52 protein-coding genes (2 of these 52 running past the window's edge) are annotated in these 56372 nt (G+C 64.6%); 19 read left to right on the plus strand and 33 right to left on the minus strand.

The features are described 5' to 3' along the window. From AAFG07_RS24955 to AAFG07_RS24980, 6 genes are all read right to left on the minus strand, one after another. Window positions 1–114: the 5' end (the start) of a MaoC family dehydratase gene (locus AAFG07_RS24955; RefSeq protein ID WP_342722510.1), read on the minus strand. Its footprint begins 366 nt before the window's first position; only the first 114 of its 480 coding nucleotides appear in the window; the start codon lies at window positions 112–114; its stop codon lies off the left edge, out of view. 13 nt (window positions 115–127) lie between these two features. Further along, window positions 128–1852, minus strand: a complete 1725-nt coding sequence (locus AAFG07_RS24960; RefSeq protein ID WP_342722511.1) for an AMP-binding protein — start codon at window positions 1850–1852, stop codon at window positions 128–130. Between the two features lie 143 nt (window positions 1853–1995). After that, on the minus strand, window positions 1996–2883 hold the full coding sequence (mmsB, locus tag AAFG07_RS24965; RefSeq protein WP_092113148.1) for a 3-hydroxyisobutyrate dehydrogenase: 888 nt from the start codon (window positions 2881–2883) through the stop codon (window positions 1996–1998). Between the two features lie 25 nt (window positions 2884–2908). Next, window positions 2909–3991, minus strand: coding sequence for an enoyl-CoA hydratase/isomerase family protein (locus AAFG07_RS24970; protein ID WP_342722512.1), 1083 nt, complete (start codon window positions 3989–3991; stop codon window positions 2909–2911). Then, window positions 3988–5133 (minus strand): isobutyryl-CoA dehydrogenase, encoded by a 1146-nt coding sequence (locus AAFG07_RS24975; RefSeq protein ID WP_342722513.1) that lies wholly within the window; start codon window positions 5131–5133, stop codon window positions 3988–3990. The genes AAFG07_RS24970 and AAFG07_RS24975 overlap by 4 nt, the downstream gene beginning before the upstream one ends. A 22-nt stretch (window positions 5134–5155) precedes the next feature. Beyond that, the gene (locus AAFG07_RS24980) at window positions 5156–6652 is read right to left on the minus strand and encodes a CoA-acylating methylmalonate-semialdehyde dehydrogenase (RefSeq protein WP_212317989.1); all 1497 of its coding nucleotides are present in this window, start codon (window positions 6650–6652) and stop codon (window positions 5156–5158) included. 120 nt (window positions 6653–6772) lie between these two features. Between AAFG07_RS24980 and AAFG07_RS24985 the strand changes: the two genes are divergently transcribed. Together AAFG07_RS24985 and AAFG07_RS24990 are read left to right on the plus strand one after the other, a co-directional pair. After that, window positions 6773–7690: a LysR family transcriptional regulator gene (locus AAFG07_RS24985; protein ID WP_342722514.1), complete on the plus strand. Its 918-nt coding sequence runs from the start codon at window positions 6773–6775 to the stop codon at window positions 7688–7690. 115 nt (window positions 7691–7805) lie between these two features. Next, entirely contained in the window at window positions 7806–8318 is a 513-nt protein-coding gene (locus tag AAFG07_RS24990; protein WP_342722515.1) for a ParB N-terminal domain-containing protein, read from the plus strand. A 152-nt stretch (window positions 8319–8470) separates the two neighbouring features. On the opposite strand, the gene AAFG07_RS24995 is transcribed toward AAFG07_RS24990, so the two are convergent. Further along, window positions 8471–9079, minus strand: a complete 609-nt coding sequence (locus AAFG07_RS24995; protein ID WP_342722516.1) for a TetR/AcrR family transcriptional regulator — start codon at window positions 9077–9079, stop codon at window positions 8471–8473. Window positions 9080–9139: 60 nt separating this feature from the next. Then, window positions 9140–9679 carry a PaaI family thioesterase gene (locus tag AAFG07_RS25000; protein ID WP_342722517.1) on the minus strand — a complete coding sequence of 180 codons (540 nt, stop codon included), beginning with the start codon at window positions 9677–9679 and terminating at the stop codon, window positions 9140–9142. A gap of 133 nt (window positions 9680–9812) precedes the next feature. Here AAFG07_RS25000 and AAFG07_RS25005 point away from each other — a divergent pair, with 133 nt between their 5' ends. Together AAFG07_RS25005 and AAFG07_RS25010 are read left to right on the plus strand one after the other, a co-directional pair. Then, complete coding sequence (locus AAFG07_RS25005; protein WP_342722518.1) at window positions 9813–10583, plus strand: enoyl-CoA hydratase; 771 nt, start codon at window positions 9813–9815, stop codon at window positions 10581–10583. Between the two features lie 290 nt (window positions 10584–10873). Next, window positions 10874–13153 (plus strand): FdhF/YdeP family oxidoreductase, encoded by a 2280-nt coding sequence (locus AAFG07_RS25010; protein WP_342722519.1) that lies wholly within the window; start codon window positions 10874–10876, stop codon window positions 13151–13153. A 510-nt stretch (window positions 13154–13663) separates the two neighbouring features. On the opposite strand, the gene AAFG07_RS25015 is transcribed toward AAFG07_RS25010, so the two are convergent. Then, on the minus strand, window positions 13664–14926 hold the full coding sequence (locus tag AAFG07_RS25015) for an MFS transporter (RefSeq protein WP_342722520.1): 1263 nt from the start codon (window positions 14924–14926) through the stop codon (window positions 13664–13666). Between the two features lie 291 nt (window positions 14927–15217). Between AAFG07_RS25015 and AAFG07_RS25020 the strand changes: the two genes are divergently transcribed. From AAFG07_RS25020 to AAFG07_RS25035, 4 genes are all read left to right on the plus strand, one after another. Beyond that, window positions 15218–15385 (plus strand): hypothetical protein, encoded by a 168-nt coding sequence (locus AAFG07_RS25020; RefSeq protein ID WP_342722521.1) that lies wholly within the window; start codon window positions 15218–15220, stop codon window positions 15383–15385. Window positions 15386–15458: 73 nt separating this feature from the next. Beyond that, a complete protein-coding gene (locus AAFG07_RS25025; RefSeq protein WP_342722522.1) occupies window positions 15459–15662 on the plus strand; it encodes a hypothetical protein in 204 nt (67 codons plus the stop codon). 719 nt (window positions 15663–16381) lie between these two features. Further along, window positions 16382–17578 carry an acetyl-CoA C-acyltransferase gene (locus AAFG07_RS25030; RefSeq protein WP_342722523.1) on the plus strand — a complete coding sequence of 399 codons (1197 nt, stop codon included), beginning with the start codon at window positions 16382–16384 and terminating at the stop codon, window positions 17576–17578. Window positions 17579–17783: 205 nt separating this feature from the next. After that, entirely contained in the window at window positions 17784–19088 is a 1305-nt protein-coding gene (locus tag AAFG07_RS25035) for an MFS transporter (protein ID WP_212315036.1), read from the plus strand. A gap of 17 nt (window positions 19089–19105) precedes the next feature. Here the strand turns inward: AAFG07_RS25035 and AAFG07_RS25040 are convergent, their stop codons facing one another. After that, a complete protein-coding gene (locus tag AAFG07_RS25040) occupies window positions 19106–19891 on the minus strand; it encodes an acetoacetate decarboxylase (protein ID WP_342722524.1) in 786 nt (261 codons plus the stop codon). 221 nt (window positions 19892–20112) lie between these two features. Between AAFG07_RS25040 and AAFG07_RS25045 the strand changes: the two genes are divergently transcribed. Continuing rightward, window positions 20113–21276 (plus strand): patatin-like phospholipase family protein, encoded by a 1164-nt coding sequence (locus AAFG07_RS25045; protein ID WP_342722525.1) that lies wholly within the window; start codon window positions 20113–20115, stop codon window positions 21274–21276. A gap of 127 nt (window positions 21277–21403) precedes the next feature. Here AAFG07_RS25045 and AAFG07_RS25050 read toward each other — a convergent pair whose 3' ends face one another. After that, window positions 21404–22963, minus strand: coding sequence for a carboxyl transferase domain-containing protein (locus AAFG07_RS25050; RefSeq protein WP_342722526.1), 1560 nt, complete (start codon window positions 22961–22963; stop codon window positions 21404–21406). After that, complete coding sequence (locus tag AAFG07_RS25055; protein WP_092113093.1) at window positions 22893–23867, minus strand: IclR family transcriptional regulator; 975 nt, start codon at window positions 23865–23867, stop codon at window positions 22893–22895. Before AAFG07_RS25055 ends, AAFG07_RS25050 begins: the two co-directional genes overlap by 71 nt. A gap of 130 nt (window positions 23868–23997) precedes the next feature. Between AAFG07_RS25055 and AAFG07_RS25060 the strand changes: the two genes are divergently transcribed. Together AAFG07_RS25060 and glsA are read left to right on the plus strand one after the other, a co-directional pair. After that, on the plus strand, window positions 23998–24219 hold the full coding sequence (locus AAFG07_RS25060) for an acetyl-CoA carboxylase biotin carboxyl carrier protein subunit (RefSeq protein WP_342722527.1): 222 nt from the start codon (window positions 23998–24000) through the stop codon (window positions 24217–24219). 286 nt (window positions 24220–24505) lie between these two features. Further along, entirely contained in the window at window positions 24506–26365 is a 1860-nt protein-coding gene (gene glsA, locus AAFG07_RS25065; RefSeq protein ID WP_342722528.1) for a glutaminase A, read from the plus strand. Between the two features lie 186 nt (window positions 26366–26551). Here the strand turns inward: glsA and AAFG07_RS25070 are convergent, their stop codons facing one another. The 15 genes from AAFG07_RS25070 to ugpC form a co-directional block, all read right to left on the minus strand. Continuing rightward, entirely contained in the window at window positions 26552–27079 is a 528-nt protein-coding gene (locus AAFG07_RS25070; RefSeq protein WP_342722529.1) for a carboxymuconolactone decarboxylase family protein, read from the minus strand. Between the two features lie 420 nt (window positions 27080–27499). After that, the gene (locus AAFG07_RS25075; protein WP_342722530.1) at window positions 27500–27859 is read right to left on the minus strand and encodes an OB-fold domain-containing protein; all 360 of its coding nucleotides are present in this window, start codon (window positions 27857–27859) and stop codon (window positions 27500–27502) included. Next, window positions 27856–28992 (minus strand): thiolase family protein, encoded by a 1137-nt coding sequence (locus tag AAFG07_RS25080; protein ID WP_342722531.1) that lies wholly within the window; start codon window positions 28990–28992, stop codon window positions 27856–27858. Before AAFG07_RS25080 ends, AAFG07_RS25075 begins: the two co-directional genes overlap by 4 nt. Window positions 28993–29131: 139 nt before the next feature. Then, the gene (locus tag AAFG07_RS25085) at window positions 29132–30298 is read right to left on the minus strand and encodes an acyl-CoA dehydrogenase family protein (RefSeq protein WP_342722532.1); all 1167 of its coding nucleotides are present in this window, start codon (window positions 30296–30298) and stop codon (window positions 29132–29134) included. An 11-nt stretch (window positions 30299–30309) separates the two neighbouring features. Continuing rightward, window positions 30310–31509: a CoA transferase gene (locus AAFG07_RS25090; protein WP_342722533.1), complete on the minus strand. Its 1200-nt coding sequence runs from the start codon at window positions 31507–31509 to the stop codon at window positions 30310–30312. Between the two features lie 253 nt (window positions 31510–31762). Next, complete coding sequence (locus tag AAFG07_RS25095) at window positions 31763–31963, minus strand: hypothetical protein (RefSeq protein WP_024582174.1); 201 nt, start codon at window positions 31961–31963, stop codon at window positions 31763–31765. A 92-nt stretch (window positions 31964–32055) separates the two neighbouring features. Continuing rightward, on the minus strand, window positions 32056–33588 hold the full coding sequence (locus AAFG07_RS25100) for an AMP-binding protein (protein WP_342722534.1): 1533 nt from the start codon (window positions 33586–33588) through the stop codon (window positions 32056–32058). Window position 33589: 1 nt separating this feature from the next. Then, the gene (locus tag AAFG07_RS25105; RefSeq protein WP_092113065.1) at window positions 33590–34762 is read right to left on the minus strand and encodes an acetyl-CoA acetyltransferase; all 1173 of its coding nucleotides are present in this window, start codon (window positions 34760–34762) and stop codon (window positions 33590–33592) included. Window positions 34763–34899: 137 nt separating this feature from the next. After that, window positions 34900–35550: a bifunctional 4-hydroxy-2-oxoglutarate aldolase/2-dehydro-3-deoxy-phosphogluconate aldolase gene (gene eda, locus AAFG07_RS25110; protein WP_342722535.1), complete on the minus strand. Its 651-nt coding sequence runs from the start codon at window positions 35548–35550 to the stop codon at window positions 34900–34902. After that, on the minus strand, window positions 35547–36503 hold the full coding sequence (locus tag AAFG07_RS25115) for a sugar kinase (protein ID WP_342722536.1): 957 nt from the start codon (window positions 36501–36503) through the stop codon (window positions 35547–35549). The genes eda and AAFG07_RS25115 overlap by 4 nt, the downstream gene beginning before the upstream one ends. Window positions 36504–36529: 26 nt before the next feature. Further along, window positions 36530–37516 (minus strand): D-erythronate dehydrogenase, encoded by a 987-nt coding sequence (gene denD / locus AAFG07_RS25120; protein WP_342722537.1) that lies wholly within the window; start codon window positions 37514–37516, stop codon window positions 36530–36532. A gap of 52 nt (window positions 37517–37568) precedes the next feature. After that, window positions 37569–38492 carry a carbohydrate ABC transporter permease gene (locus tag AAFG07_RS25125; RefSeq protein ID WP_342722538.1) on the minus strand — a complete coding sequence of 308 codons (924 nt, stop codon included), beginning with the start codon at window positions 38490–38492 and terminating at the stop codon, window positions 37569–37571. Then, window positions 38485–39444, minus strand: a complete 960-nt coding sequence (locus AAFG07_RS25130; RefSeq protein ID WP_212315055.1) for a sugar ABC transporter permease — start codon at window positions 39442–39444, stop codon at window positions 38485–38487. The genes AAFG07_RS25125 and AAFG07_RS25130 overlap by 8 nt, the downstream gene beginning before the upstream one ends. Window positions 39445–39553: 109 nt before the next feature. Further along, entirely contained in the window at window positions 39554–40873 is a 1320-nt protein-coding gene (locus tag AAFG07_RS25135) for an ABC transporter substrate-binding protein (RefSeq protein WP_342722539.1), read from the minus strand. A gap of 78 nt (window positions 40874–40951) precedes the next feature. Next, complete coding sequence (gene ugpC, locus AAFG07_RS25140) at window positions 40952–42019, minus strand: sn-glycerol-3-phosphate ABC transporter ATP-binding protein UgpC (protein ID WP_092113040.1); 1068 nt, start codon at window positions 42017–42019, stop codon at window positions 40952–40954. A 206-nt stretch (window positions 42020–42225) separates the two neighbouring features. Here ugpC and AAFG07_RS25145 point away from each other — a divergent pair, with 206 nt between their 5' ends. From AAFG07_RS25145 to AAFG07_RS25160, 4 genes are all read left to right on the plus strand, one after another. Further along, on the plus strand, window positions 42226–43254 hold the full coding sequence (locus tag AAFG07_RS25145) for a LacI family DNA-binding transcriptional regulator (RefSeq protein ID WP_342722540.1): 1029 nt from the start codon (window positions 42226–42228) through the stop codon (window positions 43252–43254). 213 nt (window positions 43255–43467) lie between these two features. Continuing rightward, window positions 43468–45306 (plus strand): IlvD/Edd family dehydratase, encoded by a 1839-nt coding sequence (locus tag AAFG07_RS25150; protein WP_342722541.1) that lies wholly within the window; start codon window positions 43468–43470, stop codon window positions 45304–45306. Between the two features lie 129 nt (window positions 45307–45435). Continuing rightward, a complete protein-coding gene (locus AAFG07_RS25155; RefSeq protein WP_342722542.1) occupies window positions 45436–46167 on the plus strand; it encodes an SDR family oxidoreductase in 732 nt (243 codons plus the stop codon). Between the two features lie 25 nt (window positions 46168–46192). Next, window positions 46193–46939, plus strand: coding sequence for an SDR family NAD(P)-dependent oxidoreductase (locus tag AAFG07_RS25160; RefSeq protein ID WP_342722543.1), 747 nt, complete (start codon window positions 46193–46195; stop codon window positions 46937–46939). Here AAFG07_RS25160 and AAFG07_RS25165 read toward each other — a convergent pair. After that, window positions 46936–47805, minus strand: a complete 870-nt coding sequence (locus AAFG07_RS25165; protein WP_342722544.1) for a LysR substrate-binding domain-containing protein — start codon at window positions 47803–47805, stop codon at window positions 46936–46938. The genes AAFG07_RS25160 and AAFG07_RS25165 overlap by 4 nt on opposite strands. Window positions 47806–47899: 94 nt before the next feature. Between AAFG07_RS25165 and AAFG07_RS25170 the strand changes: the two genes are divergently transcribed. The 4 genes from AAFG07_RS25170 to AAFG07_RS25185 all read left to right on the plus strand — a co-directional run bounded on the left by AAFG07_RS25170 (window position 47900) and on the right by AAFG07_RS25185 (window position 51510). Next, window positions 47900–48802, plus strand: a complete 903-nt coding sequence (locus tag AAFG07_RS25170) for a DMT family transporter (protein WP_342722545.1) — start codon at window positions 47900–47902, stop codon at window positions 48800–48802. A gap of 84 nt (window positions 48803–48886) precedes the next feature. Beyond that, complete coding sequence (locus AAFG07_RS25175) at window positions 48887–49567, plus strand: site-2 protease family protein (RefSeq protein ID WP_207837335.1); 681 nt, start codon at window positions 48887–48889, stop codon at window positions 49565–49567. A gap of 102 nt (window positions 49568–49669) precedes the next feature. After that, the gene (locus tag AAFG07_RS25180; protein ID WP_342713528.1) at window positions 49670–50077 is read left to right on the plus strand and encodes a hypothetical protein; all 408 of its coding nucleotides are present in this window, start codon (window positions 49670–49672) and stop codon (window positions 50075–50077) included. Between the two features lie 197 nt (window positions 50078–50274). Continuing rightward, the gene (locus tag AAFG07_RS25185; RefSeq protein ID WP_342722546.1) at window positions 50275–51510 is read left to right on the plus strand and encodes an ABC transporter substrate-binding protein; all 1236 of its coding nucleotides are present in this window, start codon (window positions 50275–50277) and stop codon (window positions 51508–51510) included. Between the two features lie 114 nt (window positions 51511–51624). On the opposite strand, the gene AAFG07_RS25190 is transcribed toward AAFG07_RS25185, so the two are convergent. The 5 genes in view from AAFG07_RS25190 to AAFG07_RS25210 are tightly spaced (at most 20 nt apart) and all read right to left on the minus strand, a layout consistent with a single transcriptional unit that may run on beyond the window. Next, a complete protein-coding gene (locus AAFG07_RS25190; protein WP_342722547.1) occupies window positions 51625–52422 on the minus strand; it encodes a TonB family protein in 798 nt (265 codons plus the stop codon). Between the two features lie 12 nt (window positions 52423–52434). Next, on the minus strand, window positions 52435–52899 hold the full coding sequence (gene exbD / locus AAFG07_RS25195; protein ID WP_342722548.1) for a TonB system transport protein ExbD: 465 nt from the start codon (window positions 52897–52899) through the stop codon (window positions 52435–52437). Window positions 52900–52902: 3 nt separating this feature from the next. Continuing rightward, window positions 52903–53919 carry a tonB-system energizer ExbB gene (exbB, locus tag AAFG07_RS25200; RefSeq protein ID WP_342722549.1) on the minus strand — a complete coding sequence of 339 codons (1017 nt, stop codon included), beginning with the start codon at window positions 53917–53919 and terminating at the stop codon, window positions 52903–52905. Window positions 53920–53922: 3 nt separating this feature from the next. Then, window positions 53923–54612, minus strand: a complete 690-nt coding sequence (locus tag AAFG07_RS25205; RefSeq protein WP_342722550.1) for a Fe2+-dependent dioxygenase — start codon at window positions 54610–54612, stop codon at window positions 53923–53925. A gap of 20 nt (window positions 54613–54632) precedes the next feature. Then, window positions 54633–56372: the 3' portion of a TonB-dependent receptor gene (locus AAFG07_RS25210; RefSeq protein ID WP_342722551.1), read on the minus strand. 816 nt of this gene lie beyond the right edge of the window; 1740 of the gene's 2556 nt are visible here — the last part of the coding sequence; its start codon lies off the right edge, out of view; it ends in the stop codon at window positions 54633–54635.

Below are 56372 nucleotides of genomic sequence, written 5' to 3' on the forward strand. Positions count from 1 at the left end.
GGTGTCGATGCGGCCCTGATCCAGCAGGTGCCATGAGGACACGCCGATCTCCTTGCCGACCATGCCCTGGTAGGTTTCCAGCGTCACCGGCGGCTTCTTCCAGACTTCGTTCATTGGCTAACCTCTGCTAACCGGAGGTCCGCACCTTCTGCAGCTCCGGAAATTCTTCCTCGCGGAACTCGGCTCCGCGCAACGCATCGCTTCTGACATCATCATGTTCCAGCCGGCGCAACTGCACGCGACGGATCTTTCCAGAAATCGTCTTTGGCAGTTCGGTGACCAGCTCGATCTTGCGGATGCGTTTAAACGGTGCGAGCCGCGTGTGCAAATGCTTGAAGATCGACAGTGCCGTCTCCGGGGTGCGCTCGACGCCTGATACCAGCAATATATAGGCCTTCGGGACCGCGAGCCGGATCGGGTCCGGGCTCGGCACCACGGCGGCTTCCGCCACCGCATCGTGCTCCAGCAGCACGCTCTCCAATTCGAACGGCGAGATGCGGTAGTCGGAGGACTTGAACACGTCGTCGGTGCGGCCGACGAAGGTCAGATAGCCCTCGTCATCGGTGAACACGACGTCGCCGCTGCGATAGATCTCGCCATCGGTGCCGATCAGCCTGCCGTCATCGCCCTGATAGCCCTGCATCAGGCCCGCCGGCCGGTTGGCGCCGAGCAGCAGCGTCACCTCGCCCTCCTTCGCGGCATGGCCGTCATTGTCGGTGACCTGAACGCGATAGCCAGGCAGCGGCCGGCCCATCGAGCCGACCTTCACCTTCTGCCCCGGCGAGTTGCCGGCCAGCGCGGTGGTCTCGGTCTGGCCGTAGCCGTCGCGGATGGTCAGGCCCCAGGCCGATTTGACCTGGTCGATGATCTCAGGGTTGAGCGGCTCGCCGGCGCCGCACACTTCCCGCAGGCTCACTTTGAAGTCCGACAGTTGCTCCTGAATGAACATCCGCCACACTGTCGGCGGCGCGCAGAGCGTGGTGACGCCGCAGCGGCCGATGATCGAGAGCAGTCCCTTCGCCTCGAAGCGCGGCTGGTTGGCGATGAAGATCGTCGCGCCGGCATTCCATGGCGCGAAGAAGCAGCTCCAGGCGTGCTTGGCCCAGCCGGGCGAGGAAATGTTGAGATGGATGTCGCCGGGCTGCAGGCCGATCCAGTACATGGTCGAGAGATGGCCGACCGGATAGCTGCGCTGGCTGTGCCGTACCAGCTTCGGCTTTGCCGTGGTGCCCGAGGTGAAATACAGCAGCATCGGATCGTCGGCCTGGGTCGGGCCATCAGGCGCGAAGGCATCCGACGCCTTGGCGGCATCCTCGAACGGCAGCCAGCCCTCGTGGGCCTGCGTCGCGCCGGCCACGATGCGCACCAGCTTTTCGCCGCCGAGGCCCGCGAACTTCGCGACCTGATCCTGCGTCGCAACCACTGCCTTCGCCTTGCCGCGATCGAGCCGGTCGCGCAATTCATCCGTGGTTAACAGCGTGGTCGCGGGGATCACGACCACGCCGAGCTTCATCGCCGCCAGCATGGTCTCCCACAGCGGCACCACATTGCCGAGCAGCAGCAACAGATGATCGCCGCGCTTCAGCCCCTGCGCGCGCAGGAAGTTCGCCACCTGGTTGGAGCGACGCGACAGCTCGGCGAACGACAGCTTGGTCTCGTTGCCGCTGGCGGCATCGACGATCCACAGCGCCGGCCGGTCGCGGCTGTCGGCATTGTGCGCGAGCTCAGCGTCGAACCAGTCCAGCGCCCAGTTGAACGGCACCGGATCCGGCCAGCGAAATCCCTTCACCGCCGTGTCGTAGTCGGTGCGGTGCTCGAGCAGAAAGGCGCGTGCGTCCTGAAATGTGGTCATCTTCTTCCGAGCCCGTTGATTGGCAACCAGCGTCACCGTCAAGCGTAGCCCGGATGGAGCGAAGCGCAATCCGGGGGCGGTCGCGCCAGTAGATAAAGCAGTCCCGGATTTCCCTGCGCTCCATCCGGGCTACGAGTGAACAGCTATTTTCCAGCGAGGCTCCGAACGTGCTGGATAATTCCGGAAAAGTCGACTCCGCCATGGCCCGACGCGTCGAAGGTCTTATAGAGTTCCTGCGCGTGCTTGCCGAGCGGCGTCACCGCGCCGGCGGCATTGGCGGCGTCCTGTGCCAGCGTCAGGTCCTTCACCATCAGGTTGGAGGCGAAACCCGGCTTGTAGTCGTTGTTGGCCGGCGAGGTCGGCACTGGACCTGGAACCGGGCAATAGGTCGTCAGCGACCAGCACTGCCCCGACGAGGTCGAGGCGACGTCGAACAGCGCCTGGTGCGACAGGCCGAGCTTTTCGGCGAGCACGAAGGCCTCGCCGACCGCGATCATGGAAATGCCTAAAATCATGTTGTTGCAGATCTTGGCCGCCTGCCCGGCACCGCCGCCGCCGCAATGCACGATCTTCTTGCCCATGTTGGCCAGCATCGGCTGCGCCGCCGCGAACGCCTTCGCCTCGCCGCCGCACATGAAGGTCAGCGTCGCGCCCTTGGCGCCACCGGTGCCGCCGGAAACCGGCGCATCGACGGAAGCGATGCCGTGCTTGGCGGCGAGCGCATGCGCCTGCTTGGCGCTTTCGACGTCGATGGTCGAGCAATCGATGATCAGCGTGCCCTTGGCCATCGCGGGCAGCACCTCGTTCCAGACGCCGAGCACATGCTTGCCGGCCGGCAGCATCGTGATGACGACATCGGCGCCCTTCACCGCGCCGACGCCGCTCTCGGCGATCGCAGCGCCGTCGTGCCTCGCCTGATCGCGCGAGGCCGCGACCAGATCGAACGCGGTCACCTTGTGGCCGGCCTTGACCAGATTGGCCGCCATCGGCCCGCCCATATTGCCGAGCCCGATGAATGCGACGTTTGCCATGGGAAGTCCTCCGCTTGCGACGTTTCTATTTGCTGTCAGGAAATTTCAGTTCATCGGCGCCGATCTCGGCGAAGTAAGGCGCCAGCATCTCCGCTGTCACGTCCTCGATATTGGGCGGCGACCACTTCGGATTGCGGTCCTTGTCGATCACGGCGGCGCGCACGCCCTCGCGGAAATCGTCGCTGGCGAACACTTCGAGCGCCGCGCGATACTCGCGCACCAGGCACTCCTCCAGCGTCTCGGTCGCCCGCGCCAGCCGCAGCAGCTTCAGCGTCACCACCGTGCCGCGCGGCGACTTCTCACTGAGCGTCTTCAGCGTGGCCTGCGCCAGCTCGGAGCCATCGGCTTTCAGCGCATCAACGATGTCTTCCATCCGTCCGCGCGCGAACCAGCCGTCGATTTTGGCCTGTAGCGCGGCGACAGGGCCGGATTTCTCGCCGGTGGCGAAGCCTGCGATCAGCCGGTCGATTTCGGTGGACGTCGTGCCCGGCGCAACCTTGGTCAGCGCCTCGCGCAGCGCCGGAAGCTTTGCGCTCGGCACCACCGCGTCGGCGAACTTGGCGTAGATCGCGTCAGGACCGTTCATGGTGGTGCCGGTGAGGCCAAAATAGGTGCCGATCTCGCCCGGCGAACGCGACAGCAGATAGGTGCCGCCGACGTCAGGGAAGAAGCCGAGCCCAACTTCGGGCATCGCAAGCTTGGTTCGCTCGGTCACCACGCGGTGCCGGCTGTGCGCCGACAAGCCGACGCCGCCGCCCATCACGATGCCGTCCATGAAGGCGACGTACGGCTTCGGAAATTTCTTGATCCGCGCGTTGAGGATGTACTCGTCGCGCCACAGGATCTTGCCGAGGTCGCCCTTGACCTTCGAGCTTTCCCAGAGCGCGCGGATATCTCCGCCGGCGCACAGGCCGCGCTCGCCGGCGCCTTCCAGCACGATGACCGCGACATCGGGATCGTCCTCGAACGCGTCGAGCGCCCTGTCGATGTCGCGGAACATCTCCAGCGTCACCGCATTGATCGCCTTCGGTCGATTGAGCCGGATGATGCCGGCCGCCCCTTCCTTGCGTGCAATCAGGTCGCCTTCGGCAGCGGCCACATCATTCATCGCGCGCCCTCGATCAACTTGCGCGACACGATCAGCCGCATGATTTCATTGGTGCCTTCGAGGATCTGGTGCACGCGCAGATCGCGCACGATCTTCTCGACGCCGTATTCGCTGAGGTAGCCGTAGCCGCCGTGCAGTTGCAGCGCCTGGTTGGCGACCTCGAAGCCCACATCGGTCCCGAACCGCTTTGCCATTGCACACAGCATGGACGCGTCAGCATCCTTGCGGTCGAGCGCGGCGGCCGCGCGCCACAGGAAGGTGCGTGCGGCCTCGAGCTCGGTTGCCATGTCGGCGATCTTGAATTGCAGCGCCTGGAACTCGTCGAGCCGCTTTCCAAACGCCTTGCGGTCCTTCATGTAGGCGAGCGCCTTGTCGAGCGCCGTCTGCGCGCCGCCGAGCGAGCATGCCGCGATGTTGAGACGGCCGCCGTCGAGGCCGGCCATTGCGATCTTGAAGCCGATGCCCTCCTCGCCGAGCCGGTTTTCGACCGGCACGCGCGCGTTCTCGAATACGACCGCGCGGGTCGGCTGCGCGTTCCAGCCCATCTTGCGCTCATTGGCGCCGAACGACACGCCCGGCGTCTTGCCGTCGACGACGATCGTCGAGACGCCGCCGGGGCCATCGCCGCCGGTGCGCACCATCGCCACCAGGAGATCGGTGCTGCCGGCGCCGGAGATGAACTGCTTCTGGCCGTTGAGCACGTAATGGTCGCCGTCGCGCACCGCGCGGGTGCGCAGCGCAGCGGCATCGGAGCCGGCGCCCGGCTCGGTCAGGCAGTAGCTGGCGAGCAGCTCCATGGTGCAGAGCTTCGGCAGCCATCTGTGGCGCTGGGTGTCGTTGCCATAGGCATCGATCATCCAGGACGCCATGTTGTGGATCGAGATAAAGGCGGACGTGGTCGGACAGCCCGTCGCCAAGGCCTCGAAGATCAGCGCCGCGTCGAAGCGCGTCATCGCCGAGCCGCCGACATCGTCCTTGATGTAGATGCCGCCGATGCCGAGGCCTGCTGCCTCGCGCATCACGTCCACCGGAAAGTGCTTCTTCTCGTCCCATTCGAGCGCGTGCGGCGCGATCTTCTCCGCCGCAAACGCCCGCGCCATGTCGCGTACCGCGATCTGGTCCTCGTTGAGAGCGAACTGCATCGTTGCCTCGCCCTGAACGGACTTACTTCATCGTCGGGATCGAGAACTCCGCGCCGTCCTTGACGCCGGACGGCCAACGCGAGGTCACCGTCTTGGTCTTGGTGTAGAAGCGAACCGAGTCCGGACCGTGCTGGTTGAGATCGCCGAAGCCGGACTTCTTCCAGCCGCCGAAGGTGTAGTAGGCGATCGGCACCGGGATCGGCACGTTGACGCCGACCATGCCGACATTGACCTTGGCCGCGAAGTCGCGCGCCGCGTCACCGTCACGGGTGAAGATCGCAACGCCGTTGCCGTAGTCGTGGTCGGACGGCAGCGCCAGCGCCTCGTGATAGTCCTTGGCGCGCACCACCGAGAGCACCGGGCCGAAGATCTCTTCCTTGTAGATCCGCATGTCCTTGGTGACGTTGTCGAACAGCGAACCGCCGAGATAGAAGCCGTTCTCGTAGCCCTGCATCTTGAAGCCGCGGCCGTCGACCGCAAGCGTTGCGCCTTCCTTGACGCCGATGTCGATGTAGCTCTTGACCTTCTCGACCGCCTCGCGGGTCACCAGCGGACCGTAGTCGGCCGACGGATCGACCGAGGTGCCGATCTTGAGCGACTCGACGCGCGGGATCAGCTTTTCCATCAAGCGGTCGGCGGTGGTCTTGCCGACGGGCACCGCAACCGACACCGCCATGCAGCGCTCGCCAGCCGAGCCGTAGCCGGCACCGATCAGCGCATCGACTGCCTGGTCCATGTCGGCGTCGGGCATGATGATGGCGTGGTTCTTGGCGCCGCCGAAGCACTGGCAGCGCTTGCCGGTCTGCGCGGCGCGCTCGTAGATGTACTGCGCGATCGGGGTCGAGCCGACAAAGCCGATCGCCTTGACGTCGGGATCGTCGAGGATGGCGTCGACCGCTTCCTTGTCGCCGTTGACGACGTTGAGAATGCCGGCCGGCAGCCCCGCTTCGATCATCAGTTCGGCAAGCATCATCGGCACGCCGGGATCGCGCTCCGACGGCTTGAGGATGAAGGCATTGCCGCAGGCGATCGCGGGCGCGAACTTCCACATCGGGATCATCGCCGGGAAGTTGAACGGCGTGATGCCGGCGACGACGCCGAGCGGCTGGCGCATCGAATAGATGTCGATGCCGGGGCCGGCGCCTTCGGTGTATTCGCCCTTCATCAGATGCGGGATGCCGCAGGCGAACTCGGCGACCTCGAGGCCGCGCTGGATGTCGCCCTTGGCATCGGGAACGGTCTTGCCGTGCTCGCGCGCCAGCAGTTCGGCGAGCTTGTCATAGTCGCGCTGCACCAACTCGACGAATTTCATCATCACGCGGGCGCGGCGCTGCGGGTTGGTGGCGGCCCATTCGCCCTGCGCGGCGCGGGCGTTCTCCACCGCGGCGCGGACTTCGGCCTTGGAGGCCAGCGCCACCTTGGCCTGGACGTCGCCGGTCATCGGCTCGAAGACGTCGGCCGTACGGCCCGAGGTGCCCTTGACCTCCTTGCCACCGATGAAATGTCCGATCGAGCGCATGAATATCCTCCCTTGAAGACCTGAATCGCCGCTCCTCGCGGCAAGATCGCTTTACAAACCCTAATGACCCTGCATTTTATAGGATTCAAGTCCGATAAATTGCACCTTAGATGTGCGGAAATGCAGGATCAAGGCGGCGACACGATCGACTGGGACGACTTCCGTTTCGTGCTTGCCATCGTGCGCGGCGGGTCGGTGTCGGCTGCCGCCAAGCAGCTCGGCGTCGATCATGCCACAGTGATCCGGCGTGTCGACCGGCTGGAAGGCCACCTCTCCGCAAAACTGTTTGATCGGCGCAAGACCGGCTATCTGCTGACCGAGGCCGGCCAGCGCGTCGCCGACAGCGCCGAGGCGATGGAATCCACCATCGTCGCCAACCAGGAGGCGGTCGGCGGCTCGCGCGCGCACCTCACCGGCACGGTGCGGATCGGCGCGCCCGACGGCTTCGGCAGCCACTTTCTGGCCTCGCGGCTGGTCAAGTTCACCGAGCGGTATCCCGATCTCGATTTGCAGCTGGTCGCCACCGCGCGGCTGTTTTCGCTCTCCAAGCGCGAGGCCGACATCGCGATCAGTCTGACCATGCCGAAGGAAGGCCGCATCGTCGGCCGCAAGCTGCTCGACTACACGCTCGGGCTTTATGCCGCACCCGGCTATCTCGCGCAGGCGCCGAAGATCGCCGCGCGCGCCGACCTGCCGAAGCACCGCTTCGTCGGCTACATCGAGGAACTACTGTTCACGCCGGAACTGGACTATCTGCCGCTGGTCTCGCCGAAGATCTCGGCCAAATTCCGCAGTGCCAACCTGATCGCACAGCTCAACGCCACCATCGCCGGCTTCGGCATCGCGGTGCTGCCGCACTTCATGGCGTCCGCCCACCCCGAATTGCAGCCGGTGCTGCGCGATGAGGTGCGGATCTCGCGCACCTTCTGGCTGCTGATGCACGCCGATAGCAAGGACCTCGCCCGCATCCGCGCGGTGGCGGATTACATCTACGAGACGGTCGAAGCCGAGCGCGCGCTGTTTGCCGGGGCGACCTGACGAGCGCTGGCCCCCGAGCTCGGTTTGAGAAATGCCTTTTTGAGAAATGCCTTGGCGGTGTGACGCTTCATCCTTATACCGCATTTTGGACGGATCCTGAGTAGGGAGTAACACTGTGCCCGACCCGGAAAGTCTTCCAATCGATCAGATTTACGTGCCCGTTAAGAAACGGAAAACCCTCAGGCCTGAGCTCGTTCAAGAAATCGCGGCGAGTATTCTGGAAGTTGGGCAACAAGTCCCCATTCTCGTTCGGCCTGATGAGGGCCGCCTCGTTTTGCTCGAGGGGTTACATCGGCTCGAGGCCTGCAAGGCGCTTGGCGAGACAACCATCATCGGAGTCTGGGGTTCAGCAGAGACTGCTCACCACAAGACGCTGTTGTCCGACGGAGCTGAGACAGAGGCCGAGCGGGACAAAATGGCGCGATTGAAGAAGCTGCGCCTCGAGAGAGAAGCTGCCGAGAGATCGTCGGCTTCCGCAGACGCGATCGTGGAAACTGAATCAGCCAAGCTTCGGTCGGCTCGCTCCGGAACGAGTACCAGACGAGGGTCGTCGGGCGATCCAGGATCAAAAACGAGGACGCTGTCGGAATGGCTCACACAACAAAAGCGCGATGGTGGTCGTTATTGATTACCGCCTCGGCCATCAAGGTCGGAGGGAGCGTGCGAAGGGCCGTCACTCCGGAAGCCTCGCAGGGCTGAGGCCTTCCAAAGGGTGCCTCATGCCTTCGTTGCCGAGGAAACCAAACCGGTGAGATCCAGCGCCTCGTCGCAGGAACTCCCCTAATTCGCTCTGGCACGCGGTTTCTTCGTCACCGCCGCCCGCCCCATCACCGCCTCGCGGCCGGCGCTCAGGATCTCGTCGGACATTTCGCCGCTGCCCGCGATCCGCGACATCACGATGGTGCCCAGCATGGTCGCGAGCGTGGCCATCGCCTGCTTGCGCGCGGTCTTGCGCGGCACGTCCTGGATCTGGTCGGTGATCATATCGATCATCTGGTCGAGCTTGAGCGCAAAGGCCTTGCGGGTCTTCAGGCTTTCGCGCGCGATCTCGGCGCCGAGCGCCGGCACCGCGCAGCCCTGCCCGGGATCGTCGCGATGCACCGCCGACAGGTAGCCGTCGACGATGGTCGCAAGCCGCTTCTCCGGCGGCACCTCCGCCGTGACCTTGCGCCAGCGCTCGTTGGCGCGGTCCATGGCGTAATTGAAGGCCTCGATCACCAGCGCCTCGCGTGAATCGAAATGCGCGTAAAAGCCGCCATGGGTCAGGCCGGCGTCCTTCATCAGGTCGGCGACGCCGATGCCATGGGCGCCCCTCTCGCGCAGCCGCGTCGCGGCCTTCTTCACGATCCGCGCGTGGGTCTCCTGCTTGTGTTCTTTCGAATAGCGCATGCCGATCTCATGGAATGTTTCTAATCATACAATAGCAGATTTGCGCCGGGAATGCTGCAGTTATTTCGCTTTTGGTTCCCCGCCCAGCATGGAAAACGTCGCAGTCGCGTGCACCGCAAGATTGTCCTTGCCGTCGCGAACGAAGCCCTCGGTGTAGCTGGTCTGGCGGCCGAGCTTGATCACCTTGCCCTCGGCCGCGATGGTTCCCGAGCGCGCCGAGAGCGGGCGCAGATAGGTCAGCTTGAGGTCGAGTGTGACAGAGGTCTGCCCCGCGGGCAGCAGGGTCGAGATCGCGCAGCCCATCGCGGTATCGAGCAGCGCGGCGGCGGTCGCGCCGTGCAGGAGGCCGATGGTGTTCTCCAGGCTCTCATGCGGTTCGAGTTCCATCACGATCCGCCCCTCGTCGACCACGGCCACGCGGAAGCCGATCAGTTTTGCCATCGGCGGCGGCGGCAGGCGGCCGTCGCGGATCGCGCGCATCGCCTCGATGCCGGACATCGGCATCGCCGCCCTGGCGACCGGCCCGGGCGCCTGCCATTCGACTACGCGCGTGCGCGTCAGTTCGGGCGAATGCAGGTCTGATGTCTCGGCGGCGGTCATGACGGCTCCATTTATATGATACGTGTAATTCTATATATCCGCGTCCCCCGGCGCAACTGCCGGCCAGCGTCTTGACAGAGACAGGCTTTGTCCGGGACATGGCGCGATCAATTCCTGCGCCGGGACTTTTTCCATGGACATGCTCAACCCCCACTGCGGCATCGACCGCGACCCCAGAGGCGTCGTCCGCCTCACGATCTGCAACGCCGGCAAGCTGAACATCGTCAGCTCGGCCGTGACCAACGGCGTGCGCGAGGGATTTGAGCACCTCGCCGCCGATCCGACCATCCGCGCCGTGATCCTGGCCGGCGAAAGCGAGCGCAGCATGATCGGCGGCGCCGACATCAAGGAGATGGCGACGCTCGACCAGGCGTCAGCCGAAGCCTTCATCGGCCGCCTGCGCGATCTCTGCGAGGCCGTGCGCAAATTCCCGGCGCCCGTGATCGCCCGCCTGCCCGGCTGGTGCCTCGGCGGCGGCCTCGAGGTCGCGGCCGCCTGCGACGTCCGGGTCGCGGCGCATGATGCGATGTTCGGCATGCCCGAGGTGCGCGTCGGCATCCCCTCGGTGATTCATGCCGCTTTGCTGCCGCGCCTCATCGGCTGGGGCCGCGCCCGCTGGCTGATGATGACAGCGGAGAACATCGACGCCCCCACCGCGCTCGGCTGGGGCTTGGTCGACACGGTCGCAAAGCCGGGCGGCCTCGACGAGGCTGTCGAGCACACCGTGAAGGCGCTGCTGGAATGCGGCCCCGAAGCGCTGCGCATCCAGAAGGATTTGTTGCGGCAGTGGGAAGAGCTGCCGCTGACCGAGTCGGTCAACCTCAGCGTCGGTGTGTTCGGAAAATCCTTCCAGACCGGCGAGCCGCAACGGCTGTTGCAGGGATTTTTGGATCGCAAGCGGTAACAACGACACCTTGTAGCCCGGATGGAGCGCAGCGAAATCCGGGACACATCATCCGCGGGTGGAATCGCCCCGGATTGCGCTTCGCTTCATCCGGGCTACGAGACCAACCTGACAGAGTGTTGACCGCCGGCCCCAGCCGATTAGTCTAACCTCAATCGCGAGGCAGGCGCTCCAGATCGAGAACGTCGATCGGAACACGGTTTCTCGCAAATCGCCGCGCGCGCGGCCAACAAAACAATCAATTCGGGACAAACGCACGAGGTCAGAACTCAAGAGCTGCAGGAGGACATATGGTCCAAAAGCGCGACGTTCCCGGTATCCGACCCTATGATGCTCCGGCCGGCGGCTGGGGCGCCCTCAAGGCCACCGCGATCGCGGTGCGCGACCAGATGGATCTGGTCGAGGCGCCTATCACGCTGTTGCGCACCAACAAGCCCGACGGATTCGACTGTCCGGGCTGCGCCTGGCCGGACAAGGAGCACACCTCCACCTTCCAGTTCTGCGAGAACGGCGCCAAGGCCGTGACCTGGGAGGCGACCAGCAAGCGCGTCACGCCTCAATTCTTTGCCGACCATACCGTCACCGAGCTGCTGACCTGGAGCGACTTCCACCTCGAGAACGAGGGCCGGCTGACCGAACCGCTCGCCTATGACGCTGCGAGCGACACCTACCAGCCGATCAGCTGGGACAACGCCTTCGCGCGGATCGGCGAGAGCCTACGCGCGCTGCCCGATCCTGACATGGCCGAGTTCTACACCTCCGGCCGCGCCTCGAACGAGGCCGCGTTCCTGTTCCAGATCTTCGCGCGCGAATACGGCAGCAACAATTTCCCCGACTGCTCGAACATGTGCCACGAGGCGACCAGCGTCGGGCTGCCGCAATCGATCGGCATCGGCAAGGGCACGGTGTCGCTGGACGACTTCGACCATTGCGAGCTGATCATCGCGATGGGCCACAACCCCGGCACCAACCATCCGCGCATGATGGGCACGTTGTGGGAGGTTTCGCGCCGCGGCGTGCCGATCATCGTGTTCAATCCGCTGCGCGAGCGCGCGCTGGAGCGCTTTGCCGATCCGCAGGACCCGATCGAGATGGCGACCTTCAGCTCGACACGGATCGCCTCGACGTATTACCAGCCGAAGGTCGGCGCTGACGCCGCGGTGCTGAAGGGCGTCATGAAGGCGCTGATCGAGAAGGATGACGCGAGCCACGACGTGCTCGACCACGCCTTCATCGCCGAGCACACCAACGGCTTTGCCAAGTTCGCCGCCGACCTGCGCGCCACGTCGTGGGAGGCGATCGAGACCGTCTCCGGTTTCACGCGCACCCAGCTCGGCGAGATTGCCGCCGCTTATGCAAAATCCAACGCCACCATCGTCACTTACGGCATGGGCATCACCCAGCACAGCCGCGGCACCGACAATGTCCAGCAGATCGCAAACCTGCTGCTGTTGAAGGGCAATTACGGCAAGCCCGGCGCCGGCATCTGCCCGCTGCGCGGCCACTCCAACGTGCAGGGCAACCGCACCGTCGGCATCACCGAGAAGCCGAACATCCCGATGTTCGAGGGCATCGAGCGCACCTTCGGCTTCAAGCCGCCGCGCCATCGCGGCCATGACGCGGTCGCCGCGATGGAGGCGATCGACGACGGCCGATCGAAAGTGCTGATCTGTCTCGGCGGCAATTTCGCCATCGCGCTGCCCGATCCAGAACGTTGCGCGGCCGGCATGCGCAAGCTCGAGCTTGCGGTGCATCTCGGCACCAAGCTGAACCGCTCGCATCTTCTGGTCGGCAAGCAATCGATCATCTTGCCGGTGCTGGGGCGCACCGAGCGCGACATCCAGGCCTCGGGGCCGCAGGTCGTCACCGTCGAGGATTCGATGTCGATGGTGCACGCCTCGCGCGGCAAGCTGACCCCGGCCTCCGAAAACCTGCTTTCGGAATCGGCGATCGTTGCCGGCATGGCGACGGCAACCTTGCCGGCGAGCAAGGTGCCGTGGCCAGAGCTGATCGCCGACTACGATCGCATCCGCGACGCCATCGAGGGCGTCTTCCCGGACTTCAAGGATTACAACGCGCGGATCCGGATTCCCGGTGGCTTCCGCCTGCCACTGCCGCCGACCGAGCGCAAATGGACGACACCATCGGGCAAGGCCGAATTCCTTATCTTCGATGGTCTCGAAGAGGATCCGGTGCTGTCGGACGAGACCATCCTCAAGCTCGCCACCATCCGCAGCCACGATCAGTACAACACCACGATCTACGGATTGAACGACCGCTATCGCGGCGTGTTCGGACGGCGCGACGTGCTGTTCGCCAACGAGGCGGACCTCACCGCGCGCGGCCTCGCCCATGGCGATCTCGTCGAGATCGAGACAGCGCTGCCCTCGGGCGCGCCGCGCCGCCTCACCCTGACCGCGATCGTCTACGACATCGCCCGCGGCTCGGTCGCCGCCTACTATCCGGAAGCGAACGGCCTCGTGCCGCTGGATTACCAGGACAAGGAGAGCGGCACGCCGTCGTACAAATCGGTGCCGGTGCATATTCGGCGGGCGAGCCAGGCAACGTAATCTGATGTGGCAGCGGCTTCTTCGGCTACCGAAGGGCCTGTGACCGGCAGCGAACATTCGGCATGTCTGCGCTGCACAGGATGTGGCATGATCACCTGATGCCAACAGAGGAACTGTGCTGTGCAAGAGGAAACATGGTGGGAAGGGCCACTATGCGTCACGCACCCGATCAACGGACGGCGCATCTTCGGAATTTGCCACGATGATCAGTGGCGCTGGTCCGTGCTTATCAATGGACCGGCTTGGCAAGACACTTATCTTCATGTCTTCGCTCCCGCCGGAGCAACTGTCCAAGGCGCAAGGGAGCTCGCGAGCAAGCTTGGCCCGATACGCGAGCAGGATGAATCCGAAATCGCTTCCGCGCTGTGCAGCCAACTTGAGGCTGCCCGCAAATCTTCCTAACGACGTCGCTTGTAGCCCGCATGAGCACAGCGACATGCGGGACCATTCGCCCCGGATATCGCTTCGCTCATCCGGGCTACCTAGCGAAATCGGGGCTACGCCTACTCCTCACCTTGCATTGGCCGGCGCATGCACCGGCCACAAATCCGCCCGCCAGTGCAGCGCGATCGCCAGCATCGCGATGAAGCCGGCCGCCGCGAGCAGCGTGCCGGTCGCGGTGTAGCCGATCAGGTCGATCAGGCTGCCGGCGGCGAGCAGGCCGAGCGGCAGGCCGTAGATCACCATCATGCGCACGCCCATCACCCGGCCGCGCAGATGCGCGCTGGCATTGCGCATCAGCATCACGGCGGCGGAGATCATCGACATGCTCTGCGCGATCCCGGCCAGCACCAGGCAGGCCATCGCCACCGGCATGGTCCTGAGCTCGACGAACACCAAAAGCATCGCATACCAGGCGAGCGTCGCGCCGATCAAAAGCCGCGCGATGCGCACGCCGCCGGCCATGCTGAGCGTGATCGAGCCGATCAGCGAGCCGAATGCAAAACTCGCGGAGAGATAGCCGAGCCCGGTCTGGTCGGTATGGAAGATGTCGCGCGCGACATAGGGCAATAGGCCGTTGGTGAGCGGAAACGCGGTGAGATTCGCGAGGAACGCGACACAGAGCGCTGCGCGCATGCCGGGACCGCTCCACGCGTAGACGATGCCCTCCTTGAGGTCGCGCAGCAGCGCCGAACCGGGCAAGTCGCTTGCCGATTGATCGGCCGCGCCGTGCACTTGTGCCGGACGGCCCATGCAGAGCATCAGGATCGCGGCAACGAAATAGAAGCTCGCGATCCCGACATAGACATAGCCGATGCCAAGCGCCGCGAACAATCCGGCCCCGGTCAGCGCGCCGGCGATGCGCGCCGAGTCCTGCGTCGTGCGCGCCAGGCTGATGGCGCCGACCAGCTGCGCCGGCGGCATGATGTCGGCGAGCAGCGCGCCGCGCACGCCGAGGTCCGACGGACGGATCACGCCCATCAGCGCGACGATGATCATGACCTTCAGCGGCGCCAGATGGCCTGAAAGCGCCAGCATCATGATGGTCCCGGCGAGTGCCGTGTAGGCAAAGCGCATCACGGCGAGCAGATCGCGATGCCCCATCCGGTCGCCGATCATGCCGACGACGGGCGCGACCAGCGTGCCGACATATTGCAGCGAAGCGAGCACGGTCAGCAGCAGCACCGAGCCGGTCTCGACCATGATGTACCAGCCGAGCACCAGCGTCTCGACCTCGAACGCCCAGGAGGTGAGCAGATCGGAGGGCCATTGGAAGCGATAGCTGCGGATGCGAAATGGCGCGAGCGCGGAAGTCCGCGTGGTCCCGCTCAAGACGCGATGACGCGTGTCACGGCGTGTCCTGCCCTTTTCTTGGTTTTTCTGGGTCTTGATTCTGGGTCTTGCTTCGGCCGTTGATTCTCTTGAGAAAACGTCCTGTTCCGAGAGCGTAGCGCCGAGCCCGCCGCTGTCAATCGAAGCCGCCGCATGCGGCCATGCGCGGCGGCATCAGGGGCAACGTGTTGCACTGCCCCGCCTGGTTGTCTGGAGCACGCCGCGGATCGGCCGGCCCCCTCCGCCCAGCGAATGTGCTAGCATGCCTGCTCCGAAACCGCGGAGGACGCCATGAACGCCTTCGAAGTTTTCGCAATCTACGTGACGCCCTTTGTGATCATCGGGATCGCAATCAAGCTGCTGATGAAGCGCTACGCCGTCGACCTGCCCGACGTGCAGAAGCAGGCGGGCTCGACACCGAAGCGGCGGTTCTTGCTCGGCGCGTGGCGGTCGGACTAGGTCACGTCGTAGTGGACCGTAGGATGGGTAGAGCGCAGCGAAACCCATCATGTTTCCGCGCGGAAGAAAGTTGATGGGTATCGCTGCGCTCCACCCATCCTACAAGTCGTCCATCCTCGGCTCGAATTCATTCGGCTTTTCCGAATTTGACTTGACATCTGATCCAACTCAGATGTTAAATGCGTTGTCTCACCCGATCGAGGGGCGCTTCGCGGTCGTCACGAACGTGGGTCGAGATGCGGTGGACGCGGAGTGTGCGACTGACGAGCGCGCATGACGCGGACGGTGAAGTCGTGTGGTCCTGACGCCCTAGCGGCAGGTGTCCTCTCGCAAGATGCAACGCGTGTTGCGAAGGCGGTGACAAAAATGCCCAGTCTCGCCGGGGAGAGCACGAAGTAAGCCGTAACCCATCGCGCAGGGAAAGCCGGATTGCTCCGGTTACACCTGTGGTCCTACCCCCGAGCTTTCTACCCATTGCTCGGGGCCCATGGGTGCGATCGGCACCCGGCTTTCCCTGCGCCCTCTGCGAGAGAGAGGGCGAAAACGAAGAGCAAAGCTCGGACGACCATGTCGCGAGAATGCGAAGCTGTGTCCCCACCCACACTCGACCGGGCGATGACACCGAGATTGTATGCAATGACGGTGCGTCGCATCGCACGAGAACTATCCCCATCGTCGTCCTGGCGAAAGCCAGGACCCATTACCCCAAATGGGATTTGTTGCGCGACGCTGGGGCCACACCCCTCTCTAACAACACGACCCTGTGGTTATGGGTCCCTGTTTTCGCAGGGACGACGATTGTGGATAAGGGCCGCGCCACACATTCGGTGTCGTTCCGGCTTTCGCCGGGACGACGGTGGTGATTGCGGAACTATCCCGGCCCCTCATTCATGCGAACACGACATTTTGTCATAGGACGTGGAGTTGCATTTTTTGCATCGCATCATATGATGAGAATAATCCAATCAAATCCCCGGCATTGAAGGGAATCCTGCCATGGCAACCAGCGCCGATCCCGTCGTCATCCTCTCCGCCGCCCGCACCCCGCTCGGCCGCTTCATGGGCGAGCTCACGCCGCTCGCGGCCCACAAGCTGGGCGCGCATGTGATCGGTGCGGCGCTCGAGCGCGCCACGCTCGCGCCCGAGCGCATCGACGAGGTGTTCATGGGTAACGTGCTGCCGGCCGGCCAGGGTCAGGCGCCCGCCCGCCAGGCCGCACGCGGCGCGGGGCTGCCGGACGCCACCGGCGCCACCACCGTCAACAAGGTCTGCGGCTCCGGCATGAAGGCGACCATGCTGGCCCACGACATCATCAAGGCCGGCTCGGCCGAGATCGTGCTGTCCGGCGGCATGGAGAGCATGAGCAACGCGCCGTATCTGCTGCAGAAGGCGCGCGGCGGCTACCGTGCCGGCCACGACCGCATCATCGACCACATGATGATGGACGGGCTCGAGGACGCCTACGAGACCGGCCGCTCGATGGGCGATTTCGGCGAGGCCACCGCGGAGGCCTATCAGTTCACCCGCGCCGACCAGGACACCTATGCGATGGAGACCCTGAGCCGCGCCCGCAAGGCGGTCGAGGGCGGCGCCTTCAAGGCTGAGATCGCACCGATCACGCTCACCGAGAAGGCAGGTCCCCGCATCATCGCCAATGACGAGCACCCCCTGAAGGTCGATCCGGCCAAGATCCCCGGCCTGAAGCCGGCATTCCGCGCCAATGGCACCATCACGCCGGCCGCCTCCTCGGCCAATGCCGACGGCGCCGCCGCGCTGATCCTGGCGCGGCGCTCGCTCGCCGATCGCGACGGCCTGCCTGTTCTGGCCGAGATCAAGGGCCACGCCACCCACAGCCAGGAGCCGCAATGGTTCACCACCGCGCCGATCCCGGCGATCAGAAAGCTGCTCGACAAGGTCGGCTGGAGCGTCGGCGATGTCGACCTGTTCGAGATCAACGAGGCGTTCGCGGTGGTCGCGATGGCGGCGCAGCGCGATCTCGGCATTCCCCGTGACCGGCTGAATATCAATGGCGGCGCCTGCGCGCTTGGCCATCCGATCGGCGCCACCGGCGCGCGGCTGATCGTGACGCTGTTGCACGCGCTGGAGGCGCAGAACCTGAAGCGCGGCGTCGCCGCTTTGTGCATCGGCGGCGGCGAAGCCACCGCAATCGCGGTCGAGCGGGTCACGCACTGAGGCAGCCAGCCGTCATTGTGAGCGAAGCGAAGCAATCCATTCCACCGCATGCGCGGAACAATGGATTGCTTCGTCGCTTCGCTCCTCGCAATGACAGCCGCAACAGAGTCCGAAAACGAGGGAACTTTGGCATTTTAGCCATAGCTCCCTCGTGCCATATTGTGCATCACGAATAGAACCCTCATCGCATTTCATCCGGGGCCCAATGATCTCGAACTGGCTTGCTTCCACCCTCGCCCGCCGCAACATCCATTACGGCTGGGTGATGGTTGCCGTGACCTTCCTGGCCGCGCTGATCTCGGCCGGCACCGTCGGCGCCCCCGGCGTCTTCATCGTGCCGCTGCAGAAGGAGTTCGGCTGGTCCACCGCCGAGATCTCCTCAGCGCTGTCGATCCGCTTCATCCTGTTCGGGCTGATGGCGCCGTTCGCCGCCGCGCTGATGAACCGTTACGGCCTGCGCAACGTGACGCTGGCGGCGCAATTGATCGTGGTGTCGGGACTGTTGGCCTCGCTCGCCATGACGCAGGTCTGGCAGCTCATCCTGTTGTGGGGCGTCGTGATCGGGATCGGCACCGGCATGACCGCGCTGGTGCTCGGCGCCACGATCGCGACGCGCTGGTTCGTGGCGCGACGCGGCCTCGTGATTGGCATGCTCACTGCGAGCGTCGCGACCGGACAGCTCGCCTTCCTGCCGCTGCTCGCGACCATCACGGATCGCTACGGCTGGCGTGTCGCGCTTGGCCTTGTCTGCGTCATGCTCGGCGTCGCCGCCTTTGCCGTGCTGATGGTGATGCGCGACCGGCCGAGCGACGTCGGCCTGCGCCCGTTCGGCGACGAAGGCACCGCACCCCTCCCCGCGCCGCCGCCGGCCAATGCGCCGATCATGGCGGCCGCGCTCGGCACGTTGCGCGACTCCTCCAAGTCGTCGGTGTTCTGGATCCTGTTTGCGACCTTCTTCGTCTGTGGCGCCTCGACCAACGGCCTCGTCCAGGTCCACCTGATCCCGATGTGTCTCGACTACGGCATCCCGCAGGTGCAGGCCGCGAGCCTGCTCGCCGCGATGGGCATCTTCGATTTCTTCGGCACGATCATCTCGGGCTGGCTGTCGGACCGCTTTGACAATCGCCGGCTGCTGTTCTGGTATTACGGCCTGCGCGGGCTGTCGCTGCTGTATCTGCCGTACTCCGACTTCACGTTCTACGGCCTGTCGCTGTTTGCGATGTTCTACGGGCTCGACTGGATCGCGACCGTGCCGCCGACGGTGCGCCTGACCGCGCAGCGCTTCGGCGCCGAGCGCGCCAATCTGGTGTTCGGCTGGATCTTCGCCGGCCATCAACTCGGCGCCGGCGCCGCCGCGTTCGGCGCCGGGCTGTCGCGCACGCTCTATGCGAGCTATCTGCCGGCATTCTTCATCGCCGGCGCGCTTTGCGTGATCGCCGCGCTGAGTGTGCTGGCGATCTCGCGGCCGCAGCCCAAGGTCGCGCCGGAGGCGAAACCGGTCGCGGCCTGATCCGGCCTCGCTGCGTGCTACTCCGCGGCGAGACCGGTCGGTGCCGCCGCGTCTGCGACGTCCTTGTTGTAGTCGTGCACGACGCGGCCGAACGGCAGCGTCAAATCGGCGATGTAGTGATGCGCGCCGACGACGCGCTTGACCGGGAAGTCCGCGACCGGTGCATTGACGTGCGGCACGAGATGCAGCCGGCCGGGTCCGATCCACGATCCCTTGACGACGATGTCGGTCAGGTTGATCGCAACGAGCTGGCAGATCTCGAGATGACCGTCGACGCCGGGGATCATCTTCAGATTAACTTGCGTCTTCGATAGCGTGGCGCGGGTGATGTCCCCGTTGCCCGCCATGCTCTCGTGCTTGTAGCCCATCGTGCCCATCGCGACGAGCTGGCCGGCATATTCCAGCGTGCCGGTCAGCGTGTCCTTGACGACCTCGAGCTTGGGATGGGCGTACTTCTTCGGAAAGCCCCAGATCTCGCGGCCGGCCGCGATCGGCGGATCATCGTCGAGATACATCTGACAGACGAAGTTGACCTCTTCGCCATGCAGCCGCGCGGGGATCACGAGGCCGGACTCGGTGTAGCTGCCGAAGCCGGAGCTGTCGGGCATCTTGATCCATTCGTAATGCACGATCGCCTGCTCGATCGGCTCCAGCGGCTCAGGCAGGCCGGCGCGGATCAATTCCGGATCGGTCTCATAGGTGATGACGAGGAAATCGCGATCGATGAAGCGGTAGGGTCCGGCGGGATAGCTCGGACCGGCAGCCGGCATGGACGGAAGCTTGAGCAGATCTTCCCTGCGCATCGCGATAACCCCCTGTTCGGAAATATTGCGCGGAGGCTAGTGGCCGAGATTGACAGCGATATGAGGGATTTCCGTCACGGGCATGACCCGCGTCCTGCGGTGGAGGCCAATGCTAACCATGCAGGCGGGCATGCTCGATGCGCCGCACGTCGGCGCGACGCTTGTCATCACGGCGTCATCGGCAGCCTGAATTCTCGCCGCAATTTTTTGGAGTGTCTGATATGGACGCGCGGTCCCCTCATGTCGACGATATCGAGCACGCGACGCCCGGCTGGCGTCCCGAAGGATGCGATCGCGTGGCGCTGGTTCTGCAGGGCGGCGGCGCGCTCGGCGCCTATCAGGCCGGCGTCTATCAGGCGCTGCACGAATCCAATATTGAGCCTGACTGGGTCTGCGGCGTCTCGATCGGCGCGATCAACTCGGCGATCATCGCCGGCAATCCCCCCGAAAAGCGGCTGGAGCGGCTGCACACATTTTGGGATCGCATCACCTCTCGCAAGATCTGGCACTACACGCCGGACGGCGACATCTTCCGTAAGGCGCGCAATTTCACGAGCTCATGGCTGACGACGACGCTCGGACAGCCCGGCTTCTTCACTCCGCATCAGAGCAATCCGTGGCTCAGCCCCGCCGGCGCGCGCACCGCCACGAGCTATTACGACACCACGCCCTTACGTGACTCGCTGCTCGAGCTGGTCGATTTCGACCGCATCAATTCTAAGAAGATGCGCTTTGCAGTCGGCGCGGTGAACGTGCTTTCCGGCAACTTCATCTATTTCGACAATGCCCATGACGAGATCATCCCCGAGCACATCATGGCGAGCGGCGCACTGCCGCCGGCGCTGCCGATGGTGAAGGTCGGCACCGATCATTTCTGGGACGGCGGCATCGTCTCCAATACGCCGCTGCAGCATTTGCTCGACCAGGAGGACAACGCCAACTCGCTGGTGTTCCAGGTCGACCTGTTCTCGGCGCGCGGCGCGCTGCCGCGCGACATCCAGGACGTGATGGCCCGCCACAAGGACATCATGTACTCGTCGCGCACCCGCTACAACACCGACGTCTACCGCAAGACCTACAATCTGCGTACCGCCCTGCACAACGCGCTGGGAAAAATCCCCGACGACCAGCTGTCGGACGAGGAGCGCCAGCTCAAGAAGGCGAATGCGCGGCTGCCCGGGATCACGCTGCTGCAGCTGATCTATCAGCAGAAGGCCTATGAGGGTGACGCCAAGGACCACGAATTCTCCGGCACCTCGATGCGCGAGCACTGGGCGAGCGGACACGAGGACACCAAGCGCTCGCTGAAGCGGCGCGAATGGATCAAGATGCCCGAGAACGGCATGGGCATCGTGATCCACGACGTGCATCGGGAAGCGGAGTAGATAGGGTCGTCATTGCCGGGCTTGACCCGGCAATCCATCCGCTTTGACAGAGTCACTCGTCCGCGATTGCGGACGATGGATGCGCGGGTCAAGCCCGCGCATGACGCGTTGAGTTCGCGGCGGTGTGCTACGGCCGCGTCGACATGTTGCTCGGCGGGCCGGCCTTGCGGATCGGCTCGGCCAGACGCGCGAACTCGCAGAGCAGCGAGCGCGTCTTGCGCGGGTCGATCACCTCCTCGACCCAGAACTTCTCGGCCGAGCGGAACGGCGAGCGCAGCTTGTTGAGGCGGTCCTCGATCTCGCGCAGCTTGGCCGTGGGATCGGCAGCGGCGTCGATCTCCGCGCGATAGGCAGCCTCGATGCCGCCCTCGAGCGGCAGCGAGCCCCAATAGGCCGATGGCCAGGCATAGCGCATCGAGAAGCGGTTGGCCGGCTGATGCACCACGCCGGCGACGCCGAAGGCGTTGCGGATGATGATGGTGCACCACGGCACCGTGCTCTGGTTGACCGCCGCCATCGCCCGCACGCCGTGGCGGATGGTCGCCGACTTCTCCGCCTCGAGCCCGATCATGAAGCCGGGGCAATCCATCAGATAGACCACCGGCAGATGGAAGGTCTCGGCGAAGTCGACCCAGCGGATCACCTTCTGGCAGGCGTCCGCGGTCCACGAACCGCCATAGTGGAAGGGATCGCTGGCGAGCAGGAGCACCGCCCTACCCTCGATCCGCGCCAGTCCGGTGATCACAGGCCGGCCGAAATTGCTGGCGACCTCGAAGAACGACCCCTTGTCGACGACCGCATCGATGATCGGCCGCATCTTGTAGACCTGCTTGCGGTTGCGCGGCACGGCCTTCAGCAGCGATTCCTCGGCACGTTCCGGATCGTCGGTGCAGGGAATGGTCGGCGGCAAATCGTAGACCGAAGCCGGCAGATAAGACAGGAAGCGCCGCGCATAGTCGAACGCCTCCTCTTCGGTCTCGACCGCCTGATCGATCGCGCCGGCGCGGGTCTGAATGTCGGCGCCGCCGAGCTCCTGCTTGGTCAGATCCTGCCCCAGGCGCTTCACCACCGGCGGGCCGGCGACGAACATCGCGGAGTTCCTGGTCATGACCGAGTAATGCGTGGCCGCCAGCCGCGCGGCGCCAAGGCCAGCGACCGAGCCGAGGCCGAGACCGACCACCGGCACGCACGACAGATTGGCGAGCGTGTACCAGTACGAGCGCGTGCCGCCGACACCGCCAGGCAGATTGGCCGCGCCCCGAGTCTCGATCGTCTTCACCGAGCCGCCGCCGCCCGAACCTTCGATGATCCGCACGATGGGCAGGTGGAAGTCGTGCGCCATCTCCTCCGCCATCAGCGGCTTGGCGGAAATCGATGCATCGGCCGAGCCGCCGCGCACCGTGAAATCGTCGCCGACCACCACCACGGTGCGGCCGTCGACCCTGGCGCGGCCGAACACGCAGTTCGCCGGGGTCAGATGCTTGAGTTCGTTGCTCTCGTCGTATTCGGCGATGCCGGAGATGGCACCGACCTCGTGGAAGCTGTTCTGGTCGACGAGCTTGTCGATACGCTCTCGAACCGTGAGCCGGCCCTGGTCGCGTTGCCGCTTGACCTTGTCAACGCCTCCCATCTCCCGCGCGAACGCTTCGCGCCGGGCGAGGTCGTCGAGTTCCGGCTTCCAGTTCATTCATTGCCTCCGTCTTGATGATTTTGTTGTTGTTATGCGTGGCCACCGGAAGCGACTTGCGTTCGATCCGATTGCTGAAGATGTCGCCGTCGGCGCCTTCGAGCAGGCTGCCGACCGCGGCGGCGAGGTCGACCATCAGCGGCGCGACCTCGCGATGCAGCCGCTGCTCGTCATACATCGCCGAGAGCAGGCCGATCGTGGTGACCACATAGGTCTGGTATTGCGGTGACCACAGCGGCACCGCGACGCCGTTGATGTGCGGGCTCCACAGGCCGCAGGCGACGACGTAACCGTGCTCCTGCAAATGACGGCGGTTGGCCGCGATGCGCGGCGTCAACATCTTGGCGCTGTCCGGCAACTCGCCTTCCATCTCGGCGATTAGCGCATCACCGATCGCGGGATCGAGCGCCGCAGTGTAGGCATGGCCGGCTGCGGTGGTCGCCATCGAGATGCGGCTACCGGTGGCCTCATGCAGGCCGAGCGCGTTCGCCGCGCGGGCGAACTCCAGATAGACCAGATGAAAGCGGTCGGGGATCACGAAGCCCACAGTGCCGGGCAACTGGTCCGCGACATCCTGCAAGCGCAGCCGGATCAGGTTGCGCAGCTGCAACCCCTTCATCATCGAGGTGCTCATCGCGACCGCGCTTGGGCCGATGCGATATTTCTGATCGCGCGGCAGATAGACGAGCTGTCCCATCCGCGTCAGCGTATGCGTCAAGCGCGACACCGTCGAACGCGGCAGGCCGCAGCGGTTCGAGATTTCGAGATTGCCGAGTCGCGCTTCGTGCCCTTCGAAGCACCGCAACACATCAAACGCGCGCGACACCACCTGGATGACATCGCCATCGCCAGTCTCGCTGGCGAGCATTCCCTGCCGGCTAAGCCGTTCCGAGCGCCGTCCCATTTGTTTTGGCTCCGTTCCGTCCTGCGGAATAAAATTCCACTTGCAGAAGAAGCTACCTCAGGCAATCTGCCGCCACAACAAAAAGCCGTTCGCCGGATGAAATTTCCGCAAGACGGTATCGGAGAGTGGAATGCCAGAGATCAAGGTTGTGACCGAAGTTGCCGGGCGCGTTTGCGCGCTTCCTGTTGAGGCCGGCAGCAATATCGGCGATGGCGACGAGATCGCGTTCGTCGAAGCGATGAAGATGGAAATACCGGTCACGTCGACGACGGCAGGCAAAATCAAGTCGATTCTGGTCAGGATTGACGACGTCATCGCCGAAGGCCAGGCCGTTGCGATCATCGAGACCTGACCGCGGACCGTCCGGCCGCGCGCGCGGACCAAATTCCCACGTGCCTCGTCCTCCGACGGCCACTCCTTTGGAGCAGCGCTGCGTCGGACGCTGTCTTGCTTGCGAAACATTTCCGAGCGAAAAGTTTCGTATGACGGAACAAATACCGAGCAATCGCTCGCTTTGTGATCATCGGTTCGGAGACCGCAGCCGTCGAATGGCGTCCTATCCGGACCGGTCGCCTCACACCTGACGTCGGTGCGCGCTCAGTTGCGCGCGCCCTGATTGCGTTGCACAACAGGAGGCGATGAAACGATCGCCTCCTCCCGTCACCGCCACCACCACGGCCTGGTCCAGCTCGAAGCCGCCGCTGCTGCGGTTTCTGCACGCTTGTTACGCAAACTTCCTGCCGGAGGCCGGCGGCGCGGTGGCCGACTACATCCCCGAGCTCGGCAAGGCCGACCCTGCCCATTTTGGCATCAGCCTCGCGACGCTCGACGGCCACGTCTATGAGGTCGGCGACACCAGGGTGCCCTTCACCATCCAGTCGATGTCAAAACCGTTCGTGTTCGCGCTGGCGCTCGACACGCTCGGCGCCGAACGGGTGGAGAGCGTGATCGGCGTCGAGCCGTCCGGCGACCCCTTCAATTCGATCCGGCTCAATGCCGATAACCACCCGTTCAATGCGATGGTGAATGCCGGCGCAATCGCCTGCTCCGGCCTGCTCCATGCCGACAAGGGCGACGGCGCATTCGACTACATCCGCCAGGCGCTCGGCCGCTTCGCCGGCCGCGAGCTCGATGTCGACGAGGCGGTCTACGCCTCCGAGAGCGCCACCGGCGATCGCAACCGTGCGATCGGCTATCTGCTGCGCACCAACAGCGTGATCACCGAAAATGTGCCCGCAGTGCTCGACGTCTATTTCCGGCAATGCGCCATCCTCGTCACCGCGCGCGATACCGCCGTGATGGCGGCGACACTGGCCAACCGCGGCATCAATCCGCTAACCGGCGAGCAGGTGGTGACACCCTATGCGATCGCGCGCACGCTGTCGGTGATGACCTCGTCGGGCATGTACGACTACGCCGGCGAATGGATTTACCGCGTCGGCATCCCCGCCAAAAGCGGCGTCGGCGGCGGCATCCTGGCGGCGCTGCCGGCGCGGCTCGGGCTCGGCAGCTACTCGCCAAAGCTCGACAAGCACGGCAACAGCGTGCGCGGCATCAAGGTCTGCGAGGCGCTGTCGGCGCATTACGACCTGCACATGCTGAACCGCAGCGACGACGCCCGCCACAGCATCATCGCCGACTACAACATCGGCAAGAACCCGTCGCGCCGGGTGCGGCGACCGCAGGAGCAGGAGATCCTGGCAAGACATTTCCAGGAGGTGCGGGTGATCGAGCTGGTCGGCACGCTGTCGCTCTCCAATGTCGACTATGTCTCGCGCCGCCTCGCCGGCAGCCCGCGGCCGGAGTTCGTGATCTTCGACCTCCGCCGCGTCACCGCAACGACCCGCGCCGGTGCCCGGCTGGTGGCGGAAGCCTTCCACGAGCTGGCCGAGCTTGGCGTCACCGTGATTCTCTCCGGCATCAAGCGGACCTCGCGTGAATGGACCACGATCAGCGAGTGGACCAACCGGCTCGGCAATATCAGAGATTTCTATCTGCTCGACACCGCGATCGAATGGGCCGAGGACCAGATCGTCTACCGCTATGGCGGCTCGATCGACTTCCTCGAGACCACGGAGCTTGCCGAGCAGCCGCTGCTCGCCGGATTGGGCGAAGCTGAGATCGCAGACGTCGCCTCGCTCTGCACGGTCAGGACCTACCAGCCGAATGAAAAGATCATCGCCGCGGACCGTGAGGCGACCTCGCTGTTCTTCCTGCGCAGCGGCGTGGTCCATGTCACCCTGCCCGACGGCATCCGGCTTGCGACCCTGACCGCCGGCATGGCGTTCGGCGAGATGGCGCTGCTCGAGACGAAGCGCTCGGCCGACGTGCTCGCCGACATGTCGGCGACTGCCTACGAGGTCGCGATCAAGGATTTCGAGCGCTTCCGCGAGCAGCACCCGCGCGCCGGCGAGCGGATCATGCGCAACCTCGCGCAGATCCTCGCCGAGCGGCTGATCGTGGCGAATGCGAAGGTCGACCTGCTGACGTCAGGATAGATCTTGCTTCCCCCTCTCCCCGTTCTTACGGGGAGAGGGCTGGGGTGAGGGGCTGCTTCAGCAAAATGACTTCGAGTCGAACTCGCGGAGGCTCCCCCTCACCCGGACCGCATTCCGCTTCGCTTCATGCGCTCCGGCCTCTCCCCGCAAGCGGGGCGAGGCGAAGAACTCCGCGGCGCGAACCGTTCAGCTCACCACTTCCGTCACCGGCTGCATGTCGATCTCGAACGTCTCGAGAAATTTCGACGTCATGATGTAGAAGCCGACCGAGAGCTGCAGTTCGATCAGCGCGGCCGGCGTCAGCAGCGCCGCGATCGCCTTGAAGGTCGCATCCGTCGGCTTCTTCAGCTTGACGATCTCGTCGGTGAAGGTCAGCGCTGCGCGCTGCACCTCGTTGAAGCAGCTCGCCGACTGCCAGTTTTCCAGCGCGGCGTTCTGCTCGTCGGTGACACCGACATTCTTGCCGATGCGCTTGTGCGCGACGATTTCGTAAGGCGCCTCGCAGAGAATTCCGGTGCGCGTGATCGCAAGCTCGCGCACGATCGGATCGAGTTCGCCCTTGTGGCGGATCGCACCGCCGAGCCGGCAGTACTGTTCAAAGTAGCTCGGCGAATGCGCCATCATGCGAAAGATGTTGGCGTTGCGGTTCTTGTCGAGGATCTCGCGGGTGCGCGGGCTTGCCTTCGCGGGATCGGAGTAGTCGATACGGGCCATTTCCTAACCTTGATCTCTGTCGTTTCTGTCGGGTTCCGAAACAGTATCCGCCGCCCGTCGCAGGAGCAACACGCGCGAGTCAAATTGCCGCCGCATTCCCATACAACCCTGACATAGTCGATATTCGCTGAGTGGGGACTCATCAAAAGCGAATACTCGACGCGGGGTGTTCCGAGTACAAAATCTGGCCGTCGTTCGCGCAGTTTGCGCCACGATGAGTCACGCCCAAGTCTAGGGGAAACGCATGAAGGAAGCCACCAAGAGGGCGGCCTCGGAAGCGCTTGCGCAAATGCTGGCGGTGACGGCGATGCTCGTCATCGCCAGCTTTGTCTTTTATTGGCGATAGTATCCGTAAACTATGAGGGGCAAGAGCGAACCAATTCAGCCTGGTCTTGCGTTCTGACCGGTTCGTTCAGCCCCTCATTTTGCCTTTGCGAAATACGGAACCAGCCGTCCCGCAAATTGCGTGAAGCGCGCCAAAACCTTGTCGCCGATGGCGAGGTCGTTGTCGCCGTGGGCCATCATGCGAAAGCCCTCGTCGGTATCCACGAGCAGGATGTTGTAGGGCACATGCGCCCTCGTCTCCGGTGTTGCGGCGCGGCAGACCAGTGACGTCGCATACACGGTCCCTGCCCCGCTCGCGCGATGCTCGGCAAGATCGGGCGAGCCGCAAGCGGCGCAGAAGCTGCGGCGGAAATATTGCCGCGCGCCGCAGGCGTTGCAGGTCTGGTAGACGATGGCTTCCGCGCCCCTGGTCCAGTCAGCGATCGGTTCGCTCATCGCACGCGCTCCAGGAACATGCTGACATGCGAGGACAGCACGCCGCCGTCGCCATGCAGCAACGCGACCGAGGCGTCGCGCACCTGGCGATTGTCGGCGCGGCCGGTCATCTGCAGATGGGTTTCGACCAGATGCGCCATCGCGCCGCCGACGCCGCAATGGCCATAGCTGAGCAGCCCGCCATGGGTGTTGAGCGGCATCTCGCCATCCTGATTGAAATAGCCGGCGCGCACCCGCGCGGCCGCCTCGCCGCGCTTGGCGAGGCCGAGATCCTCCAGCAGCATCGCCAGCGTGATCGTGAAGCTGTCGTAGACCGCGGCGTAACGCACGTCTGATATCGCGACACCCGACACTTCCTTCGCCTTCGCGATTGAGATCTCCGCGCCGAGCTCACTCAGCGCCGGCGCGGCCGTGACGTGCTGATGGGTGTGCGCCTGGGCGCAGCCGCGGATGCGAACCCGCCGCTCGCCGGTCGGCTCGCGGCTGATGACACACGCCGCACCGCCGTCGGAGACGGGGCAGCAGTCGAGCAGTTTGAGCGGCATCGCCACCGGCTTCGAGGCCATCACATCGGCAACCGTGATCGGCTCGTGGAATTGCGCGCCGGGATGCATCAGCGCGTGCTTGCGCATCAGCACCGCGAACTCGGCGAGGTCTTCCTGCGTGAGGCCGTATTCATGCATGTAGCGCGTCGCGACCAGGCCGTAATAGGCCGGGATCGTCGGCCCCAGCGTCACCTCGTAATCGGGGTGGCCGACCTGGGCCAGCGCCTGGATCGAAGCGTCGCGGCTCTGCCCGGTCAGCCGGTTCTCGCCGCCGACCACCAGCACGTGTTTTGCGACACCGGCGTCGACGAGTTGATGCGCCAGCATGGTCATCGCGAGGCCCGTGGCGCCGCCGACCTGCACGGCGTGGGCATAGGACGGACGAATACCAAAATGCTCGGCGAACACAGTGGCCAGCATGATATGGGGCGAGACCGTGGAATAACCGCAGAGAATGCCGTCGATGTCGGAGCGCTTCAGCCCGGCATCGGAGATCGCAAGCTCGGCCGCCTTGCTCATCAGGTCGAGCGAGGACAGGCCCTCATGCTTGCCGTAGGATGTGAGGCCGACGCCGGTGACGAAGCTCATCCCTTGACCTCCTCGTCGTCATTCCGGGGCGCGCGTAGCGCGAGCCCGGAATCCATACTCACGATCGTGGTTATGGATTCCGGGCCTGCGCCTCGCGGCGCATCCCGGAATGACGAATGGAAATATTTGTCGCTGACCATCAATACGACTTCGGAAGGCCGAGCACCTTCTCGCCGATGAAGCTGAGGATGAGCTGCGGGCTGATCGGCGCGATGCGCGGGATCAGCGATTCCCTGAAATAGCGCTCGACGTGATACTCCTTGGCATAGCCGAAGCCGCCATGGGTCATCACCGCCTGCTCGCAGGCGTGGAAGCCGGCTTCCGCCGCGAGATATTTTGCCGCGTTCGCGGCCGGGCCGCAGGGCAGGTTCTGGTCGTATTGCCAGCCGGCGCGCAGCACCATCAGCCAAGCGGCCTCCAGCTCCATCCAGCACTTCGCCAGCGGATGCTGGATCCCCTGGTTCATGCCGATCGGGCGGTTGAACACGATGCGGCCCTTGGCGTATTCCGACGCCCGCTTCAGCGCGATCTGGCCGAGGCCGACCGCTTCGGCTGCGATCAGGATGCGCTCGGGGTTCATGCCGTGCAGGATGTATTCGAAGCCGCGCCCCTCTTCGCCGATGCGGTCCTCGACCGGGATCTCGAAATTCTCGAAGAACAGCTCGTTGGAGTCGACCGGCTTGCGGCCCATCTTCTCGATCTCGTGCACGGTGACGCGCTTGCGGTCGAAGTCGGTGTAGAACAGGCTGAGGCCGTGGGTCGGGCTGCGCACCTCCTCCAGCGGCGTGGTGCGCGCGAGCAGCAGGATCTTGTTGGCGACCTGCGCGGTCGAGATCCACACCTTCTGGCCGTTGACGATGTACTTGTCGCCCTGGCGCACGGCGCGGGTCTTGAGCTGGGTGGTGTTGAGGCCGGTGTTGGGCTCGGTCACCGCAAAGCAGGACTTGTCGCGGCCGTCGATGATCGGCGGCAGCATGCGCTGGCACTGCTCCTCGGTGCCGAACACCACCACCGGATTGAGCCCGAACACGTTCATGTGCACCGCGGACGCGCCGGACATGCCGGCGCCGGATTCGGAGATCGTGCGCATCATGATCGCGGCATCGGTGATGCCGAGCCCGGAGCCGCCATATTCCTCGGGAATGCAGATGCCGAGCCAGCCGGCATCTGCCAGCGCGCGATGGAAGTCGGCGGGATAGCCGCCCTCCTTGTCCTTCTTCAGCCAGTAGGCCTCGTCAAAGCGGGTGCAGATCTTGGCGACGGCGTCGCGGATCGATTCCTGGTTGGCGGAGAGTGCGAAATCCATCTGTCGTGCTCCTATGCCTTCACCACTTTGGCCGCGCCGTCGCGCACCATCGCCGCGATCTCATCGGTCGAGAAACCCGCCTCGCGCAAAATCTCCGCGCTGTGCTCGCCGAGCCTGGGCGCCAGCCGGCTTGGCTCGACCTTGGTCTCCGACCAGCGCGCCGACGGCGTCATGCTGCGGATACGGCCCTCGGTCGGGTGATCGACCACGGGGAAGACGCCAGTCGCGACCATATGCGGGTCCTCCAGCAGGCTCTCGAGATCGTGCATCGGCATCACGGGCACGTCGGCCTTCTCGAGGATCTCGTTCCACTCGGCGGTGGTCTTGGTCAGCAGAATGCGTGCAAGTTCGGCGTAGACGACATCGATGTTGGTGGCGCGGCCGGCGAAGGTCGCGAATTTCGGATCGCCGCGCAGATCGTCGCGACCGGTCGCCTTGAAGAAATTCTCCCACTGCTTGTCGTTGTAGACGATCACGCAGATATAGCCGTCCAGCGTCTTGTAGGGCCGCCGGTCCGGCGACAGATGCCGCGCATAGCCGCCCTTGTCGAGCGGTGGATCGTAAGTCAATCCGCCCATATGGTCGCCCATGACGAAGCCGGCCATGGTCTCGAACATCGGAATGTCGACGCGCTGGCCCTGCCCGGTCCGGTCGCGGTGCACGAGGCTCGCGCAGATCGCGCCGACCGCGGTGAGCCCGACGATGCGATCGACCAGCGCATTCGGCACGTAGCGCGGCACGCCGTCCGAGGTCTGCGCCATCAGCGCCGGCAGCGCGGTGGCGCCCTGGATCAGGTCGTCATAGGCGGGCTTGGCGGCATACGGGCCCTCCTGGCCGAAGCCGAACACGCCGGCATAGATCAGCCGCGGATTGACCTTGGAAACCACGTCGTAGCCGAGTTGCAGCCGCGCCATCGCCTGCGGCCGCACATTGTAGACCAGCACGTCGGCCTGCGCGATCAACCGCAGCACGGCCTCGCGCCCCGCCGGCTTTTTGAGGTCGAGGCAGACCGAGCGCTTGCTGCGGTTGGTGTTGAGGAACACCGGTCCCATGCCGGGATGCCGTGTCGGACCGATCTGCCGCGTCACGTCGCCGTCGGGTGATTCCACCTTGATGACGTCGGCGCCGTAGTCGCCGAGCATCTGGGTGGCATAGGGTCCCATCAGCACGGTCGTCATGTCGACGACCTTGATACCCTGCAGTGGTCCCATCGTCCTGTTCGCTCCCGGATGTTCTGGTTACGCAGCTAAAGCGTGATGAGATCAGGCGAGCGTCATCGCGCTTTGGCGTCTTTTGAGCATGAGCTTTTCCGGAAAGCCGCTTCGCACTTTTCCGGATCATGCCTACTAACGGGAGCTGTTCGCCGAGATCAAGCTGCGCCGGGCGTATGGGCGTATGCGCGGGGGCGGCCGGATCGTTTCCGCGCGGCGGAACGCAGCACGTCCACCGCCGGCCGGATGCCGGCTATTGCCCGGTCATCGCCTCGCGCGCCTTCAGGAGCTTTTCCAGTTCCGCGTTCTGCTGCTCGAGCCGCTCGGCGATGCGCTCCTCGACTTCGGCGCCCGCGGCACCCGCGGCCTGCTCGATCAGCTGCCTGATATTGTCCCGGAGGATTGCGATGCGATCGTTCACTTCCGACAGCGACAGAGACGTCTCGATTCCCATGGTCCGTTCTCCCGGTGACAGGCGCAAGCAGCTTAGCGCGGCGGGAGGTCGCGGCCTATCCCCTAGCCGATCTCTTTGGCCTATCCCTTGGCTTATCCTTTGGCCATCATCTCCCGCAGCGCGGTCTTCAGCACCTTGCCATAATTGTTCTTCGGCAGGGCATCGAGATAGACATAGCGCTTCGGCCGCTTGAAGCGGGCGATCGAGGCAAGGCAATGCGCGTCGAGCCTGCCGTCGTCGGCGGCGGCGCCGTCCTCGAGCACGACGCAGGCGACGACGATCTCGCCCCATTCCGGATCCGGCACACCAATCGCCGAGACCTCGCGGACATCAGGATGCGTCAGCAGCGCTTCCTCGACCTCGCGCGGATAGATGTTGGTGCCGCCGGAGATGATCACGTCCTTGGAACGGTCCGACAGCGTCAGGAAGCCGTCGGCATCGAGACGGCCGACATCGCCGGTGCGCAGCCAGCCGTCCTTCAGCGTCTCGGCATTGGCCTTCGGATTGTTCCAGTTGCCGAGCATCACGGTTAAGCCCTTGACCTCGATCTCGCCTGTCTCGCCCGCGGGCAGCAGCTTGCCGTCCCTGCCGGTGATGCGCACGGTGACGACGCTCTGGGCGGTGCCGACCGAAGCCAGCCGTTCGAGATAGCGCGGATGATCGCTCGCGCGGTGCCAGTCACGCGACAGCGCCGTGATCGTCATCGGCGACTCGCCCTGGCCGTAGATCTGCACGAAGCGCTGGCCCATGGTCGCGATCGCATCGGTGATGTCGGCCGTGTACATCGGCCCGCCGCCATAGATGATGGTGCGCAGTCCCTCGCCGTTCTCGCCGCGCTTCTTGGCGGCATCGACCAGACGGCGCACCATGGTGGGCGCCGCGAACATCACGACGTTGTCGAGCTGGCGGCCGAGGTTGAGCACCTCGTCCGGATCGAAGCCGCCGGACTCGGGAACGACGTGGCGGCCGCCCATCCGGACATGGGGGAAATTGTAGAGCCCCGCGCCATGCGAGATCGGCGCCGCATAGAGCGAGGCATCGTTCGGCGTCGCCGGATCGACGTCGGCGAGATAGCACAGCGACATCGCAACCAGATTGCCGTGGCTGAGCATCACGCCCTTGGGACGACCTGTCGTGCCAGAGGTGTAGAACAGCCAGGCGAGGTCGTTGCTTTCGCGCGGCAATGGCGCAGCTGGCCCCTCGCCGCTTCGCATCGTCCTGTACGCGTCGCTATCGACCGACAGCATGGTCATGCCGGCGGGGCAATCGTCCTTCGCCTCAAGCAGCGCACCGATCGTGTCGTCGGACACGAAAGCCAGTTTGGCGCCGCCATTGCCGCAGATCCATGCCGCCTCGCGGCCGTGCAGTTTGGCGTTGATCGGGATCGCCGCGGCGCCGATCCACCAGATGCCATAGAGGCATTCGAGATATTGCGTGCAGTTCGATGCAAACAGCGCGATGCGGTCGCCGGTGGCAATGCCGTGATCGCGCGCCAGCGCCGCCCCGATCGAGGCGGCGCGGCGGGCAAAGGTTGCATAATCAGCGTCGAGGTCGAACCCGGTCAGCAGCGCCGGCGCGTCGGGACGCGCCCGTGCCGTCGCCGCCAGCCATTCGGCAATGTTCAAGCTACTTCGCCGGCTCGAGGATCGAGACGTAGTTGGCGACCGCGGCGCCGCCCATGTTGAAGATGCCGCCGATCTGCGGGTTCTTGAGCTGCATGCCCTCGGGCGCCTGCCCTGTGAGCTGCATCGCGCTCATCACGTGCATGGAGACGCCGGTGGCGCCGATCGGATGGCCCTTGGCCTTGAGGCCGCCGGACGGATTGACCGGCAGCTTGCCGTCCTTCTGGGTCCAGCCTTCCATGATCGCGCGCGCGCCCTGCCCCTTCGGCGTCAGGCCCATCGCTTCATATTCGATCAGCTCGGCGACCGTGAAGCAGTCATGGGTCTCGACAAAGGAGAGATCGGAGAGCTGCAGGCCGGCCTTCTGCAGCGCGCGCTGCCAGGCGATGGTGCAGCCTTCGAACTGCAGGATGTCGCGCTTCGACATCGGCAGGAAGTCCTGCGCATGGGCGGTGGCGCGGATGTTCACGGCCTTGCCCATGGTCTTGGCGGTCTCGGCATCGGTCAGCACCAGCGCGGCGGCGCCGTCCGACACCAGCGAGCAATCGGTGCGCTTCAAGGGGCCGGCGACGAACGGGTTCTTGTCGCTCTCGGCGCGGCAGAACTCGAAGCCGAAATCCTTGCGCATCTGCGCATAGGGGTTGGCGACGCCGTTCTTGTGGTTCTTGGCGGCGATCATCGCCAGCGCATCCGACTGGTCGCCGTATTTCTGGAAATAGGCCTGCGCGATCTTGCCGAACACGCCGGCGAAGCCGCCGACCGTGTCGCCGTCCTCAGGCAGATAGGACGCCTTCAGGAGGTTCTTGCCGATCTCCGGACCCGGCGTCTTCGTCATCTGCTCGACGCCGACGACCAGCACGATCTTCGCAGCGCCCGCCTCGATGGCGCGAATGCCCTGGTGCACCGCGGCCGATCCGGTGGCGCAGGCGTTCTCGACGCGGGTGGTCGGCTTGAAGCGCAGCGCCGGATTGGCCTGCAGCACCAGTGACGCCGTAAAATCCTGCGGCGAGAAGCCGGCGTTGAAATGGCCGAGCATGATCTCGTCGACATCGGACGCGGCAATGCCGGCATCGGCGAGCGCCTCGTTGGCGACCTTGACGACGAGGCCTTCGACGGTCTCCGCGTCAAACTTTCCGAATGGCGTGTGCGCCCAACCCACAATGCTGGCTGCTGTCATGGCCGTATCTCCCTGTGCCTGTTCGGGAGTTATGTAGCGTATCTCGAGAGCGTTTTCGAGCGAAGTGGATACCGGTTCGCGTAAAGAAGACGCGTCAAAGCCAGAATCTAGAACCCCGTTCCTATCGGAACGGAGTTCTAGCCGGCTTTCAGCGTTTTCATCGCCTTCGCGCACACGGCGGTTATGCCCGCCCAGTTGCCGGCGCGGATATCGGCCGCCGGGCACAGCCAGGAACCACCGACCGCCAGCACATTGGGCTCGGCGAGCCAAGTCGCCGCATTCGCCTCACCGATACCGCCGGTCGGGCAGACCCTGACGTTGGGGAATGGACCGGCCAAGGCCCGCAGTGCCTTGATACCGCCGGCCTGCTCGGCGGGGAAGAATTTGACGACGTCGAAGCCGTGCGCCAGTGCCTGCATCAGCTCGGAGGCGGTCGCGATCCCCGGCGCGAAAGGCAGCCCGCTGGCGGCGACCGCCTTCAACAGCTCTGGCGTCGCGCCCGGGCTGATGCCGAATTTGGCGCCGAGCGCCTCGGCGCGCGCCAGATCGTCGGCATTGAGGATCGTGCCGATCCCGACCACCGCATCGGGCACCTCGGCGATGATAGCTTTGGCCGCATCGACCGCGACCGCCGTACGCAGCGTCACCTCGAGGGTCCGCACGCCGCCCGCGACCAGCGCCTTGGCGAGCGGGACCGCATCGGCAAGCCGCTCGATGGTCAGCACCGGGATCACGGTGGCCTGGCGGATCAGCTCGGCGATCCGGTCCTGCTTTGATGTCGTTGTCATAGCGAGGCCTTGCGGGATGGTGGGGGACGAGGCGCCTTCTTCGGCGGCATGGCGTAGCGGGGAATGATCGCACCGGGATAGCACACCACGACGCCGGCCAGACGATGGCCGGCGCGCGCCGCCTCTTCGGGCTCGGCGCCGCCGAGCCGCGCGGCGAGATAGGCCGCGGCAAAACTGTCGCCGGCCGCCGTGGTATCGACCACCGGCTTCGGCAGCGGCTCCGCCCGCACCTCGCGCGTTCCCCCGGCCGAACGCACGATGCAAGCGGGCTCGCCAAGCTTCAGCACGACCTCGGGGCTCGAGATGCCGGCGAGCAGCGCCGTGTTGCTCTCGCCGGGATAGAGCGGCGCCAGATCTTCCGTGGAGGCAAGCACGATATCGGCCGCCTCGAACCCGCTGCTGAAGACTTTTCGCGCGATCGTCAGATCCGGCCAACCGCGGGCGCGGAAATTGGTATCGAACGCGAAGCGTGTGCCAAGCAGCCGCGCGCGTTTCAGCGCCGCCATCAGGCGCTCCCGTCCATCCTCGCGCAGGATCGAGAGCGTAATCGCCGAGAGGTAGACGAGGTCGTACGTCGCGAGCGAGTTAAGGAGATCTTCCGTCTCGGGCAGATCCATCAGCTCGCGGGCGGGGGCGCTGTCGCGCCAGTGGAAGAAGCGCCGCTCGCCTTTGTCGTCGGTCTGGATCAGATAGAGCCCGGGCAGCTTGCCTGCCAATCGTGCGACATGCTTGGTGCCGATGCCTTCGCTCGCCCAGCCCGCGATCATCTCATCGCTCAGCGCATCGTCGCCGAGCGCCGTGATGTAATCGATGTGGACGCCGAGCCGGGACAGGTAGACCGCGGTGTTGAGCGTATCACCGCCATAGGAGCGCGAATACAGGCCTCCGGGCTGGCCGCCCGGAGCCTGGCGCAACTCGATCATGCATTCGCCGATGCTGGCGACCCTGGTCATGCCAAGACCCGCGTGCCTGAGCGGAGCTAGGCGGCGAACTTGCCGCCCAACTCGTCCTCGATGTGGATGCGGATGATGTCGTCAAACGTCTTCTCGGCCGTGGTGAAGCCGAGCTTCAGCGCGCGGTCGGTGACGAAATCACGCGGCCAGCCCGAGACGATGCCGATGATGGTCGGATCGGGCACCCGCTTGATGCGCACGGTGACGTTCTTGCCGGCGACCCGTTCCAGCGACGCGATCTGCTCACCGACGCTGACGGACATCCCAGGCATGCTGAGATTGCGCCGCGGCCCGATCGCATTGAGATCCATGGTGCCGGCATGGACCAGGAAGCCGACCGCCGATTTCGGCGAGGCGTGCCAGTGCCGCACGTCCTCGGACACCGGCAGGACCGCCTCCTCGCCCGCCAGCGGCTCGCGGATGATGTTGGAGAAGAAGCCGGACGCCGCCTTGTTCGGCTTGCCCGGACGCACGCAGATCGTCGGCAGGCGGATCGAGATCCCGTCGAGCAGGCCCTTGCGGGTGTAGTCGTTGATCAGGAGCTCGCAGATCGACTTCTGCGTGCCGTAGCTCGTCAGCGGCGTATGGAAGAACTCGTCACCGATCTTCTCGGGGAACGGCGCGCCGAACACCGCGATCGAGGAGGTGAACACCAGCCGCGGCTTGTAGCCGCCGCCAACGGCGCGGATCGCGTCGATCAGATAGCGGGTGCCGTCGAGATTGATCCGGTAGCCCTTGTCGAACTCGGCCTCCGCCTCGCCCGAGACGATTGCGGCAAGGTGGAAGATCACGTCCGGGCGCTCGGCGATCAGGGGCGCGGCGGCGCCGGCATCGGCGAAATCGGACGCGACGACATTGACCGGGATCGCGGCGTTGGCAGGCTTGGCCGGCGCGACCACGTCCTGCAGGGTCATCCTGCTGATGTCCTGCTTGCCGAGGCGGCCCTCGCGCAACAGACGCTCGGTCAGCTTGCGGCCGACCATGCCGGCGGCGCCCAGAATCAGAATGTGCACGACCCTGCTCCTTTTCTTCTCTTCTTCGAATTCAGATGCGGGCCTTGCGCGCTTATTCCTTCACGGCACCCGTCATCGCCGAGACATAATGCTCAACGAAGAAGGCGTAAAGAATAACCAGCGGCAGCGAGCCGCATAGCGCCCCTGCCATCAGGGAACCCCAGCGATAGATGTCACCGTCAACGAATTCGTTGACGATGGCGACCGGCACGGTCTTGTTCGGGGTCGATTGCAGGAACGTCAGCGCGTAGATGAACTCGTTCCAGCACAGCGTGAAGCAGAAGATGAAGGCCGAGATCAGGCCGGGAATCGCCAGCGGCAGCACGATCTTGATCAGGATCTGCCAGCGGCTGGCGCCGTCGATCAACGCACACTCCTCGAGCTCGAACGGGATAGTCTTGAAATAGCCCATCAGAAGCCAGGTCGAGAACGGGATCAGGATCGTCGGATAGGTCAGGATCAGCGCCATCGGCGAGTCGAACAGGCCGTACTGGAACACGACGGTCGCGAGCGGAATGAACAGGATCGATGGCGGCACCAGATAGGCCAGGAAGATCAGGCCGCCGACGACGTTGGCGCCCTTGTAGCGCAGCCGCACGATGGCATAGGCCGCGAGCACGCTCGCGATGATCGACAGCACGGTGGCGCCGATCGCCACGTACATCGTATTCCAGAGCCAGTGCGGATAGTAGCTCTCAAACAGCAGCTTGTGGATGTGCTTGAAGGTCGGATTCCAGGTCCAGAACGGATTGTACTTGTCGAGGTCGAGCAGCTGGTCGTCTGGCTTGATCGCGGTCAGCCCCATCCAATAGAACGGGAACAGCAGGATGATGACGATGATCGACAGCGGAATGTAGAGCGTCACGATCCGCCGCGGCACCGACTGCAAATAGCTCATGCCCTCGCTGTTGTCGACGCGCGCCTGCGTCGACAGGATGGACTTGAGATCGACCTTAGGGGCAGGAAGGTCAGTCATTGCTTTCTCCCTGCTGCCACTTCCTGCGCTGCAAGCCGAACCAGGACACCATGATCGCGGCGAGCAGGAACGGGATCATGGCACTCGAGATCGCCGCCCCCTCGCCCAATTGCCCGGCGATGATCGCCCGCTGGTAGGACAGCGTCGCCATCAGATGGGTGGCGTTGACCGGGCCGCCGCGGGTCATCGCCCAGATCAGCTGGAAATCGGTGAAGGTGAACAGCACCGAGAACGTCATCACGACCGCGATGATCGGCGTCAGCAAGGGATAGGTGATGAAGCGGAACATCTGCCAGCGCGAGGCGCCGTCGAGCGTCGCCGCCTCATAGAGCGAGGGCTGCACGGTCTGCAGGCCTGCCAGCAGCGTAATCGCGACGAACGGCACGCCGCGCCAGATATTGGCGAAGATCACACAGATGCGGGCCCAGGTGGTGTCGCCGAGGAAATTGATGTTCTGGGTGATCAGGCCGAGATGCTTCAACGACCAGGAGATGATCGAGAACTGCGAATCGAAGATCCACCAGAATGCCAGCGCCGACAGCACGGTCGGCACGATGAACGGGATCAGCACCGCGGCACGCAGCAGCGCCTTGAACGGCATGCGCTCGTTGAGCAGCAGCGCGAGATAGAGCCCGACCGCGAATTTCACCGCGCTCGCGACGGAGGTGTAGAGCAGCGTGTTGAAGACCGACAGCCAGAAGATGGAATCGTCCCACAGCCACTCATAGTTCTCGGTGCCGATGAAATGACCGACGCGGCCGATGCGGGTGTCGGTAAAGGACAGCCAGATCCCGAGGCCCAGCGGATAGGCCAGGAAGAAGATCAGGAACGCCATCGCCGGCACCATGAACCAGAAGCCGAGCCAGTTCTTGTTGTGGCGCAGCTGATCCCAGGCGGTCGCTTCGCGGATTTCAGTCTTCGCACGTCGCGGCGCAAGGGCGATGTCAGCCATAGACGATGTCCCGATTGCTCAAAGGATTGAGCATGACTACGCAATATTCCAGTGATGGCATTCCAGTGACGGTGCGGGCGGCGGTCGTCCGCCGCCCGCAGCCATCACATCAGCGATAGATCCGCTTCAGCTGCCGCTCGGCTTCCGCCATCGCGGTCTTGCCGTCCTTGGCGCCGGTGCAGTAGTTCGCGAACATGTCGACCACGATGAAGTCGGCGATCGCGGTCGCCGCCTTCTCGCCGGGCGTGCCGATGCCGGAGGCCGGCAGCGCGCGCTTCGAGGCCTGGCCGAACACCGCGTTCTTCGGGTCGGCGGTCCAGACCGGCGCGGTGTCGTAGGCGTTGAGCGTGTGCGTAAGATACCCCCGCGCGCCCGACAGCCACTTCTCGAAATTCTCCTTCTCCAGCATGAAGGCGATGAACGCCTTCGCCGCATTGGGATATTTGCAGAAGTTGAAGGCGAGGATCGGAACCGCGAGCTGCAGCTCGGTCGGCTTGCCGATCGGGCCGACCGGCCACAGCGCGTGGTCGATGTCTTCGGCGAGCTCCTTCTTGCTCGGGTCGTCCTTGGCGGCAACGTAGATCGAGATGCCGTTCGAGGTCAGGTACAGTTCGCCGGACAGGAACGCCTTGTTGTTGGAGGAGTCGTTCCAGGATGCGACACCGGGAATGAAGGTATCCGACAGCGCCTTAGCGTACTCCAGCGCCTTCATCGTCTCCGGCGAGTTGATGATGACCTTGTCGTCCTTGTCGACGGTCCAGCCGTTGAAGCCCCAGAGGATGTTGTGCACCCAGGCATTGGCGTCGCCGGTGGCATGGCCGAGCGCGAAGCCGGCCGGCGTGTTGTTCGCCTTCAGTGCCTTGCAGAGTTCGAGGTAGGCAGGGAAATCGGACGGCACCTGCTTGAAGCCGGCCTTCTCGACCGCCGACTTGCGATAGGTCAAATAGCCGCCGATGGTCGCGACGGGAATGCCGAGCCAGTCATTGCCCTGCTTGCAGGTCTTGGCCGCGGCCTCGGTCCAGCCGCCGTACTTCTTGCCGAGATAATCGGCAACGTCGTTCATCTTGAGGACCTTGGTCGGGAACAGCTGCGGCAGCGTGTGCAGGCCCCAGGCAAGGTCGAGACCCGAGCCGGTGTTGGCGGCGACCGAGGCTTTCGGCTGCACGTCCTCGAAGGACTCGCTGAACACATTCATCTCGGTGCCGGTTGCCGCCTTGAAGGCCGCCACCATGGCATTGAAGGCATCGTCTTCCGCGGGCACGAAGCGCTTCCAGCGCATCACGGTAAGCTTGGCGCCGGGCTCCGCCTTCCAGGGCGCGCTCTGCGCCCAGGCCTTGGCGAAGTCAAACAGCGCCGGTCCGGTGAGCATCCCGGTTGCGGCCAGCGCGGTGCCGCCCTGAAGTAGAGAGCGGCGAGTAAAATCGTGCATCGTCCTTCCTCCCAAATGACTGTGTTTTTCTTGTTTTTGATCTGGCCTGTTGGTCGGCCATTCAGATCGAACAGTCGGTCAGCTATTCAGTCGTTTCCCCGTCGAATCGTCGAACAGATGGACCAGCGCCGGATCCGGCTTGAGCCGAACCTTGTCGCCCGGGTTGAACTGATGGCGTTCGCGGAACACGGCGACAACCTGCTCGCCGCCGAGCTTGGCGAACACCTGGGTCTCCGAGCCGGTCGGCTCGACCACCACGATCTCGGCTTCGGCGCCGTCATCGGCGATGGTGAAATGCTCGGGCCGCACGCCGTAGACCGCGGGCTTGCCGTCGGAATTGGCCGGCGCCGATTTCAGCGGCAGCTTGACGCCGTTCGGTCCCTCGAAATAGGCGGCGCCGTTCACCTTCACCTTGCCCTTGAGGAAATTCATCGCGGGCGAGCCGATGAAACCGGCCACAAACTGGTTCTCCGGCTTGTCGTAGAGCTCGAGCGGCGAGCCCATCTGCTCGACGATGCCGTCATGCATCACCACGATCTTGTCGGCCATGGTCATGGCCTCGATCTGGTCGTGGGTGACGTAGACGGTCGTGGTCTTCAGCCGCTGATGCAATTCCTTGATCTCGGTGCGCATGGCGACGCGCAGCTTGGCGTCGAGGTTCGACAGCGGCTCGTCGAACAGGAACACCTGCGGATCGCGCACGATGGCGCGGCCCATCGCGACACGCTGGCGCTGGCCGCCGGAGAGCTGGCGCGGATAGCGCTCGAGCAGCGGCGTCAGCGCGAGGATTTCCGCCGCGCGCTTGACCCCGCTCGAGATCTCCTCGGGCTTGGCGCCGCGCAGCTTCAGCGAGAAGCCCATATTGTCGGCGACCGTCATGTGCGGGTAGAGCGCGTAGTTCTGGAAAACCATCGCAATGTCGCGCTCTTTGGGCTGGACATTGTTGACGACGCGGTCGCCGATCGAGATCGTTCCAGAGGTGATGTTCTCAAGTCCGGCCAGCATGCGCAGCAGGGTCGACTTGCCGCAGCCGGAGGGGCCGACCAGAACGACGAACTCGCCGTCCTCGATCGGGATCGACACGCCGTGCAGGACTTCAAAATTGCCGAACGACTTCCGCACGTCGCGAATCTGGACCGACGACATCCACTTCCCTCCCTCAAGTTCCCGACGGCGTACGACGAGTGCCGCCACCGCTCTGTTTTGTTCCGGCCACGCTGGGTGCGTGGCTCTGTTGGACTTGCGTTATTGTCCGCAGTTTATCCGGTTTTGGCAATCGTTCGATTAGCAATCGCTTGGTAGCGCTGTCAATATCGGTTTGTCTGCGACGAACGTCGTGATATGAGCGGCAAATGGCCCGAAAGCACATCACGCCAGGCAAGATCCGGCTCGCCGAAGTCGCGAAGCTTGCCGGCGTCAGTCCGATTACGGCCTCGCGCTTCTTCAGGAATCCGGATGCACTCTCGGCCGGCAAGCGCGCCCGGGTCGAAAGTGCGGCAAAAGAACTCGGTTACGTGCCCAATCTCGCGGCACGCGCGCTTGCGTCGCAGCGCACCGAGGTGATCGGTGTCCTGATCCCGTCGCTGACCAACAATGTGTTCGCCGACGTGCTGCGCGGCATCTATGACGCGCTCGATGGCAGCCGCTACAGCATTCAGCTCGCCAACACCCGCTACAGCATCCTGCAGGAAGAGCGCCTGCTGCGTCTTTTTCTGGCACAGAAGCCGGCCGGGCTGATCATCACCGGCATCAACCAGACCGCCGATTCTCGCCGCATCATGGAAACGGTCGATTGCCCGATCGTGCAAATCATGGAAGTCGGGCCCTCCCCGATCGACATGATGATCGGATTCTCGCATTTTGATGCGGCAAAAGCCGCAATCGCCCACCTTCTCGCGCAGGGCAACCGGCGAATCGGCTTCCTCGGCGCGCGAATGGACCCGCGGGTGCAGCGGCGGCTCGATGGCTATCGCGCCGCGATGACCGAGGCCGCGCTGTTCGATCCGCAGCTCATCGTCACGACCGCGATTCCAACCTCGGTGACATTGGGCGGGACGCTGTTTGCCGACCTGCTCGCCAAGACGCCGGACATCGACGCAGTGTTCTGCGTCAATGACGACCTCGCGCTCGGCGCGCTGTTCGAATGCAAGCGCCGCCACATGGCGGTGCCGGAGCAGATGGCGATCGTCGGCTTCAACGACCTCGAATTCATGGCATCGAGCGAGCCGACGCTGAGCAGCGTGCGCACCAATCGCTACGAAATGGGCAGAAACGCTGCCATGATGGTGATCGAAACGCTGGAAGGACGCCGGCCCGCCGAGCCCGTCGTCGATCTCGGCTTCAGTGTCATGGAACGGCAAAGCTCGGCACGGCGCAGCTGACATGCACCCGACACCAGCCTGTCACAAGGGACGCGAAAAATGACAAAATGGTAGCGCAACCAAGTGCCTTCAACTAAGGTCCAATCCATCCACTGAAACACCTGTGCGTGATCGCTTGGGTTTGTAATGCGCGACGATTTGCGCAAGGTAGAACAACGTTGAACCAGAGCCCTTGAATGGGCCCATCAAGAGTTTGCATTGCGGGAGAAACCAATGACAAAACCCCACACCAACGGGCACAGCGCCGCAGGCGAGACCAAGACGGGCAAGGGCCGCCGGCTCCGCTCCCAGGAATGGTTCGACAACCCGCACAATCCGGGCATGACCGCGCTCTATCTGGAGCGCTACCTGAACTACGGCCTGACCCGCGAGGAATTGCAGTCGGGCAAGCCGATTATCGGCATCGCCCAGACCGGCAACGACCTGTCGCCCTGCAACCGCCATCACCTCGAGCTCGCGCACCGCGTCCGCGAGGGCATCCGCGCCGCCGGCGGCATCGCGATGGAGTTTCCGACCCATCCGATCCAGGAGACCGGCAAGCGCCCGACCGCGGCGCTCGACCGCAACCTCGCCTATCTCGGCCTGGTCGAGATTCTGTTCGGCTATCCGCTCGACGGCGTGGTGCTGACCACCGGCTGCGACAAGACCACTCCGGCCTGCATGATGGCGGCGGCGACCGTCAACCTGCCTGCGATCGTGCTGTCGGGCGGCCCGATGCTGAACGGCTGGCACGAGGGCCAGCGCACCGGCTCCGGCACGGTGGTGTGGAAGGCGCGCGAGCGGCTTGCCGCCGGCGAGATCGACTATGAGCAGTTCATCGAGATCGTGGCCTCCTCGGCGCCCTCGGTCGGCCATTGCAACACCATGGGCACCGCCTCCACCATGAACTCGCTCGCCGAGGCGCTCGGCTTCTCGCTGCCGGGCTGCGCGGCAATCCCGGCGCCCTATCGCGAGCGCGGCCAGATCGCCTACGAGACCGGCAAACGCATCGTCGATATGGTCTGGGACGACCTGAAGCCGTCGGACTTCCTGACCCGCGAGGCGTTCGAGAACTGCATCGTGGTCAACTCCGCGATCGGCGGCTCGACCAATGCACCGATCCACATCAATGCGCTGGCGCGCCATGTCGGCGTCGAGCTGTCGATCGACGACTGGCAGAAATATGGCCACGACGTGCCGCTGCTGGTGAACATGCAGCCGGCCGGCTTCTATCTCGGCGAGGAATATCACCGCGCCGGCGGCGTGCCGTCGGTGGTGCGCGAGCTGATCAAGCACAAGCGCATCCATGAAGGCGCCCTCACCGTCAACGGCCGCACCATGGGCGAGAATTGCAAGGAAGCGCCGCAGCCCGACGGTGACGTGATCTGGGGCTACGACAAGCCGCTGGTGAAGGACGCCGGCTTCCTGGTCTTGCGCGGCAATCTCTTCGATTCCGCGATCATGAAGACCAGCGTGATCTCCAAGGAATTCCGCGACCGCTATCTGTCCAACCCGAAGGACCTCAACGCCTTCGAGGGCCGCGCCATCGTGTTCGAGGGCCCGGAGGACTATCACGCCCGGATCGAGGATCCGGCGCTCGACATCGACGAGCACTGCGTGCTGTTCGTCCGCGGCACCGGCCCTATCGGCTATCCCGGCGGCGCCGAGGTCGTGAACATGCAGCCGCCGGCGGCACTGATCAAACGCGGCATCCTGTCCCTGCCCTGCATCGGCGACGGAAGGCAGTCCGGCACCTCGGGCTCGCCGTCAATCCTCAACGCCTCGCCGGAAGCGGCCGCCGATGGCGGGCTCGCGATCCTCAAGACCGGCGACAAGGTGCGCATCGACCTCAACAAGGGCAGCGCCAACATCTTGATCTCGGAGGATGAGCTGCGCACCCGCCGCGCCGAGCTGAAGGGCAAGGGCGGCTTCCCGCACCCGGCCAACCAGACGCCGTGGCAGGAGCTCTACCGGCAGACCGTCGGCCAGCACGCGACCGGCGCCTGCCTCGAACTCGCAACGCGCTACCACGACATCGCCGGCAAGGTCGGCGTCGCGCGCGATAATCACTAAAACATCACCGTCATTCCGGGGCAGCCCGCAGGGCTGAGCCCGGAATCCATAACCACCATCGGAAGTATGGATTCCGGGCCCGCGCTACGCGCGTCCCGGAATGACCCGAGGAAACCGGGAGAGAGACACATGTCAGACAGACTGCAAGGCAAGCGCGCCGTCGTCACCGCCGCGGCGGCCGGCATCGGGCGCGCATGCGCGATCGCATTCGCGCGCGAAGGCGCGACCGTAATCGCCACCGACATCAATGAGAGCGGCATCGCCACTCTGGGCAAGGACGGCGTCGCCGAAACCGCGCGGCTCGACGTTCGCAGCACCGCTGATGTCAACGCTTTCGCCAAGCGCGTCGGCAAGATCGACATCCTGCTCAATGCGGCGGGCTTCGTGCATCACGGCACGATTCTGGAGTGCTCGGACGAGGACTTCGACTTCTCGTTCGATCTCAACGTCAAATCGATGCACCGGACCATCAAGGCATTTCTGCCCGCGATGTTGGCAGGCGGCGGCGGCAGCATCGTCAACATTTCGTCCTGCGCGGCATTGCGGCCACCGGCCAACCGTTACGTCTACAGCGCGTCGAAGGCGGCAGTTTCGCTGCTCACGCGCGCGGTCGCGCTCGACTTCATCACCCAGGGCATCCGCTGCAACAGCATTTGCCCCGGTACCGTGGAAACGCCTTCGATGCTTGATCGCGCCGCCGCCGCCGGCCCGGATGGACGCGAGAAGTTCGTCGCCCGCCAGAAAATGGGCCGGCTCGGCACAGCCGAGGAAATCGCGGCCATGGCGGTCTATCTCGCGAGCGACGAAGCCGCGTTCACCACCGGCGTCGACATGGTCGTCGACGGCGGCTTCATGCTCTGACGCCCCCGATCAAAGGCATTCAGCAATGAACAAGATCGATCTCAACGGCCGCTGCGCCGTCGTCACCGGCGGCGCGCAAGGGTTCGGCCGCGCCATCACCGAGCGCTTCGTCGCATCCGGCGCCAAAGTCGCGATCTGGGATTTCGACCAGCCGCTGGCAGAGAAGACCGCCAGGGCGATCGGCGAGAACGTGATCGCCATCAAGACCGACGTCACCGATCCCGCCGCGGTGGACGCCGCGCGCGATCAGACGCTGCGGGCGTTCGGCAAGATCGACATTCTCGTCAACAACGCCGGGATCACCGGAGCCAACAAGCCGGTGTGGGAAACCGATCTCGACGATTGGCGCAGGGTGATGCGCATCAATCTCGAGGGTCCCTTCATCTGCTGCAAGGCGATCGTGCCGAGCATGATCGGCCAGAAATACGGCCGCATCGTCAACATCGCCTCGATCGCCGGCAAGGAAGGCAACCCGAATGCCGCGCATTATTCCTCGTCGAAGGCCGGCCTGATCGCGCTCACCAAATCGCTCGGCAAGGAGCTCGCGCAGCACGACATCCTCGTCAACGCGGTGACCCCGGCCGCGGCGAAGACCGCGATCTTCGACCAGATGACGCAGGCGCACATCGACTTCATGCTGTCGAAGATTCCGAAAGCCCGCTTCGTACAGGTCGAGGAACTCGCCGCGATGGTGGCGTGGCTTGCGTCGGAGGATTGCGCGTTCTCGACCGGCGCAGTGTTCGACATCTCCGGCGGTCGCGCGACGTACTAACTCCCTCGCCTCGCCGGCTGCCGAAGCGCTGCGACGAGATGATCTGCGAGCAATGACGCCGCGCGCGCAAGATTCGGCGCGCGGTGCAATCGGATCTCCGCCCGCGGCAGCCGCGGCATGCCGTCGCGCGCGGTCAGGCGGCGCAGCGCCAGCGGAAAGGTCCCCGACTTCACAACCGTCACCGCAAGGCCCTGCGCCGCGATCGCCTCGACCGCGGACAGGCTGTGGCTGACGAAGGCGAGCCGCCACGGCCGGCTCGCTTCGTCCAGCGCCTGCATTGCCCAGCTCCGGAACAGGCAGCCCTGCGGATAGAGCGCAACCGGCAGCGGGTCGAGCTCCTCGACACGATGCGTGGCGCTGGCGGCCCACACCGCCTGCTCGGTGCGCAGCAACTCACCCTCGCCGCGCCCTTCGGGGTGCATGGCGATCACGAGGTCATAGGCTTCGCCAAGCCGGTCGGTCATCGACGATGTCAGCCCGGTCTCCATCTCGACATGGATCAGCGGATAGTTGGCGACGAAATCCTTGAGCAGCGGCGGGACGATCAGCGTCCCGTAATCGTCCATCACGCCAAGGCGCACCCGCCCGCCGGTGCCGTGCGCGCGCACTCGGCCGACCGCCTCCGCGTTGAGACTCAGAATGCGGCGGGCGTAACCGAGCAGCCCTTCGCCGGCCGCGCTCAAATCGACACTGGACGTGCTGCGGTGAAACAGTTCGGCCTGTAGCCGTTCCTCCAGCCGCTTCACCTGCATGCTGACGGCGGATTGGGTCCGGTTCAGCGCGGCGGCGGCGCGGGTGAAGGAGCGATGATCCGCCACCGCGACGAAGGCCTGCAGGAGATCCGGGTCCAGGACGGGCGCGGTCATCACAATCCGTGATCTGGTTGATCAGGTTTATTGCATTCACTGATTATCGGCCCTTCCCTAGGTTGCGCAAGCAAAACAGAGGGGTCGAAGCGGGATGGGCGAGATCTGGGGGGTGTTGGCCGCAGTGGCGTCGAGTGCGCTTGGCGGAACCTCGATCGGGGCGACGCGGTTTCTGGTCGGCGCGATCGATCCGCTGGCGATCGGCGCGTTCCGATTCGGCATCGGCGTCCTGCTGCTGCTGCCATTGGCGCTGCTGCAGCGTGGAAGCTGGCCACCGCGGCGCGACTGGCTTGGTGTCACTGGCCTCGGCCTCTTGTTCTTTGCGGCGTTTCCGATCCTGTTCAATGCCTCGCTGATCTTCACCACCGCGGCGCGCGGCGCGCTCGCGCTTTCGACGCTGCCGCTGCTGACCATGCTGGTCGGCGCGGCGCTCGGTGCCGAGCCGCTGACCGCGCGAAAAACCACAGGCGTGCTGGTCACCATCCTGGGTGTCTCGATAGCGCTGCTCTCCGGCCTCGCCACGGCGCCGGCCGGCGCCTGGCGCGGCGATCTGCTGATGATTGCGGCCGCGCTCTGCATGGCGCTCTACAGCATCTGGTCAAGGCCGTTGATCCGCCGCTCCGGCCCGATCCCGTTCACTACGCTCGCGATGGCGGCCGGCGCCGCGGTCCTCATCATTGCCTCGCTGCTGCGCGGCAGTTTCGCGCCGGTTGCCGAGTTCGGTGCGCCGCAATGGTTCGGCGCGACCTATCTCGGCGCGTTCGGCGCAGCGCTCACCTTCTATCTCTGGGCCTTCGCACTGGAGCGGACGACGCCGACCCGGGTGGCAATCTCCGTCACCGTCAATCCGATCGCCGCCTCGCTGGTCGGCGCAGCCCTGCTCGGCGAGCCGCTGAGCTGGAATCTGATGGCCGGCATCGTGACGGTGTTCGCCGGCATCTGGATCGCGACGACCCAGCCGCAACTGGCACGCGTGGTCGCGCCGGACACACACTGACCCGCGGCCACGCCCCCGCAAGGCCGTCAGCGAATCCGTGCTAGCCTGAGGGTCCGGTCCAAGCAAACCCTAGGCGGCACGCCATTGAATATTTCCCTCTACGACGTCTCCGTCTGGGTGCTGCCGCTGGTGATCGCCATCACGTTCCACGAGGCGGCACACGGCTTCGTCGCGCACCGACTCGGCGACGACACCGCCTGGAAGCTCGGCCGCGTCAGCTTCAATCCGCTGAAGCACATCGATCCGTTCGGCACGCTGATCCTGCCCGCGGTGCTGCTGTTCGCGCATTCGCCGTTCCTGTTTGGCTACGCCAAGCCGGTGCCGGTGAACTTCCGCAAGCTCAACCATCCCAAGCTCGACATGGTGTGGGTGGCGCTGGCCGGACCGGTCACCAACATCATCCTGGCGACCGCGGCGGCGCTGGCATTCCACGCGCTGCCGCTGGTTCCCGCGGATGCGGCAAAATGGACCGCGGACAATCTGAAAAACGCCTTCCTGATCAACATCGTGCTCGCGATCTTCAACATGATGCCGATCCCGCCGCTGGATGGCGGCCGGGTCGCGGTCGGGCTGCTGCCGCGGCCGCTGGCGGTCCCGCTTGCCCGGCTGGAGCCCTACGGCATGCTGATCCTGATCGGGCTGTTGATCCTGCTGCCCGTGATCGGCCGGCAGATCGGCCTAAATCTTGATGTTATTTCAACGATACTGCGAACTCTGACCGGCTATGTAATCAACGCCCTTCTCCTCATTACCGGAAACACATAGCCTTGATTTGCGGATGACCCGATCGCAACATCGGAACCCAATCTTGTCACTCATGCTCATGGACGGGAACGCTTCGAGGCCATGGTGATCAAAGCTGCCGATATGCTGATTGCACGACGCGCCGACACCCGCGCGCGGGCTGACTTTGCAACCTGGAAGATGATGGCGAAGCTGAACGGCGCCTCCGCCCTGCCGCCCGAGGCGCAGAATTTCCTGGCGATCCACAAGAGGCTGCTGGACCAGATGAGCGACGCCGACGCCAGCGAGGCGACGATCCAGGAGATGTATCGTACCTACTATGCGGAGATGGGCGGCGCCGGCAAAGCACCCGAGGTTCCGGCACGCTCGCGCGAACCGGCCGCCGACACCGGCAACGTTACCGCGTTCCGCCGCCTGCCCGCCAAAAAGACGGCCGCCGCTGCCCCGAACGCCAAGCGTCCGATGCCGGTGGCGCTGATCTTCGCCTGCCTCGTCGTGGTCTACGTCGCGATCCGCTACTACTGGAAATAGCGCGGTCCGCGTTGCAAGCCATCCCTCGCTTCCATCGTCGACGCGCGCACGCTGCGGCGTCCCGTCGCGCGTCAATGGCCGCTCAATCGCCGCAGCGTGGAATATCGCGCGCGATCGATCACGCCCGTGCCCTAGGCGATGCGCCCGATGCCGGGCATAATGAGGAACTCAAAAACAAAAATCATACTGGAGGGAAGATGAAGCGTTCCATTGCAGCCTCGATCAAGACAGCCTTGGTGATGACCACGAGCCTCGTGTTCGCCGGCAGCGCGTCGGCGCAGACGATGGACAAGGTCGCCAAGGTCGGCGCCCTCGGCGATCAGTCCGGGCTCTATCAGGACATCGGCGGTCCCGGCTCGACGGTGGCGGCGCAGATGGCGATCGAGGATTCCGGGCTGCTGGCGAAGGGCTGGAAGATCGACCTGATTTCGGCCGATCACCAGAACAAGCCCGACGTCGCGGTCAACATCGGCAAGCAGTGGATCGATGTCGAGAAGGTCGACGTGTTCGTCGATCTCGCGGCCTCCAATGTCGGGCTCGCGATCGCCAACCTCGCCAAGGAGAAGAACGTCGTCAACCTCAACTCGGGCTCCGCCTCGTCCGACCTCACGGGCGCGCAGTGCTCTCCGAACACGGTGCACTGGGTCTACGACACCTACATGCTCGCCAACGGCACCGGCAAGGCGCTGGTGAAATCCGGCGGCGACAGCTGGTTCTTCCTCACCGCGGACTATGCGTTCGGCCAGGCACTCGAGCGCGACACCTCAGCGGTCGTCACTGCGAATGGCGGCAAGGTGCTCGGCAGCGTCAAGCACCCGCTCAACAACGCAGACTTCTCGTCCTTCCTGCTGCAGGCGCAGAGCTCGAAAGCCAAGATCGTCGGTCTTGCCAATGCCGGCGGCGACACCACCAACGCGATCAAGCAGGCCGCCGAATTCGGTATCGTCACGGGCGGCCAGAGGCTTGCCGGCATGCTGCTGTTCATTACCGACATCAACGCACTCGGCCTTAACGTCGCGCAGGGCCTGAACTTCACCGAGACATTCTACTGGGACATGAATGATCAGACCCGCGCCTTCACCAAGCGCTTCATGGAGCGCTTCAAGAAGAACCCACCGACCATGGTGCAGGCCGGCGTCTATTCCTCGCTGATCCACTACTTCAAGGCATTGGAAGCGCTCGGCGGCAATCCGCATGACGGCCGCGCGGTCGTTGCCAAGATGAAGGAGCTGCCGACCGACGATCCGCTGTTCGGCAAGGGGTCGATCCGGATCGACGGCCGCAAGATCCACCCCGCCTATCTGTTCGAGGTGAAGAAGCCGTCGGAGTCGAAGTATCCGTGGGACTATTACAAGCTGGTGGCGACCATCCCCGCGGATGAAGCTTTCCTGCCGCTCGAGAAGAGCGTCTGCCCGCTGGTGAAGAAGAGCTGAGCCGCCGTCATTCCGGGCCTCGCGACACGAGCGCCCGGAATTCATCGATCCGCCGAGCATGCGGCACAATGGCTTCCGGGCTCGCGACTTGGTCGCGCCCCGGAACGACAACAACTACTGCTTCGGCTTGTTGTAGACGATCGGGACAGTGTACCTGAACGTCTCTTCGGTCAGCTCCGCCGGCGGAGGCGGTAGCTCCGGACTAGCGCGGCGAAGCAGCGCCAACGCCGCTTCGTCATAGACGGGATCTCCTGACGATTCGGCGACGGCGAGTTCGATCACGCGGCCGAGCCGATTCAGGGCGAAGTTGAGTACCACCCGGGCTTCCTTGCCCTTGCTGACCTTCGGGTAACGCTTGTTCTTCTCGATGATGCCAATGATCTTCTTGTCCCATTTGGCTGTCAGCGCCAGCTTATCCTTGCCGATCCCGGGATTCGGCGCCTTCGTCGTCTCCGACTGGCGCGAGTCCTCCAGCTTGGTCGGCGCAGCGGCTTCTGAAGCCTGCTGTGCTTCCTGAGCGTTGGTCTCGACCTTGGCGACCTTGGCCTCGTCCTCCTTCTGCTTCTTGGCGGTGTCTTCCGTCACGATGCGATCGGGGTCGTCGGCCTCCATCGGCTTGGCCTGCGGCAGGTCGGTGTCCTTCACCTCTGCCTTCTGCTGCGCCATCTCCTGCACGGCCTGTTGCTCGTCAGCCGGCGCACCGGGCGGTGCAGCGTCCTCGGGCACGTCAGGAGAGGCGAGCTCGACGGCGTATTCCGCGCCGGCGGCACCAAGCCCCTCATCACCGTCGTCGCCGCGCAAATTCGTCAGCGCCAGCGCCGCGCCGCCGAGATGCAGCCCGACCGCCGTCACCGCGGCGATCACCCAGAGCCGCTTCGAGGTCCGCAGGTCAAGATCGGGGTTGGTGGACATCGCTGTTCGCCGTCAGGGTTTGGCCGGCTCGGCCTGCGGCGCCGCGGGCGCTCCGGGCACGCCCTCGAGCGTAACAAGCTTCACCCGCGTATAGCCGCCGGCGCGCAGCAGCTCCATCACGCCCATCAGTTCACCATAGGGCACCGTGCGATCGGCGCGCAGGAACACGTACTTGTCCCGGCTCATGTCCGGCACTGAATCCAGCGAATTGACCAGGTCGACCCGCTTCACCGCGTTCTCCCCGATCGCCAGCGTCAGGTCCGGCTTGATGCTGACATAGGTCGGCTTGTCCGGCTTCTTGGTCGGAGTTGCGCTGGAGGTCGGCAGATCGATCGGCAAATCGACGGTCGAGAGCGGCGCCGCCACCATGAAGATGATCAGCAGCACCAGCATCACGTCGATGAACGGCGTGACGTTGATCTCGTGGGATTCCGCGAAATCGTCGTCGCCATCGTTCTCGGAGAGCGAGACTGCCATCGCCTACTCCGCCGCCGCGGCGCGCGGAAGCGCGGTGCGCGGAACGTCGCCATGGGTGCGATCGAGATCGCGCGACAAGAGTCGTCCCGCCGCGCCCGAGGCGCGGTTGACGAGCTCGAGATAGACCTTCGTGACGCGCGAGAAATGGTTGTAGATGATGACGGCGGGGATCGCCGCGACGAGGCCGATCGCGGTTGCGAGCAGCGCTTCCGCGATGCCCGGCGCCACCACGGCAAGGTTCGTCGTCTGCGACTTCGAAATGCCGATGAAGCTGTTCATGATGCCCCAGACGGTGCCGAACAGGCCGACGAAGGGCGACGTCGCGCCGATGGTCGCGAGCAGGCCCATGCCGACGCGGATCTTGCGGGCTTCGGCGCGCACGATCTCGGCAAAGCTCGACGCCGCGCGCTCCTTGATGCCGGCGTCGCTGGAGATGCCCGCCGACAGTCGTCCTTCGCGCATCGCAGCCGCAATGAACGACGACAGCACGCTGCCCTTGGCGCCGAGTGCGAACTGCGCTTCCGCCAGCGACCGCGATTCAGCGATCTTGGCGAGCGCGCCGCGCAGCTTGCTCTGCGCCACGGTCAGCTCGACCATCTTGGCGATGAACACGGTCCAGGTCACTAGCGAGGCGAAAGCGAGACCGAGCATCACCGCCTTCACGATGATGTCGGCGTTCAGGAACATGTTCCACGGCGACAATTCGTGCAGACCAGTACTGGTCGACTTCAGCACCTTGCCGTCGCCGTTCGCGGGCGCGGCCGGTGACACATCGAGCGCCGTCGGTGCCGGAGCCACCGCGGCAGGTGCCGGCGCGGCCTGGGCCACCGGCGCGGTCTGGGCAGTCGCAGCAGGAGCGGCAGCCGGCGGCTGGGCGACGGGTGCGGACTGGGCCCGAGTTATGGGCGCGGGCTGCGCGGCAGGCGCCGTTTGCTGCTGCGCCGAAGACGGCGCAGCCAGCATCAGCATCGCCAGCGAGGCGATCATGGCGGATGCAGCGGGGAACTTGAATGTCATCATCAGTTACACTTCAGCCCAGTGGCGGATCAGGTTGTGATAAATCCCGGTCAATTTGACCGTTTCAGGGTCATCGCGGCCCAGCCGCTCCACCAGAGCCTGGATCGCAGTATCGAGATCAAAGATCAGGCTGCGCGCGTGAGCATCCCGTACCATGCTCTGCAGCCAGAAAAAAGACGCTAGCCGGGTCCCCCGCGTGACCGGAGTGACCAGATGCAAGCTGGACGCAGGATAAACCACGAGATCGCCTGCCGGCAGCTTGATTTCATGGGATCCGTAGAGGTCCTCGATGACGAGCTCGCCGCCATCGTACTCCTCCGGCTCCGATAAAAACAGCGTGACCGACAGGTCGGTGCGGATCCGCATGCCCGTGAGCCTGTCACCCCGCACCGCATTATCGACGTGCAGGCCGAAATGGTGCCCGTCGCTTGCGGCATAGCGGTTGAACAAGGGTGGAAAGATTCTAAGCGGGATTGCCGCCGAGATGAACCGCGGACTTGCCGACAGCGCCGACAGGATCCGGTTGCCGAGCTGCCGCGCGACCTCGCTGTCGGGCGGCAGCTGCTCGTTGCGCTTGACCATCGCGGAAGCAGCACCCGCGGTCGAGCGGCCGTCTTCCCAATCGCTGGCATCCATGATGCGGCGAAGGTCCGCCACATCAGCCTTGCTCAATACGTCGGGAATACAGACCAGCATCTTGTACCGCGAAGCCTCCGTCAGTAACGCGCAGACACAACCAGATACGCAGCGCGTCCCGGCGCTTCCAGCACGAACGGTGCTGCGCTCTGGTACAGCGCGTCGTAGTAGCGCTTGTCGAAGATGTTGTTGACGAACAGCTTCATGGTCCAGTGCTTGTCGATCTTGGCCTCGGCAAAGGCGTCGAAGCGCCAATAGCTCGGGATCGACGTGCCCTGGTTGGCCGCGAGCAGCGTGCCGCCATAGATCTTCGAGCGATACACCGCCTGCCCGCCCAGCTCCCACATGTCGGTGAGCTGATACTTCGTCAACATGCTGAATGACTGATGCGCGACGTTGGCGAGCGGCAATCCGACGTTGCTCGAGTACAGGATCGTATTGGCCGGCGGCGCCAGCGACCTCGTCACGACCGACTGCATCAGCACGAGTCCGCCGAACACGCTCCACTTGTCGGTGATCTTGCCGCCGACGCCGAGATCGATACCGCGGATGCGGTAAGCGGCGCCCGCCGTGATACAGGAGATGTTGCCGGTCGTTCCGGTTGGATAAGAGCATCCGAGCGCTGTAGCCGCGGCTGCGTTGTTGACGTTCTGCGCTTCGCGCGCGTTTTCCTTCTCGGTCTGGAACAACGCCGCCGTCACCAGAAGATGGCGGTCGAATAGCTCCCACTTGGTGCCGACCTCGATCGCCTTGTTCTTTTCCGGCCCGAAGATCTGAGTGTTGCCGCCGTTGAGAACCGGATTGATGCCGCCATAGGCGGTGCTGGTGCCGTCGAACTCGGCGCCGACAGGGTTGGACGAGGTCGCGTACGCCGCATAGACGCTGCCGTTCGGCAGCGGCTTCAGCGTGAGACCGACGTTGAAGTTCGGCATCCCGAACTCGGCGGACTGCTGGCCGAGCGTGCCATTCGTCGCGAACGCGGACGTGTTGATCTTGTAGTCGTCGTATCGGACGCCGCCATTGAGGATGACGAAGTCGTTGTAATTGGCGGAATCCATCACGTATCCGCTCACGGTGTCGATACCGATCTTGGTCGGTCGTCCCGCGAGCGATGGGATTCCGAACGGCTGATTTGTGTTGACCGGGTTGAAGACACTGACGCCGGAGAGAGAGCCGCCTCCCGTGAAGGCCGATGTGCCGGTGGTTATTTCGGAGGCGAGGCCGGTGTAGCTATCGATCGAAGACCGCTCGTTGTCGTATTCGACGCCGGCCGTCGTGGTGTGCTTGAACCCAAGACGGTCGACCGACTTGTAGGTCGCCTCGGTCTGGTTGGCGAAAACGTCGGTGACCTGATAGCGGCTTTGCGGGTTGGTCGTGAGCGTATAGCTCGTGAACGGAGCGCCGGCGGCCAGCGTCGGCGATTCCGGCAGCGTGCCGATGTAGTTCTGGGTCGAACGCGATTCCCGGATCTTGTTGCTGATCACGAGGTCCGGCGTGATCTGCACCTCGGCATTGATCGTGCCGATATCCTGCCCGGTCCGGAAGAAGTCGCGATTGACGAAGCCGTAGAAATTATTGCGGTTGACGCCGAAGTCCGGGAACGGGCCGCCGGCCGTGCTCGCGGTGCTCGGCCGGTAGTACGGCACGCCGAAATCCGGGATGCCGGTGAGCTCGGTGTGGATGTAGTTGCCGCTGATCTTCACCGCATCGACCGGCTTCCACGTTCCGGCCACGAACGCACCGTCGCGATTGTCGGTGACATAGCTGCGGCCGGCGACGCCGGCATCCTGGAACAGGCCGCCGGCGCGGATCGCCAGCGT

This window comes from Bradyrhizobium sp. B097 (assembly GCF_038957035.1).
In the GTDB taxonomy this organism is placed as follows: Bacteria; Pseudomonadota; Alphaproteobacteria; order Rhizobiales; family Xanthobacteraceae; genus Bradyrhizobium.

Bases quoted from the DNA above. Each gene is read 5' to 3' on its own strand.
- AAFG07_RS24960 (WP_342722511.1), bottom strand. From the start codon at position 1,852: ATGACCACATTTCAGGACGCACGCGCCTTTCTGCTCGAGCACCGCACC.
- mmsB (WP_092113148.1), bottom strand. From the start codon at position 2,883: ATGGCAAACGTCGCATTCATCGGGCTCGGCAATATGGGCGGGCCGATG.
- AAFG07_RS24970 (WP_342722512.1), bottom strand. From the start codon at position 3,991: ATGAATGATGTGGCCGCTGCCGAAGGCGACCTGATTGCACGCAAGGAA.
- AAFG07_RS24975 (WP_342722513.1), bottom strand. From the start codon at position 5,133: ATGCAGTTCGCTCTCAACGAGGACCAGATCGCGGTACGCGACATGGCG.
- AAFG07_RS24980 (WP_212317989.1), bottom strand. From the start codon at position 6,652: ATGCGCTCGATCGGACATTTCATCGGTGGCAAGGAGGTCAAGGGCACC.
- AAFG07_RS24985 (WP_342722514.1), top strand. From the start codon at position 6,773: ATGCAGGATCAAGGCGGCGACACGATCGACTGGGACGACTTCCGTTTC.
- AAFG07_RS24995 (WP_342722516.1), bottom strand. From the start codon at position 9,079: ATGCGCTATTCGAAAGAACACAAGCAGGAGACCCACGCGCGGATCGTG.
- AAFG07_RS25000 (WP_342722517.1), bottom strand. From the start codon at position 9,679: ATGACCGCCGCCGAGACATCAGACCTGCATTCGCCCGAACTGACGCGC.
- AAFG07_RS25005 (WP_342722518.1), top strand. From the start codon at position 9,813: ATGGACATGCTCAACCCCCACTGCGGCATCGACCGCGACCCCAGAGGC.
- AAFG07_RS25010 (WP_342722519.1), top strand. From the start codon at position 10,874: ATGGTCCAAAAGCGCGACGTTCCCGGTATCCGACCCTATGATGCTCCG.
- AAFG07_RS25020 (WP_342722521.1), top strand. From the start codon at position 15,218: ATGAACGCCTTCGAAGTTTTCGCAATCTACGTGACGCCCTTTGTGATC.
- AAFG07_RS25025 (WP_342722522.1), top strand. From the start codon at position 15,459: ATGGGTATCGCTGCGCTCCACCCATCCTACAAGTCGTCCATCCTCGGC.
- AAFG07_RS25030 (WP_342722523.1), top strand. From the start codon at position 16,382: ATGGCAACCAGCGCCGATCCCGTCGTCATCCTCTCCGCCGCCCGCACC.
- AAFG07_RS25035 (WP_212315036.1), top strand. From the start codon at position 17,784: ATGATCTCGAACTGGCTTGCTTCCACCCTCGCCCGCCGCAACATCCAT.
- AAFG07_RS25040 (WP_342722524.1), bottom strand. From the start codon at position 19,891: ATGCGCAGGGAAGATCTGCTCAAGCTTCCGTCCATGCCGGCTGCCGGT.
- AAFG07_RS25045 (WP_342722525.1), top strand. From the start codon at position 20,113: ATGGACGCGCGGTCCCCTCATGTCGACGATATCGAGCACGCGACGCCC.
- AAFG07_RS25050 (WP_342722526.1), bottom strand. From the start codon at position 22,963: ATGAACTGGAAGCCGGAACTCGACGACCTCGCCCGGCGCGAAGCGTTC.
- AAFG07_RS25055 (WP_092113093.1), bottom strand. From the start codon at position 23,867: ATGGGACGGCGCTCGGAACGGCTTAGCCGGCAGGGAATGCTCGCCAGC.
- AAFG07_RS25060 (WP_342722527.1), top strand. From the start codon at position 23,998: ATGCCAGAGATCAAGGTTGTGACCGAAGTTGCCGGGCGCGTTTGCGCG.
- glsA (WP_342722528.1), top strand. From the start codon at position 24,506: ATGAAACGATCGCCTCCTCCCGTCACCGCCACCACCACGGCCTGGTCC.
- AAFG07_RS25070 (WP_342722529.1), bottom strand. From the start codon at position 27,079: ATGGCCCGTATCGACTACTCCGATCCCGCGAAGGCAAGCCCGCGCACC.
- AAFG07_RS25075 (WP_342722530.1), bottom strand. From the start codon at position 27,859: ATGAGCGAACCGATCGCTGACTGGACCAGGGGCGCGGAAGCCATCGTC.
- AAFG07_RS25080 (WP_342722531.1), bottom strand. From the start codon at position 28,992: ATGAGCTTCGTCACCGGCGTCGGCCTCACATCCTACGGCAAGCATGAG.
- AAFG07_RS25085 (WP_342722532.1), bottom strand. From the start codon at position 30,298: ATGGATTTCGCACTCTCCGCCAACCAGGAATCGATCCGCGACGCCGTC.
- AAFG07_RS25090 (WP_342722533.1), bottom strand. From the start codon at position 31,509: ATGGGACCACTGCAGGGTATCAAGGTCGTCGACATGACGACCGTGCTG.
- AAFG07_RS25095 (WP_024582174.1), bottom strand. From the start codon at position 31,963: ATGGGAATCGAGACGTCTCTGTCGCTGTCGGAAGTGAACGATCGCATC.
- AAFG07_RS25105 (WP_092113065.1), bottom strand. From the start codon at position 34,762: ATGACAGCAGCCAGCATTGTGGGTTGGGCGCACACGCCATTCGGAAAG.
- eda (WP_342722535.1), bottom strand. From the start codon at position 35,550: ATGACAACGACATCAAAGCAGGACCGGATCGCCGAGCTGATCCGCCAG.
- AAFG07_RS25115 (WP_342722536.1), bottom strand. From the start codon at position 36,503: ATGACCAGGGTCGCCAGCATCGGCGAATGCATGATCGAGTTGCGCCAG.
- AAFG07_RS25125 (WP_342722538.1), bottom strand. From the start codon at position 38,492: ATGACTGACCTTCCTGCCCCTAAGGTCGATCTCAAGTCCATCCTGTCG.
- AAFG07_RS25130 (WP_212315055.1), bottom strand. From the start codon at position 39,444: ATGGCTGACATCGCCCTTGCGCCGCGACGTGCGAAGACTGAAATCCGC.
- AAFG07_RS25135 (WP_342722539.1), bottom strand. From the start codon at position 40,873: ATGCACGATTTTACTCGCCGCTCTCTACTTCAGGGCGGCACCGCGCTG.
- ugpC (WP_092113040.1), bottom strand. From the start codon at position 42,019: ATGTCGTCGGTCCAGATTCGCGACGTGCGGAAGTCGTTCGGCAATTTT.
- AAFG07_RS25145 (WP_342722540.1), top strand. From the start codon at position 42,226: ATGGCCCGAAAGCACATCACGCCAGGCAAGATCCGGCTCGCCGAAGTC.
- AAFG07_RS25150 (WP_342722541.1), top strand. From the start codon at position 43,468: ATGACAAAACCCCACACCAACGGGCACAGCGCCGCAGGCGAGACCAAG.
- AAFG07_RS25155 (WP_342722542.1), top strand. From the start codon at position 45,436: ATGTCAGACAGACTGCAAGGCAAGCGCGCCGTCGTCACCGCCGCGGCG.
- AAFG07_RS25160 (WP_342722543.1), top strand. From the start codon at position 46,193: ATGAACAAGATCGATCTCAACGGCCGCTGCGCCGTCGTCACCGGCGGC.
- AAFG07_RS25165 (WP_342722544.1), bottom strand. From the start codon at position 47,805: ATGACCGCGCCCGTCCTGGACCCGGATCTCCTGCAGGCCTTCGTCGCG.
- AAFG07_RS25170 (WP_342722545.1), top strand. From the start codon at position 47,900: ATGGGCGAGATCTGGGGGGTGTTGGCCGCAGTGGCGTCGAGTGCGCTT.
- AAFG07_RS25180 (WP_342713528.1), top strand. From the start codon at position 49,670: ATGCTGATTGCACGACGCGCCGACACCCGCGCGCGGGCTGACTTTGCA.
- AAFG07_RS25185 (WP_342722546.1), top strand. From the start codon at position 50,275: ATGAAGCGTTCCATTGCAGCCTCGATCAAGACAGCCTTGGTGATGACC.
- AAFG07_RS25190 (WP_342722547.1), bottom strand. From the start codon at position 52,422: ATGTCCACCAACCCCGATCTTGACCTGCGGACCTCGAAGCGGCTCTGG.
- exbD (WP_342722548.1), bottom strand. From the start codon at position 52,899: ATGGCAGTCTCGCTCTCCGAGAACGATGGCGACGACGATTTCGCGGAA.
- exbB (WP_342722549.1), bottom strand. From the start codon at position 53,919: ATGATGACATTCAAGTTCCCCGCTGCATCCGCCATGATCGCCTCGCTG.
- AAFG07_RS25205 (WP_342722550.1), bottom strand. From the start codon at position 54,612: ATGCTGGTCTGTATTCCCGACGTATTGAGCAAGGCTGATGTGGCGGAC.